General features: G+C 68.5%; 52 protein-coding genes and 2 tRNA genes (1 of these 54 only partly in view). 17 read left to right on the top strand and 37 right to left on the bottom strand.

The window, feature by feature from the left end; translation table 11 throughout:
* The 10 genes from QRN67_RS18945 to trpE all read right to left on the bottom strand — a co-directional run.
* A tRNA-Gly gene (locus tag QRN67_RS18945) sits at nucleotides 1–34 on the bottom strand (it extends 40 nt beyond the left edge of the window).
* 65 nt (nucleotides 35–99) lie between these two features.
* Nucleotides 100–185, bottom strand: a tRNA-Tyr gene (locus tag QRN67_RS18940).
* A gap of 109 nt (nucleotides 186–294) precedes the next feature.
* The gene (locus tag QRN67_RS18935) at nucleotides 295–1002 is read right to left on the bottom strand and encodes a uracil-DNA glycosylase (RefSeq protein ID WP_285413102.1); all 708 of its coding nucleotides are present in this window, start codon (nucleotides 1000–1002) and stop codon (nucleotides 295–297) included.
* Entirely contained in the window at nucleotides 999–1799 is an 801-nt protein-coding gene (gene trpC / locus QRN67_RS18930) for an indole-3-glycerol phosphate synthase TrpC (protein WP_285413101.1), read from the bottom strand. Before trpC ends, QRN67_RS18935 begins: the two co-directional genes overlap by 4 nt.
* Nucleotides 1800–1830: 31 nt before the next feature.
* On the bottom strand, nucleotides 1831–2853 hold the full coding sequence (gene trpD, locus QRN67_RS18925) for an anthranilate phosphoribosyltransferase (protein WP_285413099.1): 1023 nt from the start codon (nucleotides 2851–2853) through the stop codon (nucleotides 1831–1833).
* Between the two features lie 21 nt (nucleotides 2854–2874).
* Complete coding sequence (locus tag QRN67_RS18920) at nucleotides 2875–3534, bottom strand: LysE family translocator (protein ID WP_285413098.1); 660 nt, start codon at nucleotides 3532–3534, stop codon at nucleotides 2875–2877.
* 16 nt (nucleotides 3535–3550) lie between these two features.
* Complete coding sequence (ltaE, locus tag QRN67_RS18915; protein WP_285413097.1) at nucleotides 3551–4609, bottom strand: low-specificity L-threonine aldolase; 1059 nt, start codon at nucleotides 4607–4609, stop codon at nucleotides 3551–3553.
* Nucleotides 4610–4615: 6 nt separating this feature from the next.
* On the bottom strand, nucleotides 4616–5200 hold the full coding sequence (locus tag QRN67_RS18910) for an aminodeoxychorismate/anthranilate synthase component II (RefSeq protein WP_081268451.1): 585 nt from the start codon (nucleotides 5198–5200) through the stop codon (nucleotides 4616–4618).
* Nucleotides 5197–5589, bottom strand: coding sequence for a GxxExxY protein (locus QRN67_RS18905; RefSeq protein ID WP_106937579.1), 393 nt, complete (start codon nucleotides 5587–5589; stop codon nucleotides 5197–5199). Before QRN67_RS18905 ends, QRN67_RS18910 begins: the two co-directional genes overlap by 4 nt.
* Nucleotides 5589–7091, bottom strand: coding sequence for an anthranilate synthase component I (gene trpE / locus QRN67_RS18900; protein ID WP_285413095.1), 1503 nt, complete (start codon nucleotides 7089–7091; stop codon nucleotides 5589–5591). The genes QRN67_RS18905 and trpE overlap by 1 nt, the downstream gene beginning before the upstream one ends.
* 350 nt (nucleotides 7092–7441) lie before the next feature.
* Here trpE and QRN67_RS18895 point away from each other — a divergent pair, with 350 nt between their 5' ends.
* Complete coding sequence (locus QRN67_RS18895) at nucleotides 7442–8044, top strand: chalcone isomerase family protein (RefSeq protein WP_285413094.1); 603 nt, start codon at nucleotides 7442–7444, stop codon at nucleotides 8042–8044.
* A 14-nt stretch (nucleotides 8045–8058) separates the two neighbouring features.
* On the opposite strand, the gene QRN67_RS18890 is transcribed toward QRN67_RS18895, so the two are convergent.
* Nucleotides 8059–8760 carry a phosphoglycolate phosphatase gene (locus QRN67_RS18890; protein WP_285413093.1) on the bottom strand — a complete coding sequence of 234 codons (702 nt, stop codon included), beginning with the start codon at nucleotides 8758–8760 and terminating at the stop codon, nucleotides 8059–8061.
* Nucleotides 8761–8834: 74 nt separating this feature from the next.
* Nucleotides 8835–9260 (bottom strand): hypothetical protein, encoded by a 426-nt coding sequence (locus QRN67_RS18885; RefSeq protein ID WP_106935881.1) that lies wholly within the window; start codon nucleotides 9258–9260, stop codon nucleotides 8835–8837.
* 95 nt (nucleotides 9261–9355) lie between these two features.
* On the opposite strand from QRN67_RS18885, the gene QRN67_RS18880 reads away from it, so the two are divergent.
* On the top strand, nucleotides 9356–10291 hold the full coding sequence (locus QRN67_RS18880; RefSeq protein ID WP_205367762.1) for a bestrophin family protein: 936 nt from the start codon (nucleotides 9356–9358) through the stop codon (nucleotides 10289–10291).
* A gap of 133 nt (nucleotides 10292–10424) precedes the next feature.
* Nucleotides 10425–10982 carry an Rrf2 family transcriptional regulator gene (locus QRN67_RS18875; protein WP_081268456.1) on the top strand — a complete coding sequence of 186 codons (558 nt, stop codon included), beginning with the start codon at nucleotides 10425–10427 and terminating at the stop codon, nucleotides 10980–10982.
* Between the two features lie 31 nt (nucleotides 10983–11013).
* Here the strand turns inward: QRN67_RS18875 and QRN67_RS18870 are convergent, their stop codons facing one another.
* Nucleotides 11014–12405 carry an aminotransferase-like domain-containing protein gene (locus QRN67_RS18870; RefSeq protein ID WP_285413092.1) on the bottom strand — a complete coding sequence of 464 codons (1392 nt, stop codon included), beginning with the start codon at nucleotides 12403–12405 and terminating at the stop codon, nucleotides 11014–11016.
* A gap of 354 nt (nucleotides 12406–12759) precedes the next feature.
* Between QRN67_RS18870 and QRN67_RS18865 the strand changes: the two genes are divergently transcribed.
* The 7 genes from QRN67_RS18865 to QRN67_RS18835 are packed head-to-tail and all read left to right on the top strand — an operon-like array spanning nucleotide 12760 to nucleotide 18537.
* The gene (locus tag QRN67_RS18865; RefSeq protein ID WP_081268458.1) at nucleotides 12760–13242 is read left to right on the top strand and encodes an MSMEG_0572/Sll0783 family nitrogen starvation response protein; all 483 of its coding nucleotides are present in this window, start codon (nucleotides 12760–12762) and stop codon (nucleotides 13240–13242) included.
* A gap of 14 nt (nucleotides 13243–13256) precedes the next feature.
* On the top strand, nucleotides 13257–14312 hold the full coding sequence (locus QRN67_RS18860) for a Nit6803 family nitrilase (protein WP_285413091.1): 1056 nt from the start codon (nucleotides 13257–13259) through the stop codon (nucleotides 14310–14312).
* Nucleotides 14275–15357, top strand: coding sequence for an MSMEG_0568 family radical SAM protein (locus tag QRN67_RS18855; RefSeq protein ID WP_285413103.1), 1083 nt, complete (start codon nucleotides 14275–14277; stop codon nucleotides 15355–15357). Before QRN67_RS18860 ends, QRN67_RS18855 begins: the two co-directional genes overlap by 38 nt.
* 2 nt (nucleotides 15358–15359) lie before the next feature.
* Nucleotides 15360–15920, top strand: coding sequence for an MSMEG_0567/Sll0786 family nitrogen starvation N-acetyltransferase (locus QRN67_RS18850; RefSeq protein ID WP_285413090.1), 561 nt, complete (start codon nucleotides 15360–15362; stop codon nucleotides 15918–15920).
* The gene (locus tag QRN67_RS18845) at nucleotides 15917–16927 is read left to right on the top strand and encodes a sll0787 family AIR synthase-like protein (protein WP_285413088.1); all 1011 of its coding nucleotides are present in this window, start codon (nucleotides 15917–15919) and stop codon (nucleotides 16925–16927) included. Before QRN67_RS18850 ends, QRN67_RS18845 begins: the two co-directional genes overlap by 4 nt.
* Nucleotides 16918–17202: an MSMEG_0570 family nitrogen starvation response protein gene (locus QRN67_RS18840; protein WP_285413087.1), complete on the top strand. Its 285-nt coding sequence runs from the start codon at nucleotides 16918–16920 to the stop codon at nucleotides 17200–17202. The genes QRN67_RS18845 and QRN67_RS18840 overlap by 10 nt, the downstream gene beginning before the upstream one ends.
* Before the next feature lie 33 nt (nucleotides 17203–17235).
* The gene (locus QRN67_RS18835) at nucleotides 17236–18537 is read left to right on the top strand and encodes an MSMEG_0569 family flavin-dependent oxidoreductase (RefSeq protein ID WP_285413086.1); all 1302 of its coding nucleotides are present in this window, start codon (nucleotides 17236–17238) and stop codon (nucleotides 18535–18537) included.
* Here the strand turns inward: QRN67_RS18835 and QRN67_RS18830 are convergent.
* Nucleotides 18534–19217, bottom strand: coding sequence for a response regulator transcription factor (locus QRN67_RS18830; protein ID WP_081268464.1), 684 nt, complete (start codon nucleotides 19215–19217; stop codon nucleotides 18534–18536). The genes QRN67_RS18835 and QRN67_RS18830 overlap by 4 nt on opposite strands.
* 241 nt (nucleotides 19218–19458) lie before the next feature.
* On the opposite strand from QRN67_RS18830, the gene QRN67_RS18825 reads away from it, so the two are divergent.
* Nucleotides 19459–20802, top strand: coding sequence for a DotU family type IV/VI secretion system protein (locus tag QRN67_RS18825; protein ID WP_285413084.1), 1344 nt, complete (start codon nucleotides 19459–19461; stop codon nucleotides 20800–20802).
* Nucleotides 20799–21926: a type VI secretion system protein gene (locus tag QRN67_RS18820; protein WP_285413082.1), complete on the top strand. Its 1128-nt coding sequence runs from the start codon at nucleotides 20799–20801 to the stop codon at nucleotides 21924–21926. Before QRN67_RS18825 ends, QRN67_RS18820 begins: the two co-directional genes overlap by 4 nt.
* 21 nt (nucleotides 21927–21947) lie before the next feature.
* On the opposite strand, the gene tssJ is transcribed toward QRN67_RS18820, so the two are convergent.
* Complete coding sequence (gene tssJ, locus QRN67_RS18815) at nucleotides 21948–22460, bottom strand: type VI secretion system lipoprotein TssJ (RefSeq protein ID WP_285413081.1); 513 nt, start codon at nucleotides 22458–22460, stop codon at nucleotides 21948–21950.
* A 71-nt stretch (nucleotides 22461–22531) separates the two neighbouring features.
* Between tssJ and tssA the strand changes: the two genes are divergently transcribed.
* The 5 genes from tssA (at nucleotide 22532) to QRN67_RS18790 (ending at nucleotide 26926) form a co-directional block, all read left to right on the top strand.
* The gene (gene tssA, locus QRN67_RS18810) at nucleotides 22532–23572 is read left to right on the top strand and encodes a type VI secretion system protein TssA (RefSeq protein ID WP_285413080.1); all 1041 of its coding nucleotides are present in this window, start codon (nucleotides 22532–22534) and stop codon (nucleotides 23570–23572) included.
* A gap of 51 nt (nucleotides 23573–23623) precedes the next feature.
* On the top strand, nucleotides 23624–24139 hold the full coding sequence (tssB, locus tag QRN67_RS18805; RefSeq protein ID WP_081268468.1) for a type VI secretion system contractile sheath small subunit: 516 nt from the start codon (nucleotides 23624–23626) through the stop codon (nucleotides 24137–24139).
* Between the two features lie 38 nt (nucleotides 24140–24177).
* On the top strand, nucleotides 24178–25671 hold the full coding sequence (gene tssC / locus QRN67_RS18800) for a type VI secretion system contractile sheath large subunit (protein ID WP_106935891.1): 1494 nt from the start codon (nucleotides 24178–24180) through the stop codon (nucleotides 25669–25671).
* 155 nt (nucleotides 25672–25826) lie between these two features.
* Nucleotides 25827–26306, top strand: a complete 480-nt coding sequence (locus tag QRN67_RS18795; protein ID WP_081268470.1) for an Hcp family type VI secretion system effector — start codon at nucleotides 25827–25829, stop codon at nucleotides 26304–26306.
* A gap of 80 nt (nucleotides 26307–26386) precedes the next feature.
* Nucleotides 26387–26926, top strand: a complete 540-nt coding sequence (locus QRN67_RS18790; RefSeq protein ID WP_285413079.1) for a peptidoglycan-binding domain-containing protein — start codon at nucleotides 26387–26389, stop codon at nucleotides 26924–26926.
* Between the two features lie 93 nt (nucleotides 26927–27019).
* Here the strand turns inward: QRN67_RS18790 and QRN67_RS18785 are convergent, their stop codons facing one another.
* The 22 genes from QRN67_RS18785 to QRN67_RS18680 form a co-directional block, all read right to left on the bottom strand.
* Complete coding sequence (locus QRN67_RS18785) at nucleotides 27020–27814, bottom strand: PP2C family protein-serine/threonine phosphatase (protein ID WP_285413078.1); 795 nt, start codon at nucleotides 27812–27814, stop codon at nucleotides 27020–27022.
* A gap of 56 nt (nucleotides 27815–27870) precedes the next feature.
* On the bottom strand, nucleotides 27871–29502 hold the full coding sequence (gene tagH / locus QRN67_RS18780) for a type VI secretion system-associated FHA domain protein TagH (protein ID WP_285413077.1): 1632 nt from the start codon (nucleotides 29500–29502) through the stop codon (nucleotides 27871–27873).
* An 88-nt stretch (nucleotides 29503–29590) separates the two neighbouring features.
* Entirely contained in the window at nucleotides 29591–30850 is a 1260-nt protein-coding gene (locus QRN67_RS18775) for a TIGR02270 family protein (protein WP_285413076.1), read from the bottom strand.
* Nucleotides 30851–30860: 10 nt separating this feature from the next.
* The gene (locus QRN67_RS18770; protein WP_285413075.1) at nucleotides 30861–31571 is read right to left on the bottom strand and encodes a hypothetical protein; all 711 of its coding nucleotides are present in this window, start codon (nucleotides 31569–31571) and stop codon (nucleotides 30861–30863) included.
* A complete protein-coding gene (locus QRN67_RS18765) occupies nucleotides 31543–32457 on the bottom strand; it encodes a type VI immunity family protein (RefSeq protein WP_285413074.1) in 915 nt (304 codons plus the stop codon). Before QRN67_RS18765 ends, QRN67_RS18770 begins: the two co-directional genes overlap by 29 nt.
* An 11-nt stretch (nucleotides 32458–32468) precedes the next feature.
* Nucleotides 32469–33380: a DUF4150 domain-containing protein gene (locus QRN67_RS18760; protein WP_285413073.1), complete on the bottom strand. Its 912-nt coding sequence runs from the start codon at nucleotides 33378–33380 to the stop codon at nucleotides 32469–32471.
* Nucleotides 33381–33383: 3 nt separating this feature from the next.
* Nucleotides 33384–34451: a hypothetical protein gene (locus QRN67_RS18755; protein WP_285413072.1), complete on the bottom strand. Its 1068-nt coding sequence runs from the start codon at nucleotides 34449–34451 to the stop codon at nucleotides 33384–33386.
* A 2-nt stretch (nucleotides 34452–34453) separates the two neighbouring features.
* Nucleotides 34454–35506 carry a DUF2169 family type VI secretion system accessory protein gene (locus tag QRN67_RS18750; protein WP_285413071.1) on the bottom strand — a complete coding sequence of 351 codons (1053 nt, stop codon included), beginning with the start codon at nucleotides 35504–35506 and terminating at the stop codon, nucleotides 34454–34456.
* Nucleotides 35507–35523: 17 nt separating this feature from the next.
* Nucleotides 35524–36000, bottom strand: coding sequence for a DUF6484 domain-containing protein (locus QRN67_RS18745; protein WP_285413070.1), 477 nt, complete (start codon nucleotides 35998–36000; stop codon nucleotides 35524–35526).
* Nucleotides 36001–36003: 3 nt separating this feature from the next.
* Complete coding sequence (locus QRN67_RS18740) at nucleotides 36004–38349, bottom strand: type VI secretion system Vgr family protein (RefSeq protein WP_285413069.1); 2346 nt, start codon at nucleotides 38347–38349, stop codon at nucleotides 36004–36006.
* Between the two features lie 70 nt (nucleotides 38350–38419).
* Complete coding sequence (locus QRN67_RS18735) at nucleotides 38420–38815, bottom strand: DUF4150 domain-containing protein (RefSeq protein ID WP_081268481.1); 396 nt, start codon at nucleotides 38813–38815, stop codon at nucleotides 38420–38422.
* A gap of 23 nt (nucleotides 38816–38838) precedes the next feature.
* Complete coding sequence (locus tag QRN67_RS18730; protein WP_106935903.1) at nucleotides 38839–39453, bottom strand: DUF3540 domain-containing protein; 615 nt, start codon at nucleotides 39451–39453, stop codon at nucleotides 38839–38841.
* A gap of 35 nt (nucleotides 39454–39488) precedes the next feature.
* Nucleotides 39489–40541, bottom strand: a complete 1053-nt coding sequence (locus QRN67_RS18725) for a pentapeptide repeat-containing protein (protein ID WP_081268483.1) — start codon at nucleotides 40539–40541, stop codon at nucleotides 39489–39491.
* Nucleotides 40538–43135, bottom strand: a complete 2598-nt coding sequence (locus QRN67_RS18720) for a DUF2169 family type VI secretion system accessory protein (protein ID WP_285413068.1) — start codon at nucleotides 43133–43135, stop codon at nucleotides 40538–40540. Before QRN67_RS18720 ends, QRN67_RS18725 begins: the two co-directional genes overlap by 4 nt.
* Before the next feature lie 12 nt (nucleotides 43136–43147).
* Complete coding sequence (locus tag QRN67_RS18715) at nucleotides 43148–45955, bottom strand: type VI secretion system Vgr family protein (protein WP_285413067.1); 2808 nt, start codon at nucleotides 45953–45955, stop codon at nucleotides 43148–43150.
* A 329-nt stretch (nucleotides 45956–46284) separates the two neighbouring features.
* Nucleotides 46285–48960, bottom strand: coding sequence for a type VI secretion system ATPase TssH (gene tssH, locus QRN67_RS18710; RefSeq protein WP_285413066.1), 2676 nt, complete (start codon nucleotides 48958–48960; stop codon nucleotides 46285–46287).
* A gap of 39 nt (nucleotides 48961–48999) precedes the next feature.
* Nucleotides 49000–50028 (bottom strand): type VI secretion system baseplate subunit TssG, encoded by a 1029-nt coding sequence (gene tssG, locus QRN67_RS18705; RefSeq protein ID WP_234382123.1) that lies wholly within the window; start codon nucleotides 50026–50028, stop codon nucleotides 49000–49002.
* Nucleotides 50025–51917, bottom strand: coding sequence for a type VI secretion system baseplate subunit TssF (tssF, locus tag QRN67_RS18700; RefSeq protein ID WP_285413064.1), 1893 nt, complete (start codon nucleotides 51915–51917; stop codon nucleotides 50025–50027). Before tssF ends, tssG begins: the two co-directional genes overlap by 4 nt.
* Nucleotides 51918–52029: 112 nt before the next feature.
* On the bottom strand, nucleotides 52030–52542 hold the full coding sequence (gene tssE, locus QRN67_RS18695) for a type VI secretion system baseplate subunit TssE (protein WP_081271174.1): 513 nt from the start codon (nucleotides 52540–52542) through the stop codon (nucleotides 52030–52032).
* Nucleotides 52535–53356 (bottom strand): type VI secretion system accessory protein TagJ, encoded by an 822-nt coding sequence (locus QRN67_RS18690; RefSeq protein WP_081271175.1) that lies wholly within the window; start codon nucleotides 53354–53356, stop codon nucleotides 52535–52537. The genes tssE and QRN67_RS18690 overlap by 8 nt, the downstream gene beginning before the upstream one ends.
* Nucleotides 53357–53384: 28 nt before the next feature.
* Nucleotides 53385–53942, bottom strand: coding sequence for a type VI secretion system tube protein Hcp (locus QRN67_RS18685; RefSeq protein WP_081271176.1), 558 nt, complete (start codon nucleotides 53940–53942; stop codon nucleotides 53385–53387).
* A gap of 39 nt (nucleotides 53943–53981) precedes the next feature.
* On the bottom strand, nucleotides 53982–55985 hold the full coding sequence (locus tag QRN67_RS18680) for a caspase family protein (protein ID WP_285413062.1): 2004 nt from the start codon (nucleotides 55983–55985) through the stop codon (nucleotides 53982–53984).
* Nucleotides 55986–56301 lie beyond the last annotated feature (316 nt).

Below are 56301 nucleotides of genomic sequence, written 5' to 3'. Positions count from 1 at the left end.
GAAGGCTGGGGTTCTACCATTGAACTACTCCCGCATCGGGGGCACTTCAAGGCACCCAAAGCGCTAGATCCAATCGCTCTTAGAAACCAAATTCATCGCTGGTGGAGAGGGCTGGATTCGAACCAGCGTACTCGTAAGAGGGCAGATTTACAGTCTGCTGCCATTAACCACTCGGCCACCTCTCCGGCGAACCTCGAAATATAGCACGGTTTTGTGACTACCCGGAAACCCATGCATCAACGAAGATGCAGGAAAACCGCTCGAGGCGTTAGCCCACGATTATCGCCTAAGTTTTCACCCCGCCGACTGCTGCGCCTCACGCCAGGCACGGGCTTCGCCAAAATGGCCGCAGCCGATGAACGGCACGGGCGGCCTCAGGGCCGATAGAGGCGACGGATGATTCGACATCAGCACCTTATGTCGCCCAACATCGATCAACGCCCGCTTACTTTGCGCGTGCGAACCCCAGAGCATAAAAACAACAGGTTTTTCTCCACCTGAAACATGGCGGATGACGGCATCCGTCAGCACCTCCCAGCCCTTGCCCGCGTGGCTGGCGGGCTGGGCCTCCTCGACCGTCAGGCAGGTGTTGAGCAGCAGCACGCCGTGCGTCGCCCACTTCACCAGGCTGCCGCCCGGATTGGGGAATGCAGGGGGCGGCGTGCCGAGGTCACGCTGCAGTTCCTTGAAGATGTTGCGCAGCGACGGCGGCAGCGCCACCCCGGGCGCCACCGAGAACGCCAGCCCCTCGGCCTGCCCGCGCCCGTGATACGGGTCCTGACCCAGGATGACCACGCGCACGTCCTCCGGCGGCGTGAGCTCCAGCGCCCGCAGCGGCTGCGGCGGGAAGATCACCGCGCCAGCATCGAGCCGCTCGCGCAAAAAGCCCTGCAGCTTCTGCCCCACCGCGCTGGCAAAGAAATCATCGACCAACGACTGCCAGCCCGGCGCCACGGGCCAGTCGGCGGGATCGCTGCTCGACAGCTGATCGGGCCGGCTCATTTGAACAAGGCAGCGAGGGCCTCGCCGGGTTCCTTGGCACGCATGAAGGCCTCGCCGACCAGGAAGGCGTTGACGCCTGCGGCGCGCAGCGTGGCCACGTCCTCGCGCGTGCCGATGCCCGACTCCGTCACTGGCAGGCGGTCATTCGGCAGCCTGGGCAGCAGGTCGATGGTCGCCTGGATCGACACCTCGAAGTTGCGCAGATTGCGGTTGTTGACGCCGATCAGCGCCGTCCTGAGCTTCAGCGCGCGGTCGAGTTCGGCCGCGTCGTGCACCTCCACCAGCACCGCCATGTCCAGCCCGCGCGCGATGGCTTCGTAGTCCTTCATCTGTGCGTCGTCGAGGCATGCGGCGATCAGCAGGATCGCATCGGCGCCCATCGCGCGCGATTCGTACACCTGGTATTCATCGACGATGAAATCCTTGCGCAGCACCGGCAGGTCGCACGAGGCACGCGCCTGCTTGAGATAGTCGACGCCGCCCTGGAAGAACTGCTTGTCGGTCAATACCGAGAGGCAAGCCGCACTGACCGTGCCGTCGCCCTCCGCATAGCTCTGCGCGATGTCGGCCGGAATGAAGTCCGCGCGCAGCACGCCCTTGCTCGGGCTGGCCTTCTTGACTTCGGCAATCACCGCAGCGTGGCCCGCGGCGATCTTGGCGCGCAAGGCGGCTTCGAAATCACGCGTGAGCATGCGGCTCTCCGCGTCGAAGCGCACGGCTTCGAGCGACGCGCGCTTGCGGGCCGCGGCGACCTCCTGGTGCTTGACGGCAACGATCTTGTCGAGGATGTCGGACATGGGGTTCCTGGTGCTCCCGGTTTCTCTGTGTTCAGACGGTGGCGGATGCCTTGACCAGCTCCGCGAGCTTGGCCTTGGCGGCACCCGACGCGATGGCGGCACGCGAACGCTCGACGCCCGCGGCCACTGAATCGACCACGTTGGCCGCGTACAGCGCGGCGCCGGCGTTCAGCAGCACGATGTCCAGCGCGGGGCCGGCCTGATTGTCGAGCACACCCAGCAGCATGGCCTTCGACTGCTCCGGCGTTTCCACGCGCAGCGCGCGGTTGCTCGACATCGCGAAGCCGAAATCCTCGGGATGCAGTTCGTACTCGCGGATCTCGCCGTCCTTCAGTTCGCCCACCATGGTGGCCGCGCCGAGCGAAATCTCGTCCATGCCGTCGCGGCCGTAGACCACCATCGCATGCTCGGTGCCCAGGCGCTGCAGCGCGCGCACCTGGATGCCCACGAGGTCGGGGTGGAACACGCCCATCAGGATGTTCGGCGCGCCGGCCGGATTGGTCAGCGGCCCGAGGATGTTGAAGATCGTCTTGATGCCGAGCTCCTTGCGCACCGGCGCGACGTTCTTCATCGCGGGATGGTGGTTCGGCGCGAACATGAAGCCGATGCCGCACTCCTCGATGGAGCGCGCGATCTGCTCGGGCTTCAGGTTGATGTTCACGCCCAGCGACTCCAGCACGTCGGCGCTGCCCGACTTGCTCGACACGCTGCGCCCGCCGTGCTTGCTCACCTTGGCGCCCGCGGCGGCGGCCACGAACATCGAGCAGGTCGAGATGTTGAAGGTGTGCGAGCCGTCGCCACCGGTGCCGACGATGTCGACGAGGTTCGTCGTATCGATCACCGGCACCTTGGTCGACACCTCGCGCATCACCTGCGCGGCGGCGGTGATCTCGCCGATGGTTTCCTTCTTCACGCGCAGGCCGATGATCAGCGCGGCCATCATCACCGGCGAGCACTCGCCGCTCATGATGAGGCGCACGATGTGCAGCATCTCGTCGTGGAAGACTTCGCGGTGTTCGATGGTGCGCTGCAGCGCTTCCTGGGGGGTGATCATGGAAAGTCTCCTCGGGGTGAATCAGCGGCCGACGCGAACGGCGGGCGCATCGGTGAACGCAAGCTTGAGGCCGAAGCCGATGAACAGCACGCCGGCGGCGCGGTCGAGCCAGTGCATGCCCTTCTGAACGGCGCTGCGGCGCGCCATCCAGCCCGCGGCGACGGCCCAGCCGATGTTCACGGGGATGGCGTTGACGTTGAACAGCACACCCAGCAGCACGAAGCAGAGCGCCGTGTTGCCGGCGCCGGGCGCGATGAATTGCGGCACGAAGGCCAGGAAGAAAAGCGCGACCTTGGGGTTGAGCACGTTGGTCCAGAAGCCGCCCAGGAAGATCGCCTTCAGGCTGCGCTCGCCGGCCGCCGCCGCCTCGGCCCGCAGGTCGGCCGGCGGCTTCGCGCGCGACAGCAACATGCGCACGCCGAGGTACAGCAGGTACGCCGCGCCGATGTACTTGAGCACCGTGAAGGCGGTGGCCGACGTCGCCATCAGCGTGCCGACGCCCACGGCGGCGGCGAAGATGTGGACGAAGCAGCCCGCCGTGATGCCAAGCCCCGCCATGATGCCGGCGCGCACGCCGGAGCGCAGCGAGTGGGTCACGACGTACAGCACGTCGGGCCCCGGTGTCAGGTTGAGCAGCCAGCCGGCGGCGATGAAGGCGAGCAGATGAGGAAGATCGGGCATCTCGCTCCCCCGGGGCTCAGGCGTTGAAGAATCCGCGAATCGCCTTGACCGCGCGGTCGACGCCGGCGGCATCGACGTCGAGGTGCGTCACGAAGCGCAGCCGGTAGAGCCCCGTCGCAAGAATGCCCTGCTGGTTCAGGCTCGCGAGCAGCTCCGCGGATCGCGCCTGCGCGGCACCTGCGAGATCGACGAACACGATGTTGGTGTGCGGCGCCTCGACCTTCAGACCCTCGATGCCCTCGAGCCCCTGTGCGAGCCGCTGCGCCAGCGCATGGTCGTCGGCCAGGCGGTCGATGTGATGGTCGAGCGCATGCGATGCCGCCGCCGCCAGCAGGCCGGCCTGCCGCATGCCGCCGCCCGCCATCTTGCGAACGCGGTGCGCACGCGCGATGAACTCGCGCGAGCCCACCAGCGCCGAGCCGATGGGCGCGCCCAGGCCCTTGCTGAAGCACACCGACACGCTGTCGAAGCACTGCGCGATGCGGCGGGCTTCCGCGCGGATGTCGCTGCGCTCGTTCAACGCAGCCTGCGCGGTCGCCGCGTTGAAGAGCCGTGCGCCGTCCAGATGCCGCTGCAGCCCCTTGCTCTTCGCCAGCTCGGTCGCAGCCTGCACGTACTCGAAGGGCAGCAGCTTGCCGCCCAGCGTGTTCTCCAGCGCCAGCAGCCGCGTGCGCGCGAAGTGCGCGTCGTCGGGCTTGACGGCGGCCTCGATCTGCGCGAGCGGCAGCGTGCCGTCGGGCGCATGGTCGAGCGGCTGCGGCTGCACGCTGCCGAACACCGCCGCGCCGCCGCCTTCCCAGCGGTAGCAATGCGCCTGCTGGCCGACGATGTATTCGTCGCCCCGGCCGCAGTGCGAAAGGATCGCGCAGAGGTTGCTCTGCGTGCCGGTCGGCACGAACAGCGCGGCCTCAAAGCCGAGCATGGCGGCGATCTTTTCCTGCAGCGCGTTCACGCTCGGATCGGTGCCGAAGACGTCGTCGCCCAGCGGCGCCGCCATCATGGCCTCGCGCATCGCGGGCGTGGGTTGGGTGACGGTGTCGCTGCGCAGGTCGACGAGGTGGGTGCGGTCGGTCATGGTGGCTCAGTCCAGGAAGTTCTTGAGCATGGCGTGGCCGTGCTCCGTCAGGATGGATTCGGGGTGGAACTGCACGCCTTCGATGCGCACGTCGTGCGCGAATCCGGTGTGCCGCACCCCCATGATCTCGCCGTCGTCGGTCCAGGCGGTGACAGCCAGCGCCTTGGGACAACTCTCGCGCTCGATGGACAGCGAGTGATAGCGGTTGACGACGAACTTCTGCGGCAGCCCCGCGAACACGCCTTCCTGCGTGGTCGTGATCTCGCTGGTCTTGCCGTGCATCAGCTGCTGCGCGCGCACGATCTTGCCGCCGAAGGCCGCGCCGATGGCCTGGTGCCCCAGGCACACGCCCAGAATGGGCAGCTTGCCCGCGAAGGCCTCGATGGCGGCCACCGACACGCCCGCCTCCGCCGGCGAACACGGCCCGGGCGACACCACCAGCCGCGTCACGCCGGAGGCGATGAGTTCGCCGATCTGCGCCACGGTGATCTCGTCGTTGCGGTGCACCTGCACGTCCGCGCCCAGCTCGCCGAAGTACTGGACGATGTTGTAGGTGAAGCTGTCGTAGTTGTCGATCATCAGCAGTTTCATGGCTTGCTCACAATCCGGTGGACGCCCTTGACGACGGGGAACACGTTGAAGTTGATCAGCAGGCCCAGCTTGAGGCCCGACAGCCGCAGCGCGGCCAGCACCTGCGCGCGATGCAGGTCGGTCAGCACGTCGACCGCCTTGAGCTCCACGATGACCGACTGCTCGATCACGAAGCCCGCGCGGTAGACCTCGCCCAGCGAGCGGCCCTTGTAGCTGGCCGACAGCGCCACGTCGCGCGTGAAGCCGATCTCGCGCTCGGCCAGCTCGATGGCCAGCGCCGCGGCATAGGCGGCTTCGTCGAGCCCCGTGCCGAGCACGCGCTGCACCTCGACGGCGGCGCCGATGATCTCGTGCGAGAAGTCGTTCTGAATATCCGGTGCGTTGCTCATCATTCCAGGCCTTCCTCGACCAGTTCGGCGGCGCGCAGGAGTGCGCGCGCCTTGGCTTCCGTTTCCTTCCACTCGAGCTCGGGCACCGAGTCGGCCACCACGCCGGCCGCGGCCTGCACGTGCAGCATCTGGTCCTTCACGATGCCGGTGCGGATGGCGATGGCCACGTCCATGTCGCCCGCATAGCTGATGTAGCCGCAGGCGCCGCCGTAGAGGCCGCGCTTGGTGGGCTCCAGCTGGTCGATCAGCTCCATCGCATGCACCTTGGGCGCGCCGGTCAGCGTGCCGGCCGGGAAGGTGGCCTTGAGCACGTCGATGGCGGTCATGCCGTCCTTCAGCGTGCCTTCGACGTTGCTCACGATGTGCATCACGTGGCTGTAGCGCTCCACCGCGAAGGCTTCGGTCACCTTCACGGTGCCGGTCTTGGCGATGCGGCCGATGTCGTTGCGCGCGAGGTCGATCAGCATCACGTGCTCGGCGCGCTCCTTCGGGTCGTTGATGAGCTCCACCTCGGCGGCCTTGTCCAGCTCGATCGACGCGCCGCGCGGACGCGTGCCGGCCAGCGGGCGGATGGTGATCTTCTGCTCGCCCTCGCCCGTGTTCTCCTGGCGCACCAGGATTTCGGGCGACGCGCCCACCACGTGGAAGTCGCCCAGGTTGTAGTAATACATGTAGGGCGAAGGGTTCAGCGAGCGCAGCGCGCGGTACAGCGACAGCGGCGACTCGGTGTAGCGCTTGCTGATGCGCTGTCCCACCTGCACCTGCATGAAGTCGCCGGCGGCGATCATTTCCTTGGCGCGCTCCACGGCCGCAAGGTAGTCGGCCTTGGCGAAGCTGCGCTCGGGCGGATGCGGCTGCGTGGGCTTCACGATGGGGGCGCTCACCGAGTACTTGAGCTTTTCCTTGAGCTCCCTCAAGCGGCGCTTGCCCACTGCATAGGCCTCGGGCTGCTTCGGATCGGCATAGACGATGAGGTACAGCTTGCCCGAGAGGTTGTCGATGACGGCCAGTTCCTCGCACTGCAGTAGCAGGATGTCGGGGCAGCCCAGTGTGTCGGGCGGGCAGCTTTTTTCGAGCTTGCGCTCGATGTGGCGCACGGTGTCGTAGCCGAAATAGCCGGCAAGGCCGCCGCAGAAGCGGGGAAGGCCCGGGCGCAGCGCCACCTTGAAACGCTTCTGGTACTCGGCGACGAAGTCGAGCGGATTGCCCTTGACGGTCTCGACCACCTGCCCGTCGGTCACCACCTCGGTGGCGGCCTCGGCGCCGAAGCCGCTGGCGCGCAGCAAGGTCCTTGCGGGCAATCCGATGAAGCTGTAGCGCCCGAAGCGCTCGCCGCCCACCACGGATTCGAGCAGGAAGCTGTGCTTGCCGCCGCCTTGCGAATGGGCGAGCTTGAGATAGAGGGAAAGAGGCGTCTCGAGGTCGGCGAAGGCCTCGGCCATCAGCGGAATGCGGTTGTAGCCCTGGGCGCTGAGGCTCTTGAATTCAAGTTCGGTGATCACGGGTTCGTTCTCCAATTGCCAGCCGGCGCTCCTTTGGCCGGGGGCAAGGTCATTCACGGGTGGTCCGGCGTCGTCGAGTATGTGTCGATCCGGAACCGCGGGCGCACGGCGTGCGCCGTGCAATCAAACAGTCAGCGAAGTATGGCTACGCCAGGGCCAGGCTCCCCGGCTGCCTTCACCTGTTTGATTGATGTGATGAACGAACATGGAAGGCAGAGTTTAGCCCACGAAAACGCCGGTTCGCACAACAACGGCCGCTTCGGCGCGGCTTCAGGGTTCATCCCGAGGTTGCCCATAAAACGAAAAGATACATTCGCACGACCGTTCGCAAAATACCGAGGAGACCTCCCGTGCCAGCTTTTTCGCTCCCGACCGTGTTCTCCCGGCTCACCCTGGCGGCCTGTCTTGCCGCTGCCGCGTCCGGTGCCGCGGCGGCCCAGGTCGATGTGGCCGGCGTCAAGCTCGAAGACCGCATGGACCTGCATGGCAGTGCGCTGCAGCTCAACGGCGCGGGCATTCGCTACAAGGCCATCTTCAAGGTCTATACGGCGGGGCTGTACGTGGGCAAGAAGGTGTCGACGCCGGAAGAGGCGCTGGCCGCGCCGGGTCCCAAGCGAGTGGCCATCACCATGCTGCGCGACATCGACGCGAACGAACTCGGCAAGCTCTTTACCAAGGGCGTGGAAGAGAACTCGCCCAAGAGCGAAATGGTCAACCTCATTCCAGGCCTGCTGCGCATGGGCCAGATGTTCGCGGACCAGAAGCAGTTGAAGACCGGCGACACCTTCAACATCGACTGGGTGCCAGGCACGGGCACCGTGATCACCGTGCGCGGCGTGCCTCAGCCCGACCCGGTGAAGGAGCCGGCCTTCTTCAACGCCCTGCTGCGCATCTGGCTGGGGCCGAACCCGGCGGACTGGAAGCTGAAGGACGCGCTGCTCGGCAAGCAGTAGCCGAACAGCTCAGGTCAGGCGGCCGCGAGTTCGGCCAGCGAATCCACGAAGCCGTCGGCATCCACCGCCCGCACCGGCTCGCCGTGGTTGTAGCCGTAGGTCACGAGCACCACGGGGCAGCCGGCGGCGCGCGCGGCACGCGCGTCGTTGCTCGAATCGCCCACCATCAGCGTGCGCGCGGGCGCCGTGCCCAGCGCCTCGCAGGTCTTCAGCAGCGGCAGCGGATCGGGCTTCTTGCGCTCGAAGGCGTCCCCGCCGAACACCAGCTCGAAGAACCCGTCGAGCCCCTTCTCGGCCAGCAGCGGCTTCGCGAACGACGTCGGCTTGTTCGTGAGGCACGCCAGCCGCAGGCCCTGCGCGCGCAGGGCCTTCAGGCCGTCGATCACGCCCGCGTACACGGCCGAGTGCTGGCCGTTCACCGCCAGGTAGTGGTGCTGATAGCGCTCCCAGGCACGCTCGAACAATGCGCGCGCCCTGGCGTCGGCAGCGTCGCCTTCGGTCGGCGCCATCACGTGCACGAGCGCGGAATGGATCAGGTGCTCCGACCCCTTGCCCACCATGCGCTCGATCGCAGCCGGCTCGACCGCCGGCAGGGAAAGATCGGCAAGCATGCGGTTCAGCGACGCGGCGAAGTCGCCGAGCGTGTCGACCATGGTGCCGTCGAGGTCGACGATGGCGGCGTCGAAGCGGTTGGGGTGGAAGCTGATGGAGTTCAAGACAGATCGATCGAGTTGCGGGAGGAACGGCGGGCAAAACATAGCAGACCCGGGCGCGAGTCGCGCCGTCTCTCTCAGTCGCCGCCGTCCCGCGCGGCGAGCCTTGCCACCTCGCGATCGAAGACCTCGTACTGTCCGTCGCAGAAAAGCTCGCAGAGGCGATCGACCTCCGCGCGGCTGCACTCGTCCACGACCGCCGCGTCCTGCTCCGGCTTCGCCTTGCCGAAGAAGCCCTTGCGCATCTGGATCGACACCGACTGCAGCTGGTAGCTGCGGTTGCGTTCGTCGCCCAGCGCCGAGATCCAGAGCTCCCGCTGGTCGGGCTCGTTCTGCAGCACCAGCGTCGGCAGCGGGCCGTCCTGCTGCTCGTCCCACAGCGCGAGCTGCTCGGTCCAAGGGAAGGCGTCGATGGCGGCCATGAAGGCGATCAGGTTCGTCTCTCCCTGCGGGTCCGTCTGCTTGTAGTCGTAGCCGACTCTCTGGATTGCGTAAGTCAACATGGTGCGTGGATCGGCGAATGCCGGGGTGTTGGTGAGAGCGCCATTCTGTGGCCGCGGGGGGCACGATGCCGGCACGCGGGGATAATGGCCGCCCGATGATCGTCCGACCCCGCCCTCATTGGCTGCGCATGCTCTTCGTGTGGCGCGGCTCGGTCCTGCCGGACATCGTGCCGCAGCTGCTGTGGACCACCGCCTTCGCGGTGCTGGTGACGGTACTGCACGGGCGGCTTTTTCAATGGAAGGTGCCGCTCAACTTCGTGCCCTTCTCGCTCATCGGCCTCACGCTGGCGATCTTCCTGGGCTTCAGGAACAGCACGAGCTATTCGCGCTACTGGGAAGCCCGCACGCTGTGGGGCACCCTGCTCAATGAAACGCGCTCGCTGGTGCGCCAGGCGCTGACCCTGGGCGACTCTGACTCCCACTCCGACTCCACCGCGCACGCCGGCGTGGCCGCCGCTCGCCTCATCGCCTTCGTGCATGCGCTGCGCCATCAGCTGCGGGGCACCGATCCCTGCGCCGACCTCGCACGCCTGCTGCCGCCGGAAGACTGCGAGCGCCTGCGCGCGGCGCGCTTCAAGCCGGCCATGCTGCTGCTCATGGTCGGCGAATGGCTGCGCGACCAGCGCAGGAGCGGCCGGCTCGACCCGATGCTCGCGCAGGCCATGGAAGTACCGCTGGGGCGGCTGACGGAGGCACTGGGCGGCTGCGAACGCATTGCGAGCACGCCGATCCCCTTCACCTATTCCGTCATCATCCACCGCACCATCTATCTCTACTGCGTGCTGCTGCCCTTCGGCCTCGTGGACGCCATCGGCGCAATGACGCCGGTGGTGGTCGCGTTCGTCGCATACACCTTCTTCGCACTCGAGGCACTGGGCGCCGAGATCGAGGAACCCTTCGGCACCCAGCCCAACGACCTGGCCCTGGACGCCATGTCCCGCATGATCGAAGCCACACTGCGCGAGATGATGGGCGAGCCCCGAGCGCCGGAAACCACCGACGCGCGAACCGTTGGTTACATCCAGACCTGAAGAAGCTTAAGAAGCATTCCGGAAACTTTTCGGGGCTTTCGGACACCTACGTTCCGGCGCTGTCTTTCGCGAACGCGCAAGACAGCCATTCATTCAATGTCTGTATTCCAGACACATCCATGAGGAACACTCCATGCGTCTGACGACGAAGGGCGGCTTCGCCGTGACGGCCATGATCGATGTCGCGCTGCGCGAGCAGGCCGGCCCCGTGGCCCTGGCGTCGATCGCCAAGCGCCAACATATTGCCCGCTCGTCGCTGGAGGCACTCTTCAGCAAGCTGCGCCAGCATGCGCTGGTGAAGGCGACGCGAGGCCCGGGCGGCGGCTACACGCTGGCGCGCAAGGCATCTGAGATCACCGTTGCGGACATCCTGTTCTCGGTCGACGGCCAGGCCGCACCAGAGGCCGAAGCCGCACCGCCGCGCGACAAGGCCGGCAACGGCGCCGCAGACGGCGAATCCGGCTGCTACTCGACCGACGCGCTCTGGGCATCCGCCAACCACCACGTGATGGAGTTCCTCGACTCCGTCACGCTGCAGAGCCTGGTCGACGACCAGTTGGCCAAGGGCGTGCGCGTCGAAGAGGAAGCCCCCCGCAAGAAAGAACCGCAGCCGCGCCCCGTGCCCAGCCTGCGCCACGTGAACGCACCCAACTCCGTGTTCGCTTGGAGCGGCGTGTTCGCCAAGCGCTGACCGGCACCGCTCCCGCCCCGCCGGCGGGCGGTCAGCGCAGCGTGGCATGCGGATGCAGCGGATGCGCCAGCGTGTCCGCGATGAGCCGCAGCGCCTGATCGCACTGCTCGCGCGACATCGGCCCGCCCAGGCAGATGCGCACCGCGTCGGGCGGATCGCCGTCGGTGGAAAAGGCCGCGCTCGCCACCACGCCCACGTTCTGCGTGCGCAGGTAGGACGCAAACTCCACCGGACTCCAGCCCGGCGTGAGCGGCAGCCATGCATGGAACCCCTCCGGATGCGCCTGCAGCCCATTCGCGCCCAGGTAGCGCGTGGCCAGCACCTGCCGCGCCATCGACTCCGCGCGCACCGCCTGCAGCATTTCTTCCGCGGTGCCGTCTTCCACCCACAGCGTGGTCAGCGCATTGGTGATGGGTGAGGCCATCACCGTGGTCGCGCGCATTGCGCCGGCCAGCCGCTGCGACTGCACCACCGTCGGCGAGCACACATATGCGCTGCGCAGCCCCGCGCCGAAGCATTTCGAGAACCCGCTCACGTAGTAGGTGAGCCCCGGCGCCAGCGTGGCCAGCGCCGCTGGCACCTGGCGCGGCAGCATGCCGTAGGCGTCGTCCTCGATGATCGGCACCGCGTAGCGCAGCGCCACGTCCGCGAGCGCCTCGCGACGGGCGCGCGATACCGTGGCGGCGGTCGGATTCAGCAGCGTCGGGTTGCAGTACAGCGCCTTGGGCTTGAGCGTCCTGCAGGCGTGCTCGAAGGCATCGGCAATCGGGCCGTCGTCGTCCATCTGCAGCGCATGCAGCTGCACGCCCAACTGCGCCGCGATGGCCTTCACGCCGGGGTACGTGAGCGACTCCACGCACACCAGCTCGCCCGGCCGCGCAAGCTGCGAGAACAGCGCCGTCAGCACGCCGTGGATGCCCGGGCACACCAGGATGCGGTCGACGCTCGCATCGGGCACGAAGGGCCGCAGCCAGTGCATGGCGGCGGCGCGGTCGTGCGCGGTGCCGCCGAAGTCCTGGTAGCGCAGCAGGTCGTGGAAGTCGGCCTGCGCGAAAGCCCGGCTCGCGCTGTCGTGCAGCCGCGCCATCAGGTGCTCGTCGTCGGGCTCGGGCGGCATGTTCATCGTCATCTCCGCGCCGCTGCCGCCGCGCAGCCGCAGGCTCGGGCTGCCCGAGCGGATGAAGGTGCCCGTGCCCGCGCGCGAATCGATCAGCCCGCGCTTGCGCGCCTCGGCATAGCCGCGCGCCACGGTCGTGTAGTTCAGCTCCAGGTCGGCCGCCAGTTCGCGCAGCGTGGGCAGCCGGTCGCGCACGCCGAGTCGCCCGGTCTTGATGTCGTCAGCGATCAGCTCGGCCAGTTGCAGGTAGGCCGGGCGGGCGCTGTTGCGCAGTTGCCTGCGCCAGTGGGCGGTGATGGTGGTCATCGGGGGGCTCCGGCGAAGTTGATCGCATTCATTGATTGCATCCGGCCACCGATCAACACGCAGGATTCGCGCCCGCCCCAGAGGACCCGGATGCTTCGATCAGGTGCGATCAACCCCATTGATCGGGTGCATTGATCGCACGGCGCATGCGTCTTGCCGGTGCGCGGCGAGCCGCCCGGCCCGGCCGCCGGCCCGCCTTTGCACAGGCCGGAAAAATTTTTTGCGGCTCGCGGCCCGCGCCGCTGCGCGTTGATCGCGACTTGATTGCACGCAGCCGCGCGAACGCTGGCACATCGCCTGCGAAGAGGAAGGCACGCAAGACCTGCGTGTCCAACCACCCAACCGGAGTCCCCCATGCCCAAAGTCACCCGCCCCCGCAACGAAAAAGGCGAGTACCTCGTCGACTACGAAGAGAAGGTGTTCGAAGACGTCAAGGCCGAGCCCGGCGAGAAGGCGCTCGTCACCTTCCACACCGTGGCCTTCGAAGGCTCCATCGGCTTCGTCAACCTGCTGCAGGCCACGCGGCTGCGGCGCAAGGGCTACGAGACCTCGGTCCTGCTGTACGGCCCCGGCGTCACGCTGGGCGTGCAGCGCGGCTTTCCCACGCTGGGCGACGAGGCCTTCCCGGGCCACCAGAACTTCAACAAGCAGATCGTCAAGTTCATGGAGGAAGGCGGCAAGGTCTACGCCTGCCGCTTCGCGCTGCAGGCGCTGTACGGCCACGGCGAAGGCGCGCTGATCGAAGGCATCACGCCGATCAACCCGCTCGACGTGCTCGACCTCGTGCTGCTGCACAAGAAGGCCGGCGCGGTCATCCTCGACACCTGGACCCTGTGAGCGAAGGCGCGGCGATGGCATCCACACCCACCACCGTTCGGGCGGCGGCGATCCAGATCGCACCCGACTTCGAGCGGCCCGACGGCACGCTGGAGCGCGTGTGCAGCGCCATCGACGCGGCCGCTGCCAGGGGCGCGCAGCTCGCGGTCTTTCCCGAGACCTTCGTGCCCTACTACCCCTACTTCAGCTTCGTGCTGCCGCCGGTGCTGCAGGGCGCGCCGCACCTGCGGCTGGCGGAGCGCGCGGTGGTCGTGCCCGGCCCGGTCACGCAGGCCGTGGCGGAGCGGGCCCGCGCACGGAACTTGGTGGTCGTGCTCGGCGTGAACGAGCGCGACCACGGCAGCCTCTACAACACGCAGCTGGTGTTCGACGCCGACGGCACGCTAGTGCTCAAGCGCCGCAAGATCACGCCGACCTATCACGAGCGCATGGTCTGGGGCATGGGCGACGGCGCGGGCCTGAAGGTGGTCGACACCGCCGTGGGCCGCGTCGGCGCGCTGGCCTGCTGGGAGCACTACAACCCGCTCGCGCGCTACGCGCTGATGGCGCAGCACGAGCAGATCCACTGCGCGCAGTTCCCCGGCTCGCTGGTCGGCCCGATCTTCGCGGAGCAGATGGAAGTGACCATCCGCCACCACGCGCTGGAGTCGGGCTGCTTCGTGGTCAACGCCACCGGCTGGCTCACCGACGAGCAGATCCGCTCGGTCACGCCCGACGCGCAACTGCAGAAGGCGCTGCGCGGCGGCTGCCACACGGCCATCGTCTCGCCCGAGGGCAAGCACCTCGCGCCGCCGCTCACCGAGGGCGAAGGCATGGTGGTGGCCGACCTCGACATGGCGCTGATCGCCAAGCGCAAGCGAATGATGGATTCGGTCGGCCACTACGCGCGGCCCGAGCTGCTGTCGCTCGCCCTCAACGACCGGCCGGCGCAGACCACCGTGCCCATGCACCTCACGCAACCTTTCGCCCAACGGAGCCCCGACCATGACCACGACACCCATCACGACGCAGCAGCAGGACAGCCGGCAACTGATGACCGAGCTCCAGTCCTTCGGGTTGCGGCTGGTTGATCCTTCGGCCGGCGTCTCGAGCCGCCGCGGCGGCGCGGGCCCTTCGGACCACAAGGCCGTGACCGTCGACGGCCACACGATCATGGTGCCGGTGCACACGTCCACCGCCTGGCACTCGCCCTTCACCGCCGAGGCGCCGGACGCGAGCGGCATGAGCCGCGTGATGCGCGGCAGCATTCCCATCGCAAGCATCAGCTTTCCGAGGCAGCCGCGCTTCTACGCCATGCAGACCTTCGACGGCGTGCCCTACTCGCACATCGCCACGCTGCACGGCAGCGACGTGCTGGCCACCACCGTGCTGCAGACCTGCATCCGCTACGAGAGCCGCAGGAAGAGCTGCAAGTTCTGCGCGATCGGCCAGTCGCTCGCGGCCGGCCGCACCGTCGCGCGCAAGACGCCCGAGCAGCTCGCCGAAGTGGCGCGCGCCGCCGTGCTGCTCGACGGCGTGAAGCACATGGTGATGACCACCGGCACGCCCAACGCCACCGACCGCGGCGCGGCCGTGCTGTGCGAGAGCGCCTTCGCCATCAAGGCCGCGGTCGACATCCCCATCCAGGGCCAGTGCGAGCCGCCCGACGACGACCAGTGGTTCCACCGCATGAAGGCCGCCGGCATCGACACGCTGGGCATGCACCTCGAAGTGGTCACGCCCGAGGTGCGCGAACGCATCATGCCGGGCAAGGCCAGCGTGCCCATCTCGCGCTACATGAGCGCCTTCGAGGCGGCCGTGGGCGTGTTCGGGCGCGGGCAGGTCAGCACCTACATCCTGGCCGGGCTGGGCGACACGCGGGAAGCCATCCTCGACACCTGCGACCAGCTGCTGGCGCGCGGCGTGTATCCCTTTGTCGTGCCCTTCGTGCCGATCAGCGGCACGCCGCTGGAAGACCATCCGGCCCCCACGCCCGAGTTCATGAAGTCGCTGCTCGCGCCGCTGGGCGAACGCGTGGTGGCCGCCGGCCTGCGCTCGGCCGACATCAAGGCCGGCTGCGGCAAGTGCGGCGCGTGCTCGTCGCTGTCGATCTACGAAAAAGAAAGCGAAGGCTGACCATGCTGTGCATCGACGACCTCTGCGAGATGGCGGACCACTACGCGCCCGCCGAATACCTCGTGCGCGAAGCCGCCCAGCAATGGGAGCGCGACGAAGCCATGGCGCTGCGCCGCGCGGTTTTCTGCATCGAGCAGGGCATCTTCGCGCGCGACGACCGCGACGCCATCGACGACCACGCGCGCCTGCTGGTCGCCATGTCGTGCAACGGCGGCATGCCAGAGCAGGTGGTGGGCACGGTGCGCATCCATCGCGGTGAGGCCGAAGGCGAATGGTGGGGCTCGCGGCTGGCCGTGCACCCCGCCTTCCGCAGCCAGGGGCACCTGGGCGCGACGCTGATCCGGCTGGCCGTATCGCGCGCCCATGCGCTGGGCTGCGAGACCTATTTCGCGCAGGTGCAGATGCAGAACGTGCCGCTGTTCAACAAGCTCGGCTGGACGACGCTGGAGGAGACCAGCGTGCACGGCCGCCCGCATGCGCGCATGCAGGCCGACCTCGCGTGGTATCCGCCTTGCCACGATCCCGTCAGCGGCTTCGTCACGCGCGCCAGGGTGGCGGCATGACGCAGCATGTCCACGACATCGCCGAAGCCCTGCGCGCCACGCGCGGCTTCGCCCACAAGCGCGACATCAGCGACGTGGTGTCGGCGCTGGGCCGTTCGCTGCCCGGCGGCCATGCGGCGCTCGCGCAGGCCGTGCCCATCGGCGACGACTGCGCGGCCATACCCGACGGCCACGGCGGCTACCTGCTGTTCGCCATCGAAGGCCTGGTCGAAGACTTCATCGTGCGCATGCCGTGGTTTGCCGGCTACTGCGGCGTGATGGTCAACGTGAGCGACATCTACGCCATGGGCGGACGCCCCACCGCCGTGGTCGATGCGTTGTGGAGCACCGGCATGAGCCCCGCCGACGACGTGCTGCGCGGCATGGCCGAGGCAGCCGTGCGCTACGGCGTGCCCATCGTCGGCGGCCACAGCAACAACCGCAGCGAGCGGCCGCAACTGGCGGTGGCCATCCTCGGCCATGCGCGCCGGCTGCTCACCAGCTTCGACGCCATGCCGGGGCATCTGCTGGTGATGGCCACCGACCTGCGCGGCGCCTACGAAGAGCCTTTTCCGTACTGGAACGCCTCGACCCGCGCGCCCGCCGCGCGGCTGCGCGCCGACCTCGAGTTGCTGCCGGCCATTGCCGAAGACGGCCTGTGCGGTGCCGGCAAGGACATCAGCATGGCCGGTGCCGTGGGCACGGCCATGATGCTGCTCGAATGCTCCGGCGTGGGCGCGCGCATCGACCTCGACGCGCTGCCCCGGCCCGACGGCGTGCCGCTGCTGCGCTGGCTCTCGTCGTTCCCGAGCTACGGCTTCGTGCTCAGCGTGGCGCCCGCGCAGGTGGCCTCGGTGCTGGCGCGCTTTGCCGCGCGCGACATCGCCTGCGGCGTGATCGGCGAGGTCAATGCCACGCGGCAGGTTCGCCTGCGCGCCGGTGGCGAAGAGGCGCTGCTGTGGGACTTCGGCAGCGACGCCTTCATCCAGCCGCCCAGCCTGCAAGCGGAGGCCGCCGCATGCCCGTGACCCACTTCAGCGTGCGCTGGCCCGACGCCAGCGAAACGCGCTGCTACTCGCCCTCCAGCGTGGTGCGGGAGCACCTGGCACCCGGCGAGCGCTATGCCCTCGCCGACTTCATGCAACGCACACGCGAGGCATTGGGCCAGGCCTCCGAACGGGTTCGCGCGAAGTACGGCTTTGCATGTTCGCAGGCGATGGACCAGCTCGCGGACATCGAGCAGACCGCCGCGCGCTTCGCCGCCACCGCGGACGCCCACGTCACCGTCGTCGCCATCGACTGACGCGTTTCCCACATCCAGAGAAAGAAGCACCCCATGTCACATCCCTACGGCGGACGCAGCCACTACAGCGTCGTCATCGTCGGCGGCGGCCAGGCCGGCCTGTCGCTGAGCCACTGCCTGCAGCAGCGCGGCATCGACCACCTCGTGATCGAGAAGCGCAGCCTGGTGCACACCTGGCGCACGCAGCGCTGGGACTCGTTCTGCCTCGTCACGCCCAACTGGCAATGCCAGCTGCCGGGCTGGGGCTACACCGGCGGCGATCCGCACGGCTTCATGGTCAAGGACCAGATCAACGAATGGCTCGCGGGCTTCGTCGAGCACGTGAAGGCGCCGGCCGTCGAGGGCGTGACCGTCGAACGCGTATCGCGCGACGGCGAGCGCGACCGCTTCAGCGTGCAGACCGACGCCGGCCTCTACACCGCCGACCAGGTGGTGGTGGCCTCCGGCGGCTACCACCGCCCCATCGTGCCGCGCCTGGCCGAGAAGCTGCCGGCCAGCGTGGCGCAGTTCCACTCGGCGCAGTACCGCAACCCGGCGCAACTGCCCGAGGGCGCGGTGCTGGTGGTGGGCTGCGGCCAGTCGGGCGCCCAGATTGCCGAAGACCTGCACCTGGCGGGCCGCAAGGTGCACCTGGCCACCGGCAACGCGCCGCGCTGCGCGCGCTTCTATCGCGGCCGGGAGGTGGTCGACTGGCTCGCCGACATGAAGTACTACGACATGCCCGTCACCGAGCATCCGCTGCGCGAAGGCGTGCGCGACAACACCAACCACTACGTGACCGGCCGCGACGGCGGGCGCGACATCGACCTGCGGCGCTTCGCGCTCGAAGGCATGGAGCTGTACGGCCTGCTGAGCGGCTTCGACGACGGCAGCTTCGAATTGCAGCCCAACCTGCGCGACAACCTCGACCAGGCGGACAGCACCTACAACCGCATCAACGCATCGATCGACAAGCACATCGCGGCGCAGGGCATCGAGGCGCCGCCGCCTTCGGTCTACACGCCGGTATGGGAGCCACGGGAAGAACGCACGCGGCTCGACCTTGCCGCGGCGGGCATCACCAGCGTGGTGTGGTGCATCGGCTTCTCGCCGGATTTCGCGTGGGTGGATGCGCCGGTGTTCAACGGGCGCGGCGCGCCGGTGCACCTGCGCGGGGTCACGAACGAGCCCGGGCTGTACTTCCTGGGCCTGCCGTGGCTGCACACCTGGGGTTCGGGGCGCTTCTCGGGCGTGGCGCGGGATGCGGAATTCCTGGCGCAGGCGATCGAGGAACGCAAGGCGACGTCGCGCGGCGGTGCCGACGCCGCACCGCCCCCCGAGTTGCGCGCAGCCTAGGCCTGCTGCGCCTCGGTCAGTGCCTGCGCCGCCACCACCGCCTCGGTGCGGTTGCGCACGTTCAGCGCACGGAAGATGGCCGCCAGGTGGATCTTCACCGTGCCTTCGCTGATGCCCAGGCTGCGCCCGATCAGCTTGTTGGGCTTGCCCTGCGACAGCAGTTGCAGCACCTCGACCTGCCGCTCGGTCAGCACGTTGCGCAGGTGTTCCAGCGTCTGGCTGCCGGCGCCGCCGCGCGGCAGCGTCTCAGACGCCTGGGGTGCCACGCCCGCCACGATGCCCGGCGGCAGCGCGGTGAGCATCATCGGCGGCACGTACACGCCGCCGGCCAGCACCAGCCGCACGGCGGAGAGCATCACCTCGGGTGAATAGGCCTTGGGAATGAAACCGAGCACGCCGCGCTCCAGCGCGCTGCGCATGATGGCCGGGTCTTCGTAGCCGGACAGCACCATGACGGGCAGGGCCGGATGGCGCTTGCGGATTTCGTCGATGTGCGCCTGCCCATCGGCGCCGGGCATGTTGAGGTCGATCAGGGCCAGGTCGAGGTCGTCGGAAGCACCCGCAAGCAGCTCGTCGACGCTCATCGCCAGAACGAACTCGATGCCGGGCTCCAGTTCCGACAACTTGGCTTTGACCGCCTCGATGACGAGCCGGTGGTCGTCGGCGATCAGGATTTTCATGTCTTTTTTCCCGTGCCCCAGCACGCGTTGAACTACCGGGTGCAGAAGATACCGGTGATTTCCCCGCGCAGCAAGGCCGCCGCCCCACCAACGGCATAGGCCCCAAGCGATATGGCGCCCCCGCCGGCCCCTTTGAAACAATGAAAGCCTACTCGAAGGAACCGGGGACATAGGCATGTGCCATCGCTGCAGACGCCGGTGCAAGGCATCCTTCGCAATGCACGCCTGAGCAGGCACCTCCATGGCTCGCCTGCTCGACTGCTTCTCCGGCCTCATCGCATACGGCCTCGCCCTCGATGCATCGGCCGCCGCCGGGCGCCCGATGCCCGCGCTCGCGACGGTGCAGCGCAAGGCCATGCAGCTGCTCGACACCGCGCGCGCCGAAGCGGCCGCCGCGGGCACACCCGCGCCGCAGGTCGAGTCGGCCGTGTTCGCGATGGTGGCGTGGATCGACGAGATCCTCGCGCGCCACCCGGAGGCAACGGCGGGCGCGGATGCCGGCAGCGGCCCCTCGCCGCTGCAGGCGCAGCTCTTCAACTCGAACAATGCGCACAGCGAGTTCTTCCACCACCTGTCGGCCCTGGGCGCGCAGGACAACGACGTGCGCGAGGTCTACTGGCACGCGCTGGTGCTGGGCTTCAAGGGCCAGTACTACTTCGAGGACGGCGACCAGGGTGAGCTCGGAAAACTCAAGGACCTGCACGGCCGCCAGCTGCAGCTGCGCCCGCTCGCGCCCGACAGCCTGGCGCACGACCGCATCACGCCGCAGCCCTACAGCGTGCCCGACCCGCGCGGCCCCAACGACACGCACCGGCGCGACCGCGCGCTGCTGCGCGCCGGCGCGGCGCTCGCGCTGCTGCTGCCGCTGCTCTACCTGCTGTGGCTGTGGTCCACCGGGCCGCCCGCGGCCGGCTCCGGACTGAGCCAGCGCATCGAGCAGCACCTGCAGACTTTTGCCTGCGCCGACCTCACGGCCACCGTGGACACGGAGGGCCGCACGCGCGTGTCCGGCTTCGTCTCGCTGCCCGGCGACCTGTCGCGAGTGGAGCGCGAAGTGGTCATGGTGCCCGGCGTGAAATCGCCGAGCTTCGACGTCGGCCTGCGCGTATGGCCGCACTGCGAGGTGTTCGCCATCATCAAGCCCTACCAGGCGCGCAACCGCGAGCGGGCCTACGGGCTCGACATCGACTCGCCCTCCGCGCTCGAAGGCAAGCTGCGCGAGGGCGACCCGGTGCGCGTGCAGGTGGTGGCGCCGCGCCACGACAGCTACATCTGGGTCGACTACTACACGGCCGACGGCGCGGTCATGCACCTCAACGCCGGGCAGGCGCCCACGAAGCTGCAGGCGGGCGAAACACTGGCGCTGGGCCGCGAGATCCCGTCGAGCTGGCTCGTGAGCCCGCCCTTCGGCAGCGTGCTGATCACCGTGCTCTCGGCGCCGACGCCGTTCACCGAAACCGCCGACCGGCCGCCTTTCGAGCTCGCGTCAGACTACCTGCTGCGGCTGCGAGAGACCGTCGCGGCCGGCAAGAACAGCGACCGGCTGATCGCCGACTTCGTGTTCCTGGAGACGGTTTCGCGATGACCGCCATGCTTTCGCACGACCATCGCTTCTGGCTGCTGCTGGCGCTGTGCGTCGCGGGCTTCGCGCTGCTGTACGGCGTGGTGCGCGATGCCGGACGCGGAGCGCGGCGCCGCGCGCTGCAGCGGCGCATCGAGGCGCTTGGCGTCCCCGCCTCGGAAGCCGGCGACACGGAGCTGGCTGCCGCCGCGCTCAGGGAAGGCATGGCGCAGGCACAGCAGGCCGTGAAGCGCAGCCGCCCGCGCGCGCCTGTTCCATGGTTCCTGTTCTTCGGCAACGCCGCCGCCAACGTGTGCGGCCTGCTTTCTGCGGCGCATGGCGAGCGCCTGCCCGCGCACGACGCAGGCGAAGCCAAGGCAGACGCCCGGTGGCACTGGTGGCTGACCGGCGCCACAGTGTCCATCGAGATTCCGCCCGGCGCGGTCGGCAAGGCTGCCGACACGCCGGCGCAGCGCGGGCTGTGGCTGCAGTCGCTGCTGGCACTGGCCGAGCGGCGCCATCGCCTGCCGCTCAACGGCATGGTCGCGTGCGTGTCAGCGCAAGAGCTGCTGCATGCCGACGAGAGCGAACTCGCGGCCCTGGCCGCGCGAATGCGCCGCCTGCTCGACGAGACCGCAGACACCCTGCGACTGCAGCTTCCCACGTACCTGGTCGTCACCGGGCTCGAACAGCTCCCGGGCTATGCAGTGCTGCGCGGCGCGTTGCCGCCCGAGGTGCTCTCGCAGGCCGTGGGCCATCGGCTGACCGACGCCTCGGCCGCCATCGCCACGCCAGCGCGCGAACGGCTCGATGCGGTGTTCGACCCGCTCGCCCGGCACCTGCATGCGCTGCGAATGAGCCTGCTGCACCGGCAGGCCAGCGCCGCGGACCGGCTCGCGGTGCATGAATTCGTGGAAGCGGTGCGCGCGCTGCAGCCCGGGCTGCGCACCTTCGCGCAGGCGCTGCTCGAGAACCACGGCAAGGGCACGCGCGCGACGCGCTGGCGCGGCCTCTACCTGACGGCTGCGGCGTCGCCCATGCACGGCGCGGGAGCGGCCTTCGTGGATGACCTGTTCTGCCGCTTCCTGCCGGCCGACCAGCCACTGGTGCGGCCGGGCCGTCCATCGCCCGCCGGCGCCACGGCCTGAGCAGGCAGGCCGCCGACGGCGCTACTTCGCGTCGATGCGCATCTGCCGCGCACCGAGCAGCACGTCGAGCGACTGCGCCTTGCCGGTGGTGACCGGGCGCACCTCGCGCCAGCGCGCGCGGTCGAGATCACGGAACGCCGCCATCACGCCGATCGCCTTGGCGTCGGGCGGCAGGTTGAAGTCGAGCTTCCTGCTTTCGCCGGGCCGCAGCAGCACTTCTTCGCGCTGCACGAGTTCGGCGCCCAGCGTGGCCTGGTCTTTCTCGAACAGCGAGAAGAAGTCGGCGCCTTCGAACGGGCCGGGCGACTTCAGCGCATACACGCGCACCGTGAGCGGCGAGGCGCGTCCGCGCGTATCGGGGTTGGCGTCGGGGCCCGCCGTGAGCGAGACCGCGACGGTCGTCACCACCGGCTTGCTCGCGCATCCGATGAGCGAAAGACCCGCTGCAGCAAGGCCAAGAACGGCGATGCGACGCCGCGGCAGCGCGGCGCAGGAGCTCTCATAGGACGAATGGTGTGTACCCAGCGTGCGCATGCTATTCCCTTCGTTGCATTGACCGGTCAAGACGCATCTTTGATTATCACCAGCCAACTTCAACAGGCAATATGCTGAACAACCAACTTGCCGCCGCACTGCTCGCGCCCATCGGCGAAGCCTCGCCGTGCGGCGACGACCTGGAGTACGACGCGGACTTCACCGCGCTCGTCTCGGCCGCGCAAGGCAAGCCGGAGCAGCAGTTCGGCGACACGGTCATTCCCGCGGTCGAGCCCGAGTGGCGCGAAGTCGCCGAGCAGTCCGACGCCATCCTTCGCCGCAGCAAGGACTTGCGCGCCGCGGTGCTGCTGCTGCGCGCCGCCACGCGCCTGCAGGGCGTTGCCGGTTTCGCCGCGGGGCTGCGCCTGCTGACCGACCTGCTCGACAGTTTCTGGGACGGCATACATCCAAAGCTCGATGCGGACGACGACAACGATCCGACGATGCGCCTGAACGCGCTCGCGCCGTTGACCGACGAAGGCATGGGCCTGCGCGACCTGTACGACGCGCAGGTCGGCATCGCGCGCGGCGTCGGTCCGATCCGCGTGCGCGACATCGCCATTGCGCACAACGCGCTCACCGCCGTCGGCGGCGAGGCGGCGTATTCCGTGGCGCAGGTGCAGGGCGGGCTCGAAGCCATACAGGCCGAGCGGCCCGAGGCCATACAGGCCGCCGTCGAGGTGCCCGCGCTGATCGATCGCCTGCACAGGCTCATCGTCGATCGCACCGGTCGTGCCGACGCGGTCGACTTCGACGCGCTGCGCGGCATCGGCCGCGTGTTGAACAAGGCCTGCGCCGCGGCCAGCGGCGCGCCGGCGGATGCCGCGGGCGCGGCTACCGGCGAGGGCGATGCGGGCACGCAGGACGCAAGCGCCACGGCCGCACGTCCCGCAGCCCCGCGCGGCGAGATCCAGAACCGCCAGGACGCGGTGCAGATGCTCGACCGGGTGATCCGCTACCTCGAGCAGGCCGAGCCCGGCAACCCCGCGCCGCTGCTGATCGAGCGCGCGAAGAAGCTCATCGGCGTGAGCTTCCTCGAGATCATGGCCAACCTCGCGCCCAACGCGATGGACACCATCGAGACGGTCACGGGCCGACGCCCTTCCGAATAAGCCAGCACCACAACACAACCGCCCCATTCACACCCGCAAGGAGCATCTTCCATGGCCAAGAGCAGTCAGAAATTCATCGCCCGCAACCGGGCGCCCCGGGTCCAGATCGAGTACGACGTGGAGCTCTACGGGGCCGAGAAGAAGGTGCAGCTGCCCTTCGTGATGGGCGTGCTGGCCGACCTGTCGGGCAAGCCCGCCGACCCGCTCGCGCCGGTGGCCGACCGCAAGTTCCTGGAGATCGACGTCGACAACTTCGACTCGCGCATGAAGGCCATGAAGCCGCGCGCAGCCTTCGCGGTGGAGAACTCGCTCACCGGCGAAGGCGACCTGAAGGTGGAGCTCACCTTCGAGAACATGGAAGATTTTTCGCCCGCCGCCGTGGCCCGCAAGGTGGGCGCGCTGAACAAGCTGCTCGAGGCGCGCACCCAGCTGTCGAACCTCGTCACCTACATGGACGGCAAGGGCGGCGCCGAAGACCTGCTGGCCAAGGTGCTGGAAGACCCGGCCCTGCTGCAGACGCTGGCCGCGAGCAAGAAGCCCGAAGACGGCAGCACGCCCGCCGCCTGACCCCCGACACACACACCGGTTAACGAGGAGTACCCACCATGGCCGAAGCACTCGAACAGAGCGCGCTGAAAGATGTCGCGTACGCGGGCAGCGATTTCTCGTCGCTGCTGCAGAAGGAATTCAAGCCGCGCAGCGACGAAGCCAAGAGCGCCGTCGAGGCCGCCGTGCTCACGCTGGCGCAGCAGGCGCTGAGCAACAGCACCGTCATCGGCAAGGACGTGACCAAGTCGATCCAGGCCATGATCGCCGCGATCGACGCCAAGCTCACCGACCAGGTGAACAGGATCATCCACCACCCCGACTACCAGAAGCTCGAGAGTGCGTGGCGCGGCCTGCACTACATGGTGAACAACACCGAGACCGACGAGAACCTGAAGATCCGCGTGATGGACATCTCCAAGGCGGACCTTGCCAAGAGCCTGAAGAAGTTCAAGGGCGCGGCCTGGGACCAGAGCCCGATGTTCAAGAAGATCTACGAGCAGGAGTACGGCCAGTTCGGCGGCGAACCCTTCGGCGCGCTGGTGGGCGACTATCACTTCGACCAGAGCCCGCCCGATGTGGAACTGCTCGGCGAGATGGCCAAGATCGCCGCTTCGGCGCACGCGCCGTTCATCACCGGCGCAAGCCCGAACCTGATGCAGATGGAGTCCTGGCAGGAGCTCGCCAACCCGCGCGACCTGACCAAGATCTTCCTCACGCCCGAGTACGCCGGCTGGCGCAGCCTGCGCGAGTCGGACGACTCCAAGTACATCGGCATGTGCATGCCGCGCTTCCTGGCGCGCACGCCCTACGGCGCGAACACCAATCCGGTGGAAGAGTTCGACTTCGAGGAGGACACCGCCGGCGCCGACCACAACAAGTACGCCTGGGCCAATGCGGCCTACGCGATGGCGACCAACATCAACCGCTCGTACAAGCTCTACGGCTGGGGTTCGCGCATCCGCGGCATCGAATCGGGCGGCGCGGTGGAGAACCTGCCGCTGCACACCTTCCCGAGCGACGACGGCGGCGTGGACCAGAAGTGCCCCACCGAGATCGCCATCAGCGACCGGCGCGAGGCCGAGCTCTCGAAGGCCGGCCTGCTGTCGATGATCCACCGCAAGAACTCCGACTTCGCGGCCTTCATCGGCGCCCAGTCGCTCAACAAGCCGGCCGAGTACGACGACCCCGACGCCACGGCCAACGCCAACCTGGCGGCGCGCCTGCCCTACCTGTTTGCCTGCAACCGCTTTGCGCACTACCTCAAGTGCATCGTGCGCGACAAGATCGGCAGCTTCAAGGAGCGCGAGGACATGCAGCGCTGGCTCAACAAATGGATCATGAACTACGTGGACGGCGACCCGGCCAACTCCTCGGAGATCACCAAGTCGCAAAAGCCGCTGGCCGCCGCCGAGGTGGTCGTCGAGGAAGTGGAGGGCAACCCGGGCTACTACACGTCCAAGTTCTTCCTGCGTCCGCACTACCAGCTCGAAGGCCTCACGGTTTCGCTGCGCCTGGTGTCGAAGCTGCCTTCCGCCAAGGGCGGCGCATGAAAAACAGGCCGGAATTTTCTTGAAATTCCGGCTTCCGTTTCGTTCTATCAACAGCTGCCGCGCACCGGCTTTCACCGCAGGCCGCCGGCAGCCCAGGTAACCGTCTGGATCATCAACAACCGCCCGAACGCAATCGGGTTCCAAGGAGTAGGAACATGTCTTCTGACTTTCACATCAAGCTCGACGGCGTCAAGGGCGAGTCTTCCCACAAGGATCACAAGGACGAGATCGAGATCTCGTCGTGGTCCTGGAACGTGAGCAACTCGTCGGGCGCGGGCTCCGGCGGCGGTTCCGGCAAGGGCAAGGCCACGCCCGGCGAATTCCACTTCACGCACACCTACGACAAGGCCTCTCCGGTGCTGGCCAAGAACTGCGTGAGCGGCAAGCACTTCAAGGACATGGTCCTGACCTGCCGCAAGGCCGGCGAAGGCCAGCAGGAGTACCTGAAGGTCACCATGAAGGAAGTCTTCATCTCCGGCGTGAGCCCCGGCGGCGCGCAGGGCGGCGACGTGCACGAGCAGGTTCTTTGCTCCTTCAAGGACATCGAGTTCGCCTACAAGGCGCAGGACGACAAGGGTGCGGCCGGCGGCGAAGTGAAGTTCGGCTGGAACGTGCCGACCACCGAAACCCGCTGACGGGCGACGGACGCCAAGGTGCGGCATCGGGCGTGCAAGCGCCCGGGCCGGCCCCGACGTGTCCTCACCGGAGCAATGCCATGGCATTCAGCACCCCATTCATCGGCTCGAGCGGCAATCCGCGCACGGCCTACAACATCGACTGGTCCGTCGGCCTGATCGGCTCCAACACGCGCGAAGACGTGATGCTGGTGCAGGCGCTGTTAAGGATCTTCTACTACGAACTGCTCGGCTTCAACGACGGTTTCGATCCACCGCCCGGGGAGAACGCAGTGATCGTCGTGGACGGCCAGAAGGGGCCGATCACGCAGAGGCACATCGTGCACTTCCAGGAACAGGCGATCGCACGCGGCCAGAACCTGAAGCCGGACGGCATCTTCGATCCGTACCGGGCGGTGGGTGCGAGCAGCACGATCAGCAAGACGCGCTACGCACTCGACCTGCTCAACAACGGCTGCGCCAACCTCTGCGACGCGCAGGGCATCGACAACTACAGCAACCTGCCGAACCGGCAGGACATGCCGCTGTTGCTGCGCAGCGCGCTGAAGCGGGTCAAGAAGACGGCCAGCAAGTACACCTACGTCGCGCCGCAGACGGTGCCGACCACGGGCGGCGCCTGAACTAGGACCGAAGGAGCAGCCGACCCGGCTGATGCGCAAAGGGCCCGGAGCGATCGCTGCGGGCCCTTTTCCTTTCTGCGCAGGCAAGAGGATTCAGGAATCCGTCGGCATCGCGTTCTCCGGCATCAGTCGGGTCACGTCGTCCTCGTCGTCCTCTATCACCCACAGCGTGAGCGCCGTGTAGTTGTCGTGGCCCGGCTTGGCGTTGGCCTTGACCTGCGCATCGATCAGCTCGGTCCACTGGGTGGGCGTGCGCGAGGCGTGCAGCGTGTCGATCAGGCACTCGTCGCCCAGCGGCTCCCAAACGCCGTCGCTGCACAGCAGCAGCACGTCGCCGGGCAGCAGGCGCATGCGGTCCGACACCGCGATGTCGGGCGCCTCCTCGACCGAGCCCAGCGCCGACAGCAGCATGTTGCGTTGCGGATGCAGCCGCGCGCCCTCTTCGTCGAGCATGCCGCCGGCCACCATCTGCTGCACCAGGCTATGGTCGGTGGTGCGCGCCACGATGGCGCCGCCGCGGAACAGGTAGGCCCGGCTGTCGCCGCTGTGCACCCAGGCGAGCGCGTGGTCTTCCAGGTCGATGGCCGCGAACACGATGGTCGAGCGCATGCCCGCGAGCTTGCCGCCCTCGGCCTGGCGCGCCACCACGTCGAGGTTGGCCTGCTCCACCAGCCGGCGCAGCGTGGCTTCGTCCAGCCCCGGCGCGGCCGAGAAACCGCCGAGCATGCTGGCGCGCGCGGTGGCCGCCGCCACGTCGCCGCCGCCATGGCCGCCCGCGCCGTCGGCCACCAGGCAGGCGACATGACGCGCGTCGTGCCAGTGGCCGTGCACGTCCTCGTTGTAGGTGCGGCCGCCCTGCCGGGAGAGCGTGACGATTTCGATTTCCAAGCGGGGTGCCTCGCGAATGCTGCGGTTGTCGTTGTTGCTGCCGTGCTTTTTCTGCGTCAGGCGTCCGACTTCAGGCGCGCCATCTGCTCTTCGTAGGCCTGCAGGAAGGCCTTGCCGAAGAGGCTGTGGAAGTCGTCCTCCGCCTCGCTCGCGATGCCGCCGTAGAGCGACACGAACTGGTCCCACAGCCTGGCCTTGCGGTTGGCGCTGAAGAGCGCGTCGAGCGCGGTCCTGGCGCTGATCTTCTTCTCCAGCTCGGCCGGCTCGAAGCGCGCGATGACATGGGCCAGCGCCGCGCGCATGCCCACCATCACGCCGAACTGATGCGCGCGCAGGTCGTCGAAGGCGTCGCGCATCGCGGCCTCCGGCGGCATGAAGCCGCGCACGCCGGGGCCCAGCAGGTGCGCGAGCGCCACTTCCACCGTGGGCGAGAACTTCAGCGGGTTGTTGGCCTGCGCCGCGATCATCGTGACTTCGGCGCGCACCTCGCGCTTGAACTCCTGGCGCGTGAGCAGCAGCTGCAGCGTGCCTTCGGTCGCGCTGCGCAGCATCGAGCCGATGCGCTCCATGAGGCCGGGCGTGAGCATCTCGGGCGGCTGGTGGGTGCTGGCCAGGCCGCGCAGGAAGGCGGCGAGCAGTTCGTCGTCGGTCGCCGCGCGCCTGGGCGCCACTGGTGGCGCGACCGGGGCGGGCGCCACAGGCGCCACAGGCGGCGCGGGCGGCTCGAAGGGCTTGCCGGAACTCTCCGGCCCGCTGATGCGTATGGGCTGGCCGGTCATGTCGTCGAAGTTCGCGACCGGCTGCGCGGGCGCCGGGCTGTTGATCGCCTTCGGCGGCGTGAAGCCGAACTGGTCGATCGGCAGGTGGTCCGCGCGTGCTGCCGGCGTGGCGGGCGCGGCGCGCTGCAGCGCGGCCAGCGGATCGGCGTCCGATGCGGTGTTGGGCTGCAGCAGCGGATCGGCCAGCGGCGACAGCGCCAGCGGATCGCCGCCGATGCCGCCGCCGCCGCCGTTCATGCCGCCGAAGAGTTCGTCGATGCCCGTGGCCTTGCCGCGCGCGGGCGGCGCGCCGAGGTCGGAGAAGTCGTCGAGCGCGCCCAGGCCGGCCACCGGTGCAGACGAAGGCGTGGGTCCGAGCAGGTTGGCGAAAGGATCGATCTGCGCGGCCTGCGCGTTGCGCGAGCCGCTTTCCATCGGGTCGGGGAACAGCAGCGATTCAGGCAGTGCCGCTGCAGGGGCCGGGGCGGCCAGTGCGGCCGGTGGCGCGAGGCCCGCGAGCAAGTCGGCGAAGGGGTCGTCGCTCGTCGGCGCGGCAGGCGCGGCCGCAGGGCCCCCCAGCACGGTGTTCGGGATGGCGAGTGACGGCGGCGCGGCGGCGGCCGCCACACGCACCGTGAGCTCGAAGCTGCCCACCACCAGCCGTGCGCCATCGGTCAGCGCGGCCTCCTTGCCCGAGCCCAGCGACACGCCGTTGCACTGCATCGGGTTGCTGCCCCGGTCGATGACGAAGTACTGCCCGTTGCGGCACAGCACCTGCGCATGCACGCGCGACACGGTGCGGTCCGGGTCGTCGAGCACCAGCGTGTTGGTGTCGGCCCGGCCGATGGTGCCGCCGTTGGGGCCGAAGTCCGCGGCAATGGCCTGCCCGGCCGGAGCGCCTTGCCGGGTGATGACAGCGATATGGATCATGAATCGGCCCCCGAAGGCTCTGTGCCTGAATGCGCCCGAACAAACTCGCAAGGAGTATTCATTCCGTGGGGCATGTTGGCAATCTCGCCTAAAGAGGTATGCCGTCGCCGAGCCAGCGCTGCTGCCGCCACGCCGGCGCGCTGGTTGCGAACAGCGGCGCGTGCGCGTCGAGCAGCGCCAGGTGCAGCGCCGCCGCCACGCGCTGGCGCTGGAAGCCCTCACGCAGCACACCCGTGCAGGAGTCCGGCGAGACCGGCTGCCCCATGAAGAGCCGCACGCCGGGGACGAAGCGCGCGCCGTTCTGCTGCCACCACGCGCGGACCTTGTCGATGTCGGGCCAGGGCAAGGCGATGTCCTCGGGCAGCTCCACGTTGTCGTCGTCGGGGTCGTCGGTCGGCCCGTCCTCGAAGCCGTCGGGCGGCGGAACCTCCATCTGCGCGAGGTTGAAGTCCACGCCCGTGATGGTCACGAAGGCCTCCGCCGCAATGCGCGCCGTGGCCGGCTGCGCCATCTGCTCGATGAGCCAGGGCACATAGCGCGCGTCCCCTATGAAGCCCGAGCCGATGATGCGCAGGCGCTGCGCCTCGGGCAGCGCCGCGCTGTCGAGCAGCAGCGCATGGCCCGGTGCCGGATCCATCGCCTGCAGCGCGAGCTGGAACGCGCGCGGCTGGCGCGGCCCGCTCTTCAGCGCAAAGGCCGAGAGCACATCGAGCGCCTGCGCCCGGTCGCCGAGCAGCACCGCCGCCCACGCGGCCCAGAAGCGCAGCTCGGGCTTGGCCTCGCCGAGCAGGGCCCGGGCCTGCGGCAGCAGATCGGCACGGCCCAGCTCGCCGGCCGCACGCAGCGCGCGGATGCGCACGCTGTCTGGAGCGCCTGCAAGCAGTTGCCCGAGCAATGCGCCCGGATCACGCCGATGCAGCGCGCAGGCCGCCACGCCGAGCTTCTGCCGCAATGGCGAGGCGTCTTCGAGCAAGGCCTTGACGCGGCCGCCCAGGTACTTGGGCTCGACCCAGCCCAGCGCGGAGATCAGGCCGGGCACGACCTCGGGAAGGTCCTTGGCGCGCTCCACCAGATCGTCGAAGCGGTCATCGACCGCCTCGATGGCGAGCAAGGCGGCGACGAAGAAGTCTTCGGGGCCTTCGTTGTCGGTGAGCGCCAGGGCATGCTGCCAGCCTTCATCGCCGGCAACGCGCAAGCCGTCGACGTGGGCGGCGAGGCGTTCGTCGAGGTCGGCGAACTGCTGGGGCGAGTAGTTGGGAGCGTGGACTGCGCTGGCGCGTTGGAGCCAGAGGAAGGAGGCTTCGTCGGCGTGTTCGGCGACAACGGAAGACAGCGTGTCGGAGTCCACGGGCAAGCTCCTATTCGAAGTGCAGCCGCATGATGGGCAGTGTCTCGTGCCAGGCGCAGCACAGATTGACGATCAGATCCCATGCTTCTGCGTCCGCGTTGTCCCAGATCCATTCGTAGTAGTGGATGGTGCGCGGATCGTTGAACATGGCTTGCGCACCGCTGACTTCCACCGCATCCTCAGGGTCGGATCGATACGCAAGCGTCAACGCGTCCCACAACGCAAGGGTTTCGAGCAGGCCCTGCCCGACCTCAGGCTGCACCGGCTGTGCGAATTCGATCTCGACCAGCAAGGCATGGTTACCACCCAGGTTCTCCGGGAACTCAACGGCGAACGGCGGTTCCTCCGGAGCGGCCGGACGCACGCCTCTCTCCCTCAGCAAGTCAAGCTCGCGCTGTCCCAGCATGGCACGCGCCGCGTGGAAAAGGACTTCGTGCTGACGGCAATCCGCCAGCATGCCACCCAGCACATCCAAGGCCGCAACAGGGAGATCCACGACTTGCAGCCGCGCCTGCAACGACATACCGGCGACGCGAAGCTCGGCCGGCACAGAAGGAAGCCGCCTCCCCGGGAAGAAGAACCCCGCATCGACCGCATCGAGAAAGACGCGAACGCGCCGCTCCACGAGCCCGACCGATCCTTCCGGGCCGTGCCCCAGCATGGCCTGGAGCAGAACCGGGCCGCTGTAGCGCTCAGACGAAGAAGCGTCGAAGCCAGTCATGCGCCGCCTCCTCGGACATGCCTTTGATGAATATCTGGTCCAGCGCCTCGTCGGGCGCCACCACATGCGCGACAAGCTTGCCCACAGCGCCATAGATCGGCACGGTCTCTTGCCGATTCACGTCACCGATCTGCGGCGCATCGCCGGCGCGCAAGATCACGCCGGCCTTGCCGAGCGCAAGCGCGGACACCCCCAATGGGGCACTTCGCTCAAGGGCTGCCAGACCGCCAAGCGCCGCCGCCGCATCGGCCCCGAGGAAGGTCAACCAATTGACGGCCGCGACACCATGCAGCGCTCCATTCGACATGCGCAAGGCGTCGCCGTAGCCGAGGCCTGGATACCGCAGCATCAGCGGTATCGACCATTGGAGGACTTTCCGATCCACCAATGAATCCGCGTCCTCCCAGAGCAAAGAGTAGCCGGCATATCCACTGTGAAGCGGGAGTTCGGCAAGCGCCTCCTGGGCCAGCGCGATCACCTGCTCGGGATGGTCGCCCCAGTCGACGGGCAGCGACATGCGCAGCACAAAGCGCGACGGATCCAAGGGGCCGGCCAACGACATCCTTATCGCGGGCGACTGGATCTGGCCGGCTTTCTTGCCCGAATGCGCTCTGTGGCTCAGTATTTTGGTTGCGAGCATGTCCGGGTCCGAAAACCAGTGATTCGGTCCCTCAGTCGCCTTGGCATCCTGAACGCGGAAGCGCTTCATGTCGCCAGTGCGATAGAAACGCTGCTGATTGCCAAAGGCGTCCATGTACGCGCGCAGAAATCGCGCAAGGCCCGCTCCAATGTTCTCAGGCAAGCCGAAGGCAAATGCGACGATTTCGACGCAGGGCGTCGCCAAGCTCTCGCCATCGTCCATCAGGGTGAACAGGGACTCATCCATAAATTTTCCTTTCAGGTACACAGGCAGTCGGCGTCTTTGGCGTCCTTTGCCCCTTTTTTCCTGACCTTCATCTCCGTCAGCTTCTTGTCCGTCTCCGGGTGTGTTTTTCGCAGAATGTCTTGATTGTCCGTAGGCGAGTCATTGGGAAACTTCACCTCGACGATATGTTTCACATCGGCGAGTGTCAGCGCCTTTTTCCCGACGACGACCCCTGCCTCGAGCAGGATGATGTCCCACCTGGCTTTTCCAAGACTACTGCTGACATCCTTGCCATATTTGCCGATGAGTTTCCCAACATTCGACTGCGAGACCTCCGTGAGCAGGCCTGGTCTGCCACCGCGCACACCGGCGACCTTGGGATCGATGATGTCGCGCATGCGGCGCTGGTATTGGTCAGTGGAAGTCTTCCCTGGCGGTAGTTTGGCGTCAGCCGCTTCCTTGTCTTTCAAGGCCTGGCACGCGGCTTCGCAAAGCTCTTGCGCCAGGGCAGCATCCCCCAAAGCATCGATCAGCGGCTGCTGCGCAACCCCGCCCAGATTCGCCGCGTTCTCGGAGTTGTGGAACATCTTGTCCGTGAGCCGGGCCGTGTTCTTGCCGTCCATCTTCACGTCGAAGGAATAGAGGATCCAGGTCGCCTCCTTCATGAAGGTGCTGGACTTGACACCCCCCGCCACGCCTGCGTTGTCACCGTTGGAAATGGCGAACTTCGAACCCTTGTTCGCAGCCATCGCCTTGTCGCCTTTGACGGTGCTGGTGCCGCTCGACAGCGTGATCGAGTTGGCGATGTTCGGATAGGGAACCGGCACAGGACCACCGGGGCTCGGCGTCTTGCACACGTCGGGAATCGTCGCGGTGCTGATACCGATGCTGAACTTGTGGACCAGCGTGAGACTGGTGCCGTTGACCCTGATGGTGAGCGGCACGACTCAGCCTCCCATCGGTCCCGCGCAGCGCACCAGCACCGCACCGCGCTCGCCCGACTCGGAACTGCCCCAGACCATCGACACCGGCCCCTTGGCGTAGCGCTTGCGATTGGCGATGACAGCCAGCGCCATGTGCAGCGGCGGCCCCGCCGCACCCACGTCGCCCCAGCAGTCGGCTGGCGCGATGAAATCCGATGCCGAGCGGAAGTGTTCTCCGTGGCGCAGCGTGGCAAAGCCGAACTCGTCGGCCCGGTAGGGCTCTCCGTTGAGATCGCAGACCACGTTGTCCACTTGCTCGCCGGGCGCAAGGGCCCGCAGCGCGGCGCGGAAGGCCTGGGTCAAGCCCTCGCCGATGCACACCGTGTCCGTCTTGATGAGCCTGGACTCCATGCCGATGCCAACCGACACCAGTTCACCCAGTGGTGCGACGCCGCACAGCTGCGCCAAGCGAGGCGTTCCGAACAACACCGCGCCAGCTGCCTCGCCGGGGATGAAGCCCCAGGCATTGTTGAGCGGGCCGCCGCCGTGGAGTTGATCGCAGGCTTCGACCCATTCGAGCGTCTCGGGTGCGAGGTACGAGTCGGTGCCCGCCACCACGCACGCATCGAAGGCATCACGCGCACAACCGGCCTCGGCGGCCGCCACGGCCATGTGGCCTGCTGCATGGCCGACTTCGAAGCGGGCGATACGGGCGAATCGATCCCCCATGCGCTCCCGTATGGCCTGCAACACGTCATCGGCCAGGCCATCGGGCCGGCCAGGCCGAGGCGGCGGCAGCGCCAGTGCAAGGCCGATGCGCGGCGAGAGGTTTCCGCCAAGGTCGGTCAACGGCGCCAACGCCTCCTCGATGGCCGGCAGCAGCAGTGCGCCCAGCCGCGCGGCACCGCCGAGGCCCACGTCGAGCCAGGGCGCTCGCGAGATACGCATCGCCTCGCCGGCCGTGTCGACCATGTACGGGTGCTCGGAGAAGCCACACACGCCAGCGCGCGCCGCGGCGGCACTGGCCCACACATTGCGCCCTATCGGCGTGCTGGCGCCGAGCCCGAGGATCTGCAATGCGTTGCCCGCCATGCTCAGGCCTCCATCGCCTGCTCCGGCGCGCTCTCGCCCAGGCGCAACAGCCTTTTCTCGACGATGCGCGTCTTCAGCAGCTTGTGAACCTTGGGATGGCAAGGCAAAGCGCTGTGCCAGACCAGCGAAACACGCATCACCGCCGGCTCGAGGATCACCGTGTGCAACTGCGGTCGCTCATGCAGTACCTGCGTGCCGTCGGAGAAGAAGGTTTCGAAGCCCAGCAGCACGCGCGGCAGCGTGAAGCGGATATCGGACTGCTGCGCCAGATGCACCATCAACACCGGCTCTCCACCCACCAGAAACTGCGGCGCCTGCTGATCCCCCGGCGCGCACTGGTAATGCCGATCATCGAAATCCACCGGCAGCAACGGCATCCGGTCCCGCTGCCAAGCCTCGTCATACGTCCCCGCAAACCCCGCGCGCGGCTGCCAGTGATTGCACAGCGGTCCGAACCCCGCAGGCTCCGGTCTGTCGCTCCACGCCCGCACGCATTGGTCCGGATACTCGATGTTCGGCAGCCGCACGCCTTCCGCATGCGCCGCTTCCAGCACAAAGCCGGTGCCCACCGGGTTGCGCACGTCGAACTGCGGCAACGGCGCGTCGCGCGTCCACGGGTCGATGCCGCCATATGCGCGCTCCCACACCAGCGGCATGGTGCTGAAAGGCTCGGGCTCCGATGGCGCGCCGCCCAGCCACACGCGGTCGCCGGTCACGCGCAGGCGCTTGGCGATCGGGCCGACGCGCAGGCCCACGTCGAGCTGCGTCACGGGCACGCCGCCGGGCGCATGCGCGTTGCCGATCAGCAGCACGTCGGTCGTCTGCTTGGTGCGCACCAGGTCCATCTCGTAGAGCAGGCTGGGCCGGGGCGCGGCCTCGTCGACGAAGACGGGCGCCTGCGCGACGGGTGGCTGTTCGGTGGCAACGCGCGTCTGGCCATCGGGCGAGACATCGAAGCTGCACTTCACCGCCACGAGCCAGATCTCCGCGCCGTCGCGGTCGCGCACCCAGGTGCGTTCGGCGGCGTAGGGTGTGCGGTTGTCGAGCTGCCACATGGCGGGTGCCTCGTTCGTCAGTTGATGCCCACGTAGGCACCCTTGACGCGGTTGGCGCCGCGCGAGCGCGTGAGCACGTAGTTGCCGTTGATCAGCACCTTGCCCGCGCGCGTGAGCACGATGCTGGCGTCGCCGCAGCGCAGTTCGATGCGCTCGCGCCCCTGCAGCACGACGCGCTCGCCGTCCACGCGCGCGTCGAGCACGGGCGGTGTCTCTTTGCGCGGCGGCTGCACACGCCCGACGATGACCGGGCGCCGCACCTCGCCCTGCTCGAAGGCCACGACGATGGCCGCACCGGCATCGCCGGGCGCCAGGCCTACCGTGGAGAGCGCCTGCACCGGCGCCATGCCTTCGCCCAGCGTGACGAGGAAGCGCCCCTCGGCATCGAAGCCGGCGAAGGCGGCCACCGCCACGCCCTGGCCCGGCAGCTTGGACCAGGCCGCCACGCTGTGCAGCACGCTGCGCGCGCTCCGGAGATCGGTGTGGTGTTCCACGGCTCAGTCCTCCCCCAGGTTGGAGCCCTTGATCTTGATCGAGCCGCCGGCCTTGAACGACGCGGTGCCGTCGGCCTTGATGGTGATCTTGGCGCCCTTGATGGTGATGCCGCTGGCGTTCATGACGATCTTGCTGCCGCCCGCCTTGAGCATGATGGTGGGCGCCTCGACCATGCAGATCGCGCCCGCCTTGATCTTGATCGGCCCCTTCGATGTCTCGGCGATCACCGCCGCCGAGAGCTTGTGCGGGCCGCCGACCGTGATCGACTGCAGCGCGCCCACGTTGACCTTCTGCACGCCGCCCACGCTCACCATCTGCGCACCGCCCACCGACACGGTCTGCACGCCGCCCACGTTGATGGCCTCGCCCGCGCCCACGCTGTGCATGCGGCCCGCGCCCACGGTGTGCGCCTCGGCCACCGAGATGGTGGTGGTCTGCATGCCGTTGACGGTGTGGCTGCGCCCGCCGGTCACGGTCACGGTCTCGCCGCCGTTCACGGTCTCGGTGCGATGCCCGGTGATGGTGATGGTCTCGGTGCCGCCCACGGTCTCGCCGCGGTTGGAGCCTATGGAGATGGTCTGGTTGACGCCCACGTGCTGCGTCTGGTTGTTGCCCACGCTCTCCGAGTCGTCCACGTCGATGGTGTCGGTGCGGCTGTTGTGCACGGTGGTCGTCTGGTTGTGCTCCACCGTGGTGTTCATGTCGTACTGGCCGTGGATGGTCACCTTCTCCTTGCCGGCGGTGTCGTCCATCGACAGTTCGTTGTAGCCCTTGCCCTTGTGCGTGTTCGACTTGATGCCGCTCACCACGGCGCCGCCCGGCAGGCCGAAGGGCGCCATCGATTCGCCGTTGTAGAAGCGCCCGACGATGATGGGCTGGTCGGGGTCGCCGTCCAGGAAATCGACGATCACTTCCTGGCCGATGCGCGGAATGCTGACCGCGCCCCAGCTCTTGCCGGCCCAGGGGTGCGACACGCGCACCCAGCATGAGCTGTTCTCGTCGTTCTTGCCGTAGCGGTCCCAGTGGAACTGCACCTTCACCCGGCCGTGCTCCTCGGTCCAGATCTGCTCGCCGCTGCGGCCCGTGACGATGGCGCTCTGGGGGCCGGGCATGGTCACGCGCGGCGTCAGGCGCGGCGGGCGCCAGGGCGTGTTCAGCGGAATCACCGTGAGCAGGAAGCTGCTGCTCGCGCGCTGGCCGGTGCTCAGCGCGGGCGTCTGCGCGATCAGGTCGCCCACCAGTTCGCCCAGCCCGGTGTTGACGGGGTCGTCGGCCAGCGCGTCGTGCAGCACCGCGTCGATCGAGCGCCGGCTCTCGGGGAAGTTGGCGCCCTCGTAGCCGGGGTGGCTCGCGACGAAGGTGCACGCCGCGATCAGGTAGTCGCCGTCGCGCTTGCCGTCGGGGTCGCCCTTGAAGGCGAAGCTGCGCCCGGCGGTCACGTCGGGCCAGCCGGTCAGTGCCCAGTGGCGCTGGCGCCGGCCGATGAGTTCGTCGAGCCGCAGCTGCGCGAGGTTGTCGGTGTCGTCGCCCGACTGATAGCCGCCCGGGAACTCGAACACTTCGAGGTCCGACAGTTCGTGCGTGTCGGGGTCGCCCTTGTCGGCGCGCAGCTGCTTGCTGATGACCTTGAAGTCCCGGTCGCGCGACGCGAACTTGCCCGATTCGAACTGGCGCGAGCTGATCCAGCGCGTGATCTCGTTGAAGCGCCCTTCCGATGCGCCGCGCTGCACGTGGTTCAGCGTGTCGGCGGCGGGCAGCTTCTCGTGCGCCAGCGTGCTGGTGTCCGAAAGGTAGAGCATGCCCGGCGCGTCGTGCGCGTCGAACCAGTAGTAGATGCCCTCTTCTTCCAGAAGGCGCGAAAGAAACTGGTAATCGCTCTCGCGGTATTGCACGCAGTACACGTGGGGCTCATGCGGGCCGACCACGCCGCCCGCCTTGAGCTTCTTGAGGCTGCCGACCGGGCTGTCGTCGAGCACCGCATCGATCACGCCCAGCACCGGCTTGTTCTGCAGGATGCGCGCGTTGACGCGCTTGCTCAGCAGCCAGAACCACGAGCGCAGGCTGATGCGGTATTCGAGGAAACGCCCGCTCTGTGCCACGCGCGTGAAGCGCACCGCATGCCCCTGGCAGTGCCGCTTGTGGGTGCCGCCGTCGGCATCGGCGAACTCGATCGCGACGTCGAAGGAGCGGCCCAGCACGTCCGCGGCTTCGATGCTTTCGTTGTCGGTCAGCACGGTGAGCTCGTAGGCCGAAGGGCGCGCCAGCACCTCGTGGCCCACGATGCGCCAGAACATGAGCTTGTCGACTACGGGCGAATCGCCCTGGATGCTGAACTTGTGATCGGCCATGCCTTGCGCCCCTTTTCTTTCGTTCCCCTCCCGAATCGCACCGCCGGCCCGCCCATGCGGCGGCGTAGCCCTATGGCGCCAGCAGCAGCACCAGCGGCTGGCTCGGCACCGTGCGCACGCCAGGGCAGTTGGTGCTGTTCTGCAGCGACGTGCTGGTGAGCCGCGACGCGGGCATGCCCATCCACAGCACCGTGAAGGCGCCGGTGAGATGGCGGCTCGGCCCCATCACCGTGCCCGAGGCAACGCCCAGCATCACGCCCGCGTTGTCGCCGTTGGTCATGGGAATGGTGGTGCCGAGGTTGTGCGCCGGCCCGCCCATGATGAGGATCGTGGGGCAGTTCGGAATCGCCATCGGCCCCATCGCGATGTTCGGATACGGCACCGGAATGGGCGACGGCGCGGCGGGCGTGATGCAGACATCGGGAAAGCCCATGTCGGTGCCCATCAGCTGGCAGTTGGCGAACATTTCTTTTCTCTCCCCTTGCCGCTTCAACCGAAGTGGATCTGCGCGCCGCGCGCCTTGACGAGCTCGCGGCCGTTGACCAGCGTGTGCTCGCCTTCGAGCCGCAGCAGCTGCTTCGCCTCGCACTCCAGGTGCGTGGCCGCCACGCGGTCGATGCCGTCGGTGGTGCGCAGGTAGTGTTTGCTGAAGTGCTGCACGCGGTCCATCACCGACGACAGCACCGAGCCGACCAGCTTGATGCCGGTGCCCACCACGGTGAGCTGGCGGCCGACGACGTCGGCGGTGTCGGTGGCCAGGCGGGTGCGCCGGGTGGCCACGTCGAGCTCTTCGGCCGCGAGTTCGAGCCGGCCGCCTTCCACGGCGATGCGCATGTCGTTGCCTTCGCAGCTGACGACGTTGGCGGTGCCCTCCTCGCGCTGCAGCACGGCCATGACCCAGACTTCGTCGGGGGCGATGCGCAGGCAGGCGACGCTGTCGCCGGCGGCGGGTTCGAGCAGGCAGCTCGCCGCGCGCCGCGTGCGAAGCCGCAGGCCGCCGCTGTCGACGACGAGCGCCCCGACCTCGTCGCGGCCGAGCACGCCGACGCACCACTGGCCGGTGATGGCCTGGGCGGACGCCGGTTTCAGGCTGCTTGTCTTCATGGTGTGTTCCTCCGTTGCTTGGCTTCGATGTGGGGTCATGCGACCAGCGGCTGCCAGCGCTCGGACTTCTCCAGCTCCGGGTCGCTCTCGATGGCGCGTGCGCGGTCGGTCATCTGCGCGTCCTGCGTATTGGCGCCATGCAGCACGGTGCGCATCAGCGTGGCGCGGCGCAGGTCGGCGGTGCCGAGGTCGGCATGGCGGAAATCGGCATAGGTGAGTTCGGCGCCCGTGAAGTTGGCGCCGCGCAGCTTCGCGCCCGCGAAGTGCGTCTGGTACAGGTCGCAGCCCGAGAAGTCGGCCTGCGGCAGCGTGGCCCCGGTGAACAGCGCCTGCCTCAGCTGCGCGCCGGAGAAGTCGCAACCGGTGCCACCCGCCTCGCAGAAGATCGCCGAGGGCGCCACCGCCTTCGCGAACTTCGCGCCATCGAGCCGCGCGGCCTGGAAGTTGCACTGCCGCAGCACGATGCCGCTGAAGTCCGCGCCGCCCAGGTCGGCGGACGAGAACTGGCAGCCCTCCAGCGCCAGCCCCGCGAACGACATGCCCTTCAGCGAGGTCTTGAAGAACACGTTGCGCAGCATGCGCGCGCCGGTCCATGTGAGGTGGGACAGGTCGCACTCGTTCACCGTGGTGTAGTGCCAGCTGGTGTCGTCCGCGCACACGTCCAGCAGCACCGACTGGCTGAGCACGGCCGAGTCGAGTTGCGCGCCGCGCAGTACCGCATGGTCGAGCCGGCACTTCGCGACGGTGGCCATGGTGAGCACGCTGCCGGCCAGCTGCGCGTGCGTCAGGTCGCATTCGGTGAACACGGCGCCGTGCAGGTTGGCCTCGCGCAGGTCGACGTGGTCGAGCAGGCAGCGGTTGAACACGGCCTTGCGAAGGTTCGCGCCGGAGACGAGCGCGCCGCGCAGGTCGCACTGGTCGAACACGGTCTCGCGCAGGTCTGCCGCGCGCAGGTCTGCTTCGGCAAGGTTGACCCTGGAGAACACGCCGCCGCCCAGCGGCAGCTTCGCGAACTGGCCCTTGCGCAGGTCGAGGCCTTCCAGCGTCTCTCCGACGCCGACGGCAATGGCGAGCAGTTGGGGTGTCATGCCGCAGCCTGCTGTTCAGGGGTGAGCCGGGGCCAGGTGCGCGCACGCTGGAGCAACGCGCCGTCGAAGCTGGTCGAGCCGTCGAGCCGCACGCGGCTCAGGTCGGCGCCGAAGAGGTTGCTGCGCCGCAGGTCGGCGCCGCGCAGGTCGGCCGACTGGAACACCGCGTCGCTGAAGTTCACGCCCGACAGCAGCGCTCCGGTGCACACGGCCTTGCGCATCAGCACGCCCTTGGCGCTGGCCAGCCGCAGGTCGGCCCCCTCGAGCCGCGCGTCGCAGAGGTTGGCGCCGTCGAGCACGGCACGCACCAGCTTCGCGCCGCGCAGGTCGGAGGCGCCGAAGTTGAAGTTGCGCAGGTCGGCCAGGCCCATCTCGGCATCGGCGAGGCTGGTGCCCTTCACGGCCACGGCACCGGCGCACTTCGCGCCCATGAGCCGGGCGGCATCGAGCTTGCAGGTGACGAAGGTGGCGGCTGCGAGCGTGGCTTCGTGCATGTCCACGCCCGTGAGGTCGCATTCGATGAAGTTGCAGGCCGACAGGTCGGCCTCGGGCCAGCGCATGCCCTTGAGGTCGAGCTTGTGGAAGACCTGGCCCGCGAGCAGCGCGCCGGTCCAGTCCGCCTCGCCCCAGGTGGTGTCGAGCAGCCGGGCTTTCGTGAAGTTGGCGCGCCGCATCTGCGTGCCGCCGAAGGCGCAATGCATGAGCGTGGCCTGCGAGAAATCGCAGCCGTCGAACACGCCGCGCGCGAGCCGCGCCTTGCCGAGGTTGGCCTCGCGAAAGCCGGCGCCGATGGCGATGGCGCCTTCGAGGTTCGCATGCGCGAGCACCGCCCCCGAAAAAATGGCGCCCGAGAGGTTGGCGTTGCTGAAGTCGGCGCTCTCCAGCCATGCGCCTTCGAAGTTCACCTCGCGCAGGTCGAGGCCCGAGAAGTCGGCACCCGTGAAATCGGCGCGCGGGAACAGCCTGATGCCGGCCGCGATGGCGCGCGTCATTTCCGCGCGCAATGCCGCCGCCACATCGGCCGTCATCGCAAAGGCCGGCGGCTGCACATGCGCGGACTGCAGGTAGCCCTTGCGCTGCACTTCCTCGAGCTCGCAGAGCCTGCCGAACATCGGCATCAGGTCGACCTTGCGGGTGCTGCCTGCCGCCTGCGCCTGCATCTCGGCCAGGTGCTTCTCGGCGCTGTAGAGCGGCGGGCCGCGGTGCTGCACCTTGGCAAGGTCGATGCGGTGCTGCTGCGCCGCTTCCAGCGCGTTCTCGAGCACGGTCACGGCGTCTTCGACGGCGGCCCAGCCCTGGGCGTCGGCCTCCTTCATCTTCTTCTCGAGGTACGGGGGCAGCGCGTCGCCCACCGGCACCTTCTCGCGCGGCGGCATCCTGATGCCGAGCGCGTCGGGGTCCTTGCCCATTTCCACGGCCTTGTCGCGCGCGAACTCGACGTCCATCTCGGCCCGGCGGTATTGCGCCTCGCCCTGCAGGCCGTCCATGCCGAACGGCGCCTGGGCGGCTTCCACGTCGGGGTCGAGCGTGCCGATGCCTTCGGGCAGCAGGTCGCTGTCGATGATGGCGTAAACGGGGCCCATCTTCGGGTCGGCGCGTCTGGCGGCGGCTTCGAGGTAGTGCGCGTCGCTGCGCGGCTCGCCGGTGCGCTCCACCGCGCCCATCAGGCTGGCCACATCGGAGCCGTCGTCGGTGCCGACCTCGGCCAGCCCCTGGAAGATCGCGATGCAGCGCTCCGCGTGCGGGAAGAACCACACGGTGGTCAGCCGCAGCGGCACTTCGCGCACCTTGGGCTCGCTGCTGCCGGCGATCCTGTAGCCGACGAAAACGCGCGCGCGCAGGCCCGGCAGGCGGCCTTCGATGCGCGGCTTCTGCGGGTGCATGTTGTCGAAGGCGAAGGCCTCGTCGCCGGCGAGCGGCGCGGCCATCCACTGGTCGGGAGGCGCGAGGTTGAAGTAGCGCCAGTCGGTGTCGGGCGCAAAGCCCGGCGCATGCAGCTTCAGGTAGTCGGCGTCGTAGGTGCCGCGGTATTGCGCGCGCTGCGGATGCATCAGGTCGAGCGCGCCGAAGCCGGCCGGCGCGATGGCCTGGTCGGGCCGCAGCAGGCGGTCTTGCGGCAGCTCGGTGTTGGGCAGCCACAGGACGCCGTCGCGCGCCTGCCGGCCCCGGCCTTGCGGGTTCTGCGCGAAATCGGCGCCGCCGTAGGCGGCGGCCCAGTCGAGCGGCAGCGACTCGAAGGGCCGCGGCGCGCTGGCGCGCGTGCCCTCCCAGTGCCGCTCGCCGAAGACGAGCAGCGTCTTCTCGCACGCGCCGAAGCGCGCGCGCACCGCGCAGGCTTCGGGCCGGCCGGGCGGCGCGAAGGCCTTGCCGTGCACCAGGAACTCGGGCGTGAGCTTGGCAACGCCTTCGTCGATCAGCGGCTGCGCCATTTCCTTCGCCAGAAAGGACCACATCGACTGCTCGGCCCACAGCGTGCCGCGCTCGCCCTGCGCGAACGGCAGGTGCAGGTACGCGCTGACGCTGAGTCCGAACCGCTTGCGAAACTCGATGGGCCGCGTCGAGAGGCCGAGCGCCTGGGGCTTGAGGACTTGCATTCGGCGCCCCGGCTAGTCGCCTTCGGGCTCGCGCTCTTCGGGCGGCCGGGCCGAGCCGTCGGGCTCGACGGCGTTGTTGACCTTGCCCAGGTCGGCGGTGCCGCTGGGGTCGCTGGAAAAGACCTCCGCGAGCGGCAGCCCCAGGCCCATGACCGGCACCAGCCCGAGGATGGCGTCGGTGCGCCGGTTGCGGGCCTTGCCCGCCAGCGCCCGCAGCCGGTCTTCCAGGCTGTGCAGGCCTTCGGCATGCGCGTCGTCGGCGGCCTTGCCCAGGGCATCGGCCGCATCGGCGTACTGCTTGAGCGTGGCGCCGATGTCCACGTAGGCCGAGGCGGCGCCCGCCACCGCGGCCAGTCCGCCGGCCACCGCGGCTGCCCCGGCGCCCGCGCCGCCGGCCCCCGGCGTGAAGGTGTGCAGCGCCGATTGCTTGACATCCATCGCCACCGCCGCGATGTCGGGCGCCGCGCAGTTGGTGAGCTTCACGCCCGCGGTGTTCTCGATGTTCACGCCCAGCACGTTGGCCATGGCCAGCGCCAGCGCGTTCTCGATGCTCATGCCGATGAAGGTCGAGCGGGTCACGCCCATGTTGGCTTCGCTGTTGGTGCCGATGTAGCCGCTCGAATTGGAGCCCAGCACCGTGGTGTTCGAGCCGATGGAGGTGGCGTTGATGTCGCCCACCGCCATCATCTCGATCTTGGTGTTGCTCACCAGCTTGATCTTGTCGGCCATCAGCCCCAGCGGGCCGCTGGGCACGGTGATGTACTTGGAGCTCGCGCCCGTCACCAGCCAGTCGATGTGGCCGGCCTCGAAGCTCATCTTCGCCGCCTTGTAGGTGAGGTTGCCGCTGACCGTGATGGTCTGGTTGCCGGTCACGTTGCGGGTTTCGCCGGCGCGCGAGGTGTCGGTGCGCGCGCCGGTCACGTCGCTCAGGCTGGTGCCCGTGACCATGGTCTTGTCGTCGGCGTCGACGAAGGTGGTGCGGTTGCCCACCACCTGGTTGTTCTGGTTGCCCTTGACGGTGTTCTTCTGGTCGACCACCACCATGTTGGTGTCGTTGCGCGTGACGGTGCTCTTGCGGTCGCGGTCGACCAGGCTGGTCTGGTCGCGCTTGACGGTGACGGTCTGGTCGCGGTCGATGGTGGTCGAGTCGTCGCGCTCCACGCTGCGGCTCATGTCGAGCTCGGCGTGGATGTTGATGTTCTCCTCGCCCTTCTTGTCCTCGAACATGATCTCGTTGTAGTTCGCGGGACCGCCGCCGGGCGTGGAGCGGGTCTTGAAGCCGCTCTGCGTGGGCGACTTGTACGGAATGGGCTGCTCGTCGTTGTAGACGCGCCCGACGATGACCGGCCGGTCGGGGTCACCGTTGAGGAAATCGACGATCACCTCCTGCCCGATGCGCGGAATGAAATAGCCGCCCCAGCCCTTGCCGCCCCAGGGCTGCGACACGCGCACCCAGCAGGTCGACTTCTCGTTGCTCTCGTCGTAGCGGTCCCAGTGGAAGTGCACCTTCACGCGGCCGTGGTCGTCCACGTGCAGTTCGTCGCCCTTGGGCCCGACCACGATGGCGGTCTGCGGGCCCGGCATGACCGGGCGCGGCGTGAGGCGCGGCGCGCGGAACGGCCGCTCGGCGGGCATCACGGTGAGCAGGAAGGCGCTGGCGCCGGTCTGTCCGGCCACCATCGCGGGCGTGGCGGCGATCAGGTCCTCGAGCACCTGCAGCGTGTCGGCGTTGACGGCGTCGTCGCGCAGCACCTCGGCCAGCGCCGCCTGCACCGGCCGCGCGGCCGAGCCTGCGCTCACGCCCTCGTAGCCGCGATGGCTGGCGACGAAGGTGCAGGCGGCGATGATGTAGTCGCCGTTGCGCGTGCCGTCGGGGTCGCCCTCGAACTTGAAGCTGCGGCCGGCGGCGGCGTCGGGCCACGGCGTCAGCGCCCAGTGGCGATCGCGGCGCGCATTGAGTTCGTCGCCGCGCAGCTTGGCGCGGCTTTCCCCGTCGTCGCCGGTGAAGTAGCCGCCGGGGAACTCGAACATCTCGAGCGTGGCCAGTTCGTGTTCGTCCGACGCATCGATGTCGGCGCCGAGCTTTTTCTTGATGGCCTTGAAGTCGCTGTCGCGTGACGCATGCTTGCCGGTGTCGAACTGCCGCCCGCTCACCCAGCGCGACACTTCGTTGAAGCGCGCCTCGGCCGCGTCGGTGGGCATGTGGTGCAGCGTGTCGTTGGCGGGCAGCTTCTCGTGGGCGATGTCGCTGGCGTCCGACAGATGCATGGTGCCGGGGGCATCGTGCGCGTCGAACCAGTAGTACACGCCCTCGTCCTCCAGCAGGCGCGAGAGGAATCCGTAGTCGCTTTCCTGGTGCTGCACGCAGTAGCGGCGGGGGTTGTGGGTGCCGATGACGTTGTCGGCCCTGGTTTTCTTGAAGCGCTTGATGGGGCTGTCCTCGAACACGGCGTCGAGCACTTCGAGCACTTTCTTTTCCTGCAGGATGCGCGAGTTCCTGCGCTTGGTGAGCAGCCAGAACCAGGAGCGCAGGGCGATGCGGTATTCGTAGTGCCGTCCCACGTGGCCGGTGCGCACGAAGCGCACGGCATGGCCCTGGCAGTGGCGCTCGTGGGTTCCGCCGTCCGCGTCCTTGAATTCGATGACGACGTCGAATGCGCGCCCGAGGATGTCCTTGGCGTCGATGGCCTTGTTCTTCGACAGCACCGTGAGTTCGTAGGCCGACGGGCGCGCGAGTGCTTCGTGGCCGACGATGCGCCAGAACATCAGGTCGTCCTTGGCGGGGGAGTCGGTCTCTATGCGGAACTCGTTGTCGGCCATCTTTTTCTCTTTTGGTCTTTTTTTAAAGCGCTTGTTTGGGGGTGCGTGCACAGGGCACCGGGTACTCCCCTCCGCGAATGTCCCCCGGGCTTCGCCCTCCTCCTTTATTTCGCTGCGGGGAGCACCCGGCGCCCTGTGCACAACGAGCGCTGCCGTTGTGTCGTTCGATCAACCAGTGCTCTGAACAACGCTCACGCCGGCGGGGTGCCTTGCGCAGCAAAATAAAGGGGGAGGCCGCAGGCCGGAGGACATTCGCGGAGCAAGGCACCCCGCCGGCGTGAGCGCGCCCCGAACAACCAACACCCGAAGCCGAAAAGCAGATAGTCATTTCAGTCAAAGGCATAAGTGAAGTCAGCGTCCTTCACATCCAGCGCCACCCGCCGGATCTCGCCACCCGAAGCCAGCCGCTGCAGGTACTCGACAGAGATCGTTGGCAGAACGGTGTTGGTGAGGATCGCGTCGATCACCCGCCCGCCCGACTCCGGGTCCTGGCAACGCGCCACCACCTGGTCGACCACCGCGTCGCTGTAGTCGAAAGGCACGCCGTGGTTGGCTTCCACGCGCTTCTTGATCCGGCCCAGCTGCAGCCGCACGATCTTCTTCATCATTTCCGGCGAGAGCGGGTAATAGGGAATGGTGACGATGCGCCCCAGCAGCGCGGGCGGAAACACCTTCATCAGCGGCGCCTTCAGCGCATCGGCCAGCGCGTTGGAATCGGGCAGCAGTTCCGGGTCGCGGCACATGCTCATCACCAGCTCGCTGCCCGCGTTGGTGGTCAGCAGGATGATGGTGTTCTTGAAATCGATCATGCGGCCCTCGCCGTCTTCCATCCAGCCCTTGTCGAACACCTGGAAGAAGATCTCGTGCACGTCGGGGTGGGCCTTCTCCACCTCGTCGAGCAGCACCACGCTGTAGGGCCGGCGGCGCACCGCCTCGGTCAGGATGCCGCCCTCGCCGTAGCCCACGTAGCCCGGCGGCGCGCCCTTGAGCGTGGAGACGGTGTGCGCCTCCTGGAACTCGCTCATGTTGATGGTGATGATGTTCTGCTCGCCGCCGTACAGCGCCTCGGCCAGCGCCAGCGCGGTCTCGGTCTTGCCCACGCCGGAGGTGCCGCAGAGCATGAACACGCCGATGGGCTTCTGCGGGTTGTCCAGCCGCGCGCGCGAGGTCTGGATGCGGCGCGCAATCATCTCCAGCCCGTGCTTCTGGCCGATCACGCGCTGGTTGAGCGTGTCGGCGAGCTTGAGCACCGCCTCGACTTCGTTCTTGACCATGCGGCCGACGGGAATGCCGGTCCAGTCGGCCACGACCGAGGCCACGGCCTGTTCGTCGACCGAAGGCAGGATGAGCGGCGACTCGCCCTGCACCGCCTGAATCCTGGCTTGCAGTTCGTGCAGCTCCGCCAGCAGCGCAGCCCGGTCTTCGCCCCCGGCGCCCGGCGCATCCACCGGCTTGTTGCCCGCCCGCAGCTTCGCACGCAACTCCAGCAGCCGATCGACCAGCCCCTTCTCCTCCTGCCAGCGCGCGTTCAGCGCATCGAGCTGCACCTTCGACTCGGCCAGCAGCGCGGCAACCTGCGCCGCCCGCTTCGTCACATCGATGCCGATGGCCTCTTCGCGGCCGATGATCTCCTGCTCGACCGTGAGCCCCTCGATGCGGCGCATGCAGTCTTCCACCTCGGGCGGCGTCGCGTGCTGCGACACCGCCACGCGCGCGCAGGCGGTGTCGAGCAGGCTCACGGCCTTGTCGGGCAACTGGCGCGCGGGAATGTAGCGGTGGCTCAGCTTCACCGCCGCCTCGATGGCTTCGTCGAGCAGCTGCACGCGATGGTGCTTCTCCAGCACGCTGGCCACGCCGCGCAACATGAAGATGGCCTTGGTCTCGTCGGGCTCGGGCACCTGCACCACCTGGAAGCGCCGCGTGAGTGCCGGGTCTTTCTCGATGTACTTCTTGTACTCGGCCCAGGTGGTGGCGCCGATGGTGCGCAGGTTGCCGCGCGCCAGTGCGGGCTTCAGCAGGTTGGCCGCATCGCCGGTGCCGGCTGCGCCGCCGGCACCCACCAGCGTGTGGATCTCGTCGATGAACAGGATGATGGGCGTGGGCGAGCTCTGCACCTCGTCGATCACCTGGCGCAGCCGCTGCTCGAACTCGCCCTTCATGCTCGCGCCGGCCTGCAGCAGGCCGATGTCGAGCGTGAGCAGCTTCACGTCCTTCAGCTGCGGCGGCACGTCGCCGCGCGCCAGCCGCTGCGCGAAGCCTTCGACCACCGCCGTCTTGCCCACGCCGGCCTCGCCGGTGAGCAGCGGGTTGTTCTGGCGCCGGCGCATGAGGATGTCGACGATCTGGCGGATCTCTTCGTCGCGGCCCGTCACCGGGTCCATCTCGCCCTTCTTGGCCTTCTCGGTGAGGTCGACCGCGAACTTCTTCAGCGCGTCGCCCTTGCCCATGGCGGCCGGCGCCATCGCGCCGGAATCTTCGCCCGGCGCGCCGCTGCCCATGCCGGTGCCGTCCTGCGCGCGCATCTGCGCCTCGGGCGATGCGTCGCAGATCTTCGCGAAGTTGTCGGCCAGGTCCTCGACCTTCACTTTCTCGAACTGCTTCGACAGGCCGAACAGCGGATTGCGCAGGCTCTGCGTCTTGAGCATGCCCACCAGCAGGTAGCCGGTGCGCACCTGCGCCTCGCCGAACTGCAGGGTGGCATAGGTCCACGCGCGCTCGATGGCGTTCTCGATGTGCGGGGAGAAATCGCTGATGGCGGTGGCGCCGCGCGGCAGGCGGTCGAGCGCGGCTGTCATGTCCTTGGCGATGACCGACACGTCCAGGCCGTAGTGCTGGATCACGCGGTGCAGGTCGGAGTCCTGCGCCTGCAGCAGCTGCGCGAACCAGTGCTCCAGCTCCACGTACGGGTTGCCGCGCATCTTGCAGAACACGGTGGCGCCTTCGATGGCCTTGTAGGCCAGCGAATTGAGCTTGCCGAAAAGCGCGGTGCGGCTGATTTCACTCATGGGGAACTCCGTATCTCTTCTGAACGAATGAAGATGGGTTTATTGAAAGACGCGCTGGCTGCTGCCGATGCGCACGTCCGCCGCATTCCTTGAACGGGCCGACTGCCCGAGCCACGACACCCAGCCCAGGCGCGGGCTGTTGCCCTTGGCGCCGCCCAGCCGCGTGGGTGGCACCTGCTGCTTCTCGAGCACCAGTTCGGCGTCCCACTCGAGCTCGTCGCCGAGCAGTTGCTGCATCCAGCGCTGCAGCACCGGCCGTGCATCGCCGGTCGGCAGGAACATGCGGTACTGCGCCAGCGTGAGCGGGCCCAGGTGCAGGCGCACGCGATGCTGCCGGTCCCACGCGCGGGTGCCCAGCATCGCGCCCATGCCCATCGAGCGCGAGCTCTCGCCCTGCCCCAGCCGCGTGAGTTCTCCGGCCGGCAGGCTCATCCAGTGGCCGACCCAGCGCTCCAGCTTCACCGGCACGCCGAAGTAGCTGCACAGCACCGACTCCACGCTCTCCACGTTGTGCACGCGCCGCGCGAGCCAGCCCGAGAAGTGCAGCCGCGCGTCGTCGTGAATCTCGTCGCGCCCCACGCGCCCCGGCGTGCCGATGCCGACCAGCGCGCCCACCTGCAGCCGGAAGCGGTCTTCGCCCGGGCGGTCCAGCGCCACGGCGGGCCGCGACTGCGCCCATGCGCGATAGAAGTGCAGCGAGAAGCGGTGCGAAAAGCTGTCGAGAAACGCCAGCCACGTCGGGTCGCCGTGATTCAGGCTGCGTTCGCGGATGAAGTCGCTCAGGTGCACCGGCAGCGGCCCGTTGGGCCCGATGTAGCCGAAGAACTGCTGGCGCAGGCGCGGCGGCGAATGCGCGGTCGCGGGCTCGAAGCGGCTGAAGCTCGCCGGCGCGAACGACAGCGACGGCTCCTGCCCCACGCGCACCGGCTCCGCGCCGGGCAGCAGTGCGCGGCCCCAGCGCGGCGTGGTCCTGGCGACCGATTCCAGCCGGCGCATCACGGCAAAGTAATCGAAGGCCCACGGCTCGGCCGACCACTCGCGCAGCGCGGCATCGACGCGCGTGCTCACAGGATCTGTCGCGTCCCGCACAGCGGCCTCCAGCGCATGGTCTCGCCCTTGCCCGCAATGCGCAGCACGGTCTCGACGAAATGATTGACCTCCACATGGCGCGCCAGAAAGCGCGCGAGCACGGCGCCGAACAGGAACACGCTGTGGCCGTGGAAGGCGTCCTTGTCGACCTCGAGCGTCACCTCCAGCCCGCGGCCGAAGGCGATCGGGCCCTTCAGCGGCAGGCGCCGTGCCACCGGCTTGCTCTTCACCGACAGCAGCCCGCGCACCTGGCCCTGGCGCATCTCGTCGGCATGCACCGCATAGAGCATCAGCGTTTCGCGCAGCGCGGCGGCGCCCTGCTCGGGCGTGCTGTCGGACAGCGACAGGTAGTTGATCGCAAGGTGGTCGACCACGCGCCAGCCCAGCCCCTGGCTCACCACCGGCGACACCGGCCGCGAGGGTCCGCGCACCATGCGCACGCGCTGCACGGGGAATGAATCGACGCAGTCGAAGTCGTTGTCGCGGCCCAGCGGCATCAGCAGGGGCAGGTCGCGGTTGGTGCACAGCGCCGTCACCGCGAGCTGGCGCAGCGCGGCCGAGTACGGCGCCTGCTGCGGATCGACGATCTGCATGTAGACCTCGGAGCCGATGTGGCTGCTGCGGTTGCCTTCGGTGCGCTGCCGCACCGACAGCATGCGCGGCTCGCGCGTGGTCGTGAAGTAGGCGGGGTGGCTGAGGCGGCTGCCGTGGAAGGCCGAGTAGAACGGCCTGAAAGGCTGCTCGGCCGCCACGGCTTCGGCGCCGGGCGCGCCGTGGCCGATGACTTCGGTGACGGTGTGCACCTCGAAGTCCTGCGGCCGCGTGCGGTCGGGCACCAGGTGGAACTGGCTCACGCCCTCGTTCAGGGCCACGCGGTCGAGCCGCTTGGTGAACAGGTTGATGGCGGGCACGCAGTGCAGCTGCACGTTGTCGGCACTCACCAGCTTCTCGAGCGCCGCATCGCCGCGCGAGAACAGCAGCACGATCTCCACGTCGGCCACCGGCATCGCGGCCAGCACGTCCTTCAGGCCGCCGATGCGCGCGAACTGGAAGCGCTGCGGAAACGCAAAGTACTCCTGCAGCAACCGAAAACCCGAAAAGCCGGTGGCCGTGACGGGCAGCAGTGCCTCGTCTTCCTCGAAGCCGACCGCGCCGATGGCGCTGGCCGGCAGGCTGTGCGCCGTGCCCTGCAACGCACCGGACGGCGACAGCGGCCGCACCAGCACGCCCGCCGGCTGGCCCAGCGCGCATTCGTGCAGTTGCCAGGCCACGTCTTCCGCGCCGCTGAAATGCAGCACCAGTTCGTCGAGCGCGATCTGGTCGAAGCGGAGCCCCGCCGTCGCATGCAGCGCGATGCGCAGGCCGCCGCGAATGGCGCGCGACTGCGGATGCGTGTTCAGCGGCAGGTCGGGCGCATAGGTGAAGTACTGCGCACGCTGCACCTCCACCGGCCACACGCGCAGCGCGCTCGCGGTGCGGAACTCGCAGTGCGTGTTCTGCCCCACGGCCTGCCGCGCACGCAGCCCGCTGCCGCGCGGCAATGTGGGCCCGTTCGCAAGGTTCGCATCGTCCGGGTCGGGAACGAAAGACACGACCACCATCGCCGGCGTGGGCGCAAGAAAGTGCGGATAGACGATGTCGAGCAGGTGGCCGGTGAAGCGCGGGTACTCGGCATCGAGCTTCAGCCCCACGCGCGCCGACAGGAATGCGGTGGCCTCGATGAGCCGCTCCACGTACGGGTCGGCCACCTCCTGCCCCTCGATGCCCAGGCGGTGCGCGATCTTCGGGAATGCGCGCGCGAACTCCGAGGCGCTCTCGCGGAAGTAGCGCAGCTCCTGTTCGTACAGGCTCAGCAGCCGAGGGTCCATGTGCGCTACTCCGGGAAGGCGGCCGCCGCCGGGCCGCCCCAAGGCGAGCCGCGCCTCCCCCTCGGGGGGTGGCGAATTACACGCAGCGCAGCGAAGTGAAAAGCCGGGGGGCTCATAGTTTCTGCGCCATGTCCACGATCTCGATGCGGCCCTCTTCCAGGTCAACGCGGCTTCGCATCAGGAACTCCAGCGGTACGGGCTGTGCCCACAGCATGCCGCGTATCTGCAGGCCGATGCTGTTGTGGGAGTCCAGTGCCGGGCCTTCCATGACGAGTTCAACTTCGAGAGTGCGGGACAAAATGCGCGGCTCGAACTGCAGGATTGCGTTCTTCAAAGCCTGTTCCATGCTGACACGCTGCACCGACGAGGTGAACTGGCCAGACAGCATAGGCAATCCGTAATTGATGACCGAGCGTGCCGCGTTCGGGTACTGCCTGTCGTCCATCGAGAGGCCGTAGCCGGTGGCGTTGAAGAGCCAGCCCAGGTCGCGCAGCACGGCCTGCCGCAGCGCCTGCTTGGTGAGGGTGCGCTTCTCGTCGCTCTCCTTCTTCTCGTCGGGCGCATGGTCGACGAGGCGGTCGAGCAGCGAGGGCTGCAGCCGCTCCTGCGCGGTGAGCTCAGCCATCGGCGTCGCCTTGTCCGGCAGCCGGCGTGAAGAGGATTTCGCGCACGTCCATCAGCGCACGCTCGCTGCCGTCGCTGCTGCCCAGCACGCGCTGGCCGTGGCCGGCCCACACCTCGGGCCGCAGTTCGCGCCACTCGGTCTTGCGCGCGAGAAGCAGCTCGCCGTCCTCGGTCTTCTCGGTGCCTTCGTAGCGCGTGGGAATCAGCGCGAGCGTTTCGCCGCCGTTCTCGAACTGCAGGTGCGCGGGCATCCATACGCAGTCGCGCAGGTCCTCCGGCGGCTCGATCCTGATGTGCGCAAGGCGCGCATACGGAACCCAGTAGTACTTGCCGTTGACGAAGGCCTCGAGCACCGGGCCCAGTCGCATGTCGGCGTCGGCCAGCCATTCGAAGGGCGTGCCGTCGATGGTGCCGCCGATGGCCGGCGCGCCGTCGAAGGCGCGCTGGCGCAGGTCCTCGGCCAGATCGCTTTCGCCGCGGCCCTGCCGCAGCAGCGACTCGATGAGCAACGCCAGCCATTCGTCGGGCTGGCCGAAGATCATCGGCGTGCGCTTGCCCGCGAACACGTCGGCGCGCAGGCCCTCGCAGCGCACGGCGTCGCCGTAGACCTGCTTCATGGGCACGGCCAGCGCGTCGAGTTCGGCGGCCACGGTGAGCTGGTTCAGCGCGCGCTCCCACTGGCCCAGCACGCACAGCAGCTGCGCCATGAACACGCGGTGCTTGCTGTCGGCGGGCCTGGCGCGCACGTCGTCGCTCAGGGCCTTGAGGGCGGCCGCGGGGTCTGCGGCCTTGATGAGTTCGGCGGCGGTCGTCATGTATGCGGCTCCTGTGGCGTGTGCGCGCTCAGGCGCGCGTGAACTGGCATTCGCGCACCGCGCCGCGCGCGCCGGTGGTCTTCTGCGGCGCCGACTTGACCTTGGCCGTGCGGTAGCTGATGGAGATCAGCTCCGACGGCACGCCCCACTGCGCGCCGGAGTTGAGCACCAGCCGGCAGATGCGCGCGTTCTCCAGCGCCAGTTCGAAGGTGGCCTGCGCCTCGGTCGAACGCTGGTCGCCGCCGGACTTGAAGACGCTGATGACGACCTTCAGGTCTTTCTCCTGCGCGCGCAGCAGGCTCGCGATGGTGGCGGTGGCCGCGTCGCTGCGGCGCGCGACGATCAGGTTGTTGGGCACCACCTGGTTCTGCGCCGAGGACTCGGGCACCTGCACCGACCAGTAGTAGCCGCCGATGTTCAGCCGCGCCTTGCCGTCGTCGAAGGCGCGCTCGAGTTCGCCCTCGACCGCCGCGCCCTTGTTCTCGATCATCATGACCAGGTCGGTGTCGGCCGAGCCGGTGCCGATCAGTTCGTAGAACCGCCGGGCGTCTTCAGGGCTCCAGGAGCCGTCTTCTGCAAATGCCATGTCACCTCCGGGTGATTTGGAAAAAAATTCGAACCGGCGTCACGGCCGGGCTCCGTCGGCGGGCGCGCCGCCGTTCCTGCGCAGCAGGGCCGCGAACACCTGCCGCTCGCGATCACCGGTGCCGGCCGGCGGCTGGCCGCCGCGCACGCGCACTTCCGACAGTTCCGCCTGCGCCGACGCCACGCCGAACAGGCGCGGCGCGCTGTAGGGCGCGGCGGGCACGGCCATGACGAGCAGGCGCGCGTCGCCCGGCGCATCGAGCCAGGGCAGATCGAAGCGGCGGGCCGAGGGTTGCTCCGGCGTGCCGCGCTTGAAGCGGTTGGTCTCGCCCGAGGCGTCGGGGTACACCGGCTGCAGGTTGCCGCGGCCGTCGATGCCGGCGACGACCAGGTCGATCGAACGGCCGCTGGTGTTGCGCACGTTCAGCCGCAGGCGCTCGCCGGGGCGCAGCGCGGGCAGCGCACCCGAGGTCTCGTCAACGGAAGCGCTGCGCAGCAGCCGGTCGCCGCTCCAGATTTCGAGCGCGGCGTCGAAGCCGTCGAGCCGGCCGTCCTTGCCGTAGTCCTGCAGCCGGGCAAGCCACTTGAGCTGCGCCAGCGACTGCAGGCGGCGGCGCAGCGCGGCGGTGTCGGGCAGCACGACGGTGGAGAGCGTGGCGCCGAACAGCGGTGCCAGCAGTTCGATGCGTTGGCCGGAAGGGCCGAGGTCGGTCCAGCGCACGTCGGCGGGCGAAGCATCGTCGGCCGGGCGGATCGCGGCGGGGTAGTCCAGGCTCAGGCCGGCGGGCAAGGGCTTGTCGGCGCGCACGCGCAGGGCGGTCGCGGCCGGTTCGCCGACCGGCGTGACGCTCCAGAAGGCCGCGCCCGACACATCCTTCAGCGCCGAGGGCACGGCAAGGCCCGCGACGCCGGGCGCGACCTGCGCAAGCGTCGCCGGCGCGGCTCGCACGGTGCCGTCCTCGAGCGCCGCGAGCACACGCACCTCCTGCTGCGGCACGAGGCCGTCGAGCAGGCCCGCCTTCAGGGCCAGGCTGTCGCCGGTGCGCTGCGCGCGCCACACGGGCCGCGTGGATGCGGGCGCGCCGCTGTTGGCGAACAGCGGCGCATCGAGGTTGCCTTCGGCCACCGGCGACGGCAGCTCGCGCGTGGGAAAGCGCTGCGCGAGTTCATCGATGACCGGTGGATAGAGCGCGAGCACGCCGTCGAACAGTTCGCGCCAGGTGGCGGGCTTGCGCGACAGCGCCTCCACCACGGCCCAGGTCAGCAGGCCCTGCGGCCGGGCGTCGCGCGAATCGCGCGCGTTGCGTGCCTTGCGGGGCAGGCGCAGTTCGGGCGTGATCTGGTGGCTCTCGGACGCGAAGAAGGCGACATAGCGGGCACGCGGCACGGCGTCGGCCGGAGCGGGTGCGGCCATGCCGGAGCGCACGGGCGCATTGCCCCCCGCAAGCTGCGTCGCGCGCAGGCCGCGCCAGCGCACCTCGTCGTCGGCCGGGCCTTCGGCCGTGGCCGGCGCATCGGCGGTGCCGCGCGTCATCGAGTTGGCGGCGCAGGTGTCGAACACCGAGGCGATGAAGACGTTCTTCGCGAGGAAGGCCTGGATCCAGCCGTCGAAGTCGGCGTCGCGCAGGTCGCCGGTCAGCGTGCTGTCGCTGCCGAGCGTGCCGCGCACGTCGCGCGCGAGGAAGTTCTCGGACAGGCCGTCGGGCTCCTGGTAGCGCTTGGCCACGTCGCGCAGGCGGGTGCCGTGGCCGGAGAAATACAGCAACACAAAGTCGCCGCTCCTCGACTGCGCGAGCAGCCGCGCGAGCGCATCGTGAATGGCCTGCGAGTCGGGCAAGGCAGCACCGCTCACGCCGTCTGCCAGCACGGTGATGTCGGCCGCGCCGAAGCCCTGCCTGAGCAGCGCGTCGCGCATGAGCATCACGTCGTTGCGCGGCGCCTGCAGCCACAGGGCCTGCGGCTGGTTGACGAGTTCGGAGACGCCGACGAGCAAGGCGCGCTGGGTGGCGAATGCGAGGCTGCCGCAGAGGAGCAGCCAAAGCACCAGCAGTGCCTGCAGCCAGCGCAGTTGCCTTGCTCCTTCCCCCTCTGGGGGAAGGCTGGGATGGGGGCGGGCAGAGCGCTCGTTGGATACACCGCTTGCCCCCACCCCTGCCCTCCCCCAGAGGGGGAGGGAGAAATACGAATGCGCGCTGCGCGGTGTCACTGCCGCTCCCGCGCCGGCCCGGCCGATTCGAGTTGTCTTGCTCCTTCCCCCTCTGGGGGAAGGCTGGGATGGGGGCGGGCAGAGCGCCCATTGGGTACGCCGCTTGCCCCCACCCCTGCCCTCCCCCGGAAGGGGAGGGAGAAAGCCGATTCGA

This window comes from Variovorax sp. efr-133-TYG-130, from assembly GCF_030208835.1.
Lineage (GTDB): Bacteria > Pseudomonadota > Gammaproteobacteria > Burkholderiales > Burkholderiaceae_C > Variovorax.
The sequence above is the reverse complement of the archived record's forward strand: the minus strand, read 5'-3'. Positions and strand labels throughout refer to the sequence as shown.

Excerpts from the sequence above, each read along its gene's own strand:
- trpD (WP_285413099.1), bottom strand. The coding sequence starts at position 2,853 with ATGATCACCCCCCAGGAAGCGCTGCAGCGCACCATCGAACACCGCGAA.
- QRN67_RS18840 (WP_285413087.1), top strand. The coding sequence starts at position 16,918 with ATGCCCGTGACCCACTTCAGCGTGCGCTGGCCCGACGCCAGCGAAACG.
- tssE (WP_081271174.1), bottom strand. The coding sequence starts at position 52,542 with ATGGCTGAGCTCACCGCGCAGGAGCGGCTGCAGCCCTCGCTGCTCGAC.
- QRN67_RS18835 (WP_285413086.1), top strand. The coding sequence starts at position 17,236 with ATGTCACATCCCTACGGCGGACGCAGCCACTACAGCGTCGTCATCGTC.
- QRN67_RS18715 (WP_285413067.1), bottom strand. The coding sequence starts at position 45,955 with ATGGCCGACAACGAGTTCCGCATAGAGACCGACTCCCCCGCCAAGGAC.
- tssF (WP_285413064.1), bottom strand. The coding sequence starts at position 51,917 with ATGGACCCTCGGCTGCTGAGCCTGTACGAACAGGAGCTGCGCTACTTC.
- QRN67_RS18790 (WP_285413079.1), top strand. The coding sequence starts at position 26,387 with ATGGCATTCAGCACCCCATTCATCGGCTCGAGCGGCAATCCGCGCACG.
- QRN67_RS18735 (WP_081268481.1), bottom strand. The coding sequence starts at position 38,815 with ATGTTCGCCAACTGCCAGCTGATGGGCACCGACATGGGCTTTCCCGAT.
- QRN67_RS18860 (WP_285413091.1), top strand. The coding sequence starts at position 13,257 with ATGGCATCCACACCCACCACCGTTCGGGCGGCGGCGATCCAGATCGCA.
- QRN67_RS18740 (WP_285413069.1), bottom strand. The coding sequence starts at position 38,349 with ATGGCCGATCACAAGTTCAGCATCCAGGGCGATTCGCCCGTAGTCGAC.
- QRN67_RS18905 (WP_106937579.1), bottom strand. The coding sequence starts at position 5,589 with ATGAGCAACGCACCGGATATTCAGAACGACTTCTCGCACGAGATCATC.
- trpC (WP_285413101.1), bottom strand. The coding sequence starts at position 1,799 with ATGTCCGACATCCTCGACAAGATCGTTGCCGTCAAGCACCAGGAGGTC.
- QRN67_RS18935 (WP_285413102.1), bottom strand. The coding sequence starts at position 1,002 with ATGAGCCGGCCCGATCAGCTGTCGAGCAGCGATCCCGCCGACTGGCCC.
- ltaE (WP_285413097.1), bottom strand. The coding sequence starts at position 4,609 with ATGACCGACCGCACCCACCTCGTCGACCTGCGCAGCGACACCGTCACC.
- QRN67_RS18920 (WP_285413098.1), bottom strand. The coding sequence starts at position 3,534 with ATGCCCGATCTTCCTCATCTGCTCGCCTTCATCGCCGCCGGCTGGCTG.
- QRN67_RS18730 (WP_106935903.1), bottom strand. The coding sequence starts at position 39,453 with ATGAAGACAAGCAGCCTGAAACCGGCGTCCGCCCAGGCCATCACCGGC.
- tssC (WP_106935891.1), top strand. The coding sequence starts at position 24,178 with ATGGCCGAAGCACTCGAACAGAGCGCGCTGAAAGATGTCGCGTACGCG.
- QRN67_RS18865 (WP_081268458.1), top strand. The coding sequence starts at position 12,760 with ATGCCCAAAGTCACCCGCCCCCGCAACGAAAAAGGCGAGTACCTCGTC.
- tagH (WP_285413077.1), bottom strand. The coding sequence starts at position 29,502 with ATGATCCATATCGCTGTCATCACCCGGCAAGGCGCTCCGGCCGGGCAG.
- QRN67_RS18845 (WP_285413088.1), top strand. The coding sequence starts at position 15,917 with ATGACGCAGCATGTCCACGACATCGCCGAAGCCCTGCGCGCCACGCGC.
- tssB (WP_081268468.1), top strand. The coding sequence starts at position 23,624 with ATGGCCAAGAGCAGTCAGAAATTCATCGCCCGCAACCGGGCGCCCCGG.
- QRN67_RS18725 (WP_081268483.1), bottom strand. The coding sequence starts at position 40,541 with ATGACACCCCAACTGCTCGCCATTGCCGTCGGCGTCGGAGAGACGCTG.
- QRN67_RS18770 (WP_285413075.1), bottom strand. The coding sequence starts at position 31,571 with ATGACTGGCTTCGACGCTTCTTCGTCTGAGCGCTACAGCGGCCCGGTT.
- tssH (WP_285413066.1), bottom strand. The coding sequence starts at position 48,960 with ATGAGTGAAATCAGCCGCACCGCGCTTTTCGGCAAGCTCAATTCGCTG.
- QRN67_RS18880 (WP_205367762.1), top strand. The coding sequence starts at position 9,356 with ATGATCGTCCGACCCCGCCCTCATTGGCTGCGCATGCTCTTCGTGTGG.
- QRN67_RS18825 (WP_285413084.1), top strand. The coding sequence starts at position 19,459 with ATGGCTCGCCTGCTCGACTGCTTCTCCGGCCTCATCGCATACGGCCTC.
- QRN67_RS18765 (WP_285413074.1), bottom strand. The coding sequence starts at position 32,457 with ATGGATGAGTCCCTGTTCACCCTGATGGACGATGGCGAGAGCTTGGCG.
- QRN67_RS18850 (WP_285413090.1), top strand. The coding sequence starts at position 15,360 with ATGCTGTGCATCGACGACCTCTGCGAGATGGCGGACCACTACGCGCCC.
- tssJ (WP_285413081.1), bottom strand. The coding sequence starts at position 22,460 with ATGCGCACGCTGGGTACACACCATTCGTCCTATGAGAGCTCCTGCGCC.
- QRN67_RS18795 (WP_081268470.1), top strand. The coding sequence starts at position 25,827 with ATGTCTTCTGACTTTCACATCAAGCTCGACGGCGTCAAGGGCGAGTCT.
- QRN67_RS18855 (WP_285413103.1), top strand. The coding sequence starts at position 14,275 with ATGACCGAGCTCCAGTCCTTCGGGTTGCGGCTGGTTGATCCTTCGGCC.
- QRN67_RS18685 (WP_081271176.1), bottom strand. The coding sequence starts at position 53,942 with ATGGCATTTGCAGAAGACGGCTCCTGGAGCCCTGAAGACGCCCGGCGG.
- QRN67_RS18830 (WP_081268464.1), bottom strand. The coding sequence starts at position 19,217 with ATGAAAATCCTGATCGCCGACGACCACCGGCTCGTCATCGAGGCGGTC.
- QRN67_RS18870 (WP_285413092.1), bottom strand. The coding sequence starts at position 12,405 with ATGACCACCATCACCGCCCACTGGCGCAGGCAACTGCGCAACAGCGCC.
- QRN67_RS18885 (WP_106935881.1), bottom strand. The coding sequence starts at position 9,260 with ATGTTGACTTACGCAATCCAGAGAGTCGGCTACGACTACAAGCAGACG.
- QRN67_RS18910 (WP_081268451.1), bottom strand. The coding sequence starts at position 5,200 with ATGAAACTGCTGATGATCGACAACTACGACAGCTTCACCTACAACATC.
- QRN67_RS18750 (WP_285413071.1), bottom strand. The coding sequence starts at position 35,506 with ATGTGGCAGCTCGACAACCGCACACCCTACGCCGCCGAACGCACCTGG.
- QRN67_RS18720 (WP_285413068.1), bottom strand. The coding sequence starts at position 43,135 with ATGCAAGTCCTCAAGCCCCAGGCGCTCGGCCTCTCGACGCGGCCCATC.
- tssA (WP_285413080.1), top strand. The coding sequence starts at position 22,532 with ATGCTGAACAACCAACTTGCCGCCGCACTGCTCGCGCCCATCGGCGAA.
- QRN67_RS18875 (WP_081268456.1), top strand. The coding sequence starts at position 10,425 with ATGCGTCTGACGACGAAGGGCGGCTTCGCCGTGACGGCCATGATCGAT.
- QRN67_RS18820 (WP_285413082.1), top strand. The coding sequence starts at position 20,799 with ATGACCGCCATGCTTTCGCACGACCATCGCTTCTGGCTGCTGCTGGCG.
- QRN67_RS18755 (WP_285413072.1), bottom strand. The coding sequence starts at position 34,451 with ATGGCGGGCAACGCATTGCAGATCCTCGGGCTCGGCGCCAGCACGCCG.
- QRN67_RS18690 (WP_081271175.1), bottom strand. The coding sequence starts at position 53,356 with ATGACGACCGCCGCCGAACTCATCAAGGCCGCAGACCCCGCGGCCGCC.